We start from the raw sequence: 56,850 nt of genomic DNA, 5'->3' as shown, positions 1-56,850 counted from the left end.
GCGCAGCTGGATTTCTCCATCACCACCTTTGTGACCGGCCAGACCGTGCTGGTCAAGAAGAGCAGTGGCATCAATGATGTGCCGGATCTGGCGGGCAAGCGCGTGGTCACGGTCAAGGGTGGCACGCAGGAGCCCAACACCAAGAAGGCCGTGCCCACCGCAACCGTCATCACCTTCGACACCGCACCGCAGGCCTTCCAGGCCTTGCAGCAGGGCAAGGGCGCAGCCTTTGTCAACGATGACAAGAGCGTGGTGCGCGCCCTGGTGCAACTGGGCGATAAGGGCAAGGATTACAAGATTCTGCCTTCCAACCTGAGCATAGAGCCTCTGGCACTGGGCATCAGGAAGGGCGAGAGTGGATTGAAACAGGTGGTGGACAGCACGCTGCGCGAACTGGAAGCGAGCGGCAAAGCCGAAGCCCTGTACGAGCAATGGTATGGGCAGCAGAGCCCCCTGAAGATGCCCAAGCGCAACTTCAAATTTGACAGCGATCAAGTGACAGAGTGACCACGCTGCGATTGCCTGGAAAGTGACAAAGCGCTCGCAAGAGCGCTTTGCCTTTGACGATGTGGTTGCAAGGGTGAAACAGGTGCTGACTGACTTTACAGGACGCTATTTACAAGAAGCCGATAGCCGCCTCCCAGGTAGGGCGCGTTCTGGGAGCGCGCATTCCTGCAAGTGGATCCCATATGTGCGTTTGCAGCATCATCGGGTTTGCGAGAGCGCCCGTCCTTCCGGGCCACTGCTACAGTGTTCTTTGGCCTGAAACCGATACGCAAGGTCCATTCCCTGCGTCGGCCGAACATTCAGAGCCGTATATATGACAAGGAGCACTATGAAAAGGCGTGTGTGGATGGCAGCGGTGGCCGGTCTGGCATGGATGGCTGCTGGCGCGGCGAACGCAGACCAGTTGGCCGACATCCAGAAAAAGGGCGAGTTGATCATCGGCGTCTACGGCTCCAGCGAGCCTTTCAGCTTCATCGACCCCCAGACCCGCGAAATGGTGGGCTATGAGGTGGACATTGGCAAGGCCGTCGCACAGAAGCTGGGTGTCAAACCCGTCATCAAGCAGCTCAATCTGGCAGCTCGCATTCCCGAGCTGCAGCAAGGCCATGTCGACATCCTTGCCGCAGCCCTGACCCACAACAAGGAGCGCGAGGCGCTGGTGGATTTCTCGCTGACCACCTATGTCACCGGCCAGAAAGTCATGGTCAAGAAAACCAGTGGCATCAATGACGTGCCGGACCTGGCAGGCAAACGTGTGGTGACTGCCAAGGGCAGCACGATGGAGGTCAATATCCGCAAGGTGGTGCCCACTGCAGTGATCGTGACCTTTGATACCTCGCCCCAGGCCTTTGTAGCCCTGCAGCAGGGCAAGGCCGTAGGCTTTGTCAACGACGAAATCAGCCTGGTGCAGGCCAACTACGAGTTGGGCGAGCGCAGCAAGGACTACCGGGTGCTGCCGATGAATCTGAGCACCGAGCCCCTGGCGCTGGGTATCAAGAAGGGCGAAGCCGGTTTCAAGAAAATGGTGGATGACCTCCTGCGTGAGATGGAGGCCAGCGGCGCTGCCAATGCCCTGTACGAAAAATGGTTTGGCCAGCAAAGCAAGCTGAAGCTGCCAGCGCGCAGCTTCAAATGGGACAGCGACAAGATTGCAGAATGAGTGAAACAACGGAACACAACAAGGAGAAGTTTGGTATGAAAAGACGTGTATGGATTGCAGCCGTTGCCAGCCTGGTAGCGGCCAGTGGCATGGCGCATGCCGATCAGGTGGCCGATATCCAGAAGAAGGGCGAGCTCGTGGTGGGTGTGCTCGGTACGGACGAGCCTCTGAGCTTCATCGACCCCAAGACCCGCGAGCTGGCGGGCTATGACGTCGACCTGGGCAAGGCCGTGGCGGCCAAGCTAGGAGTCAAGCCGGTGTTCAAGCAGATCACGCTGGCAGCACGCATCCCCGAGCTGCAGCAAGGCCACATCGACCTGCTGGCCGCGTCCCTCACGCACAACAAGGAGCGTGAGGCACAGATCGACTTCTCGCTGACCACATTCGTGGCGGGCCAGAAGGTGCTGGTCAAGGCGGGCAGCGGCATCAAGGACGTGGCCGATCTGGCTGGCAAGCGCGTATCGACGGCCAAGGGCAGCTCGATGGAAGTGAACATCAGGAACGCCGTGCCGACCGTGACCGTGGTGTCCTTCGACACTTCGCCCCAGGCACTGGTGGCGATGCAGCAGGGCAAGGTAGCCGCCTTCGTCAATGAGGACCAAAGTCTCGCACGGGCGCTGGTGCAGATGGGTGACCAGCGCAAGGACTATGTGATGCTGCCGACCAGCATCAGCTCCGAGCCACTGGCACTGGGCATCAAGAAGGGCGAAGCCGGCCTCAAGAAGGTCGTGGACGACACCCTGCGCGAGCTGGAAGCCGGTGGCAAGGCCGAATCCATGTACGAACATTGGTTCGGTCAGCAAAGCGCACTGAAGCTGCCCAAACGCAGCTTCAAGTTCGAGACCGACAAGATCGACTGAACGCGGACCAGCGCTGTGAATGACAAGGCGCTGCTCCCAGCGCCTTGTCATGTTTTTGGATATCTGAGATGACGACTTTTGATGTGCAGATGCTCTTGTCGGGCCAGTACCACGATATGTTGGTGGCCGGCTTCAAGATGTCGCTGCAGTACTTGTTCTATGCCTTCTGGATTGCGCTGCCGCTTGGTCTGGTGATCGCTCTGTGCCGTCTGTCGCCGTTCAAGGCACTGCGCTGGATTGGCGCCACCTATGTCGAGGTAATCCGCAGCATTCCGCTGCTGGCGCATATGCTGTTCTGGTACTTTGGCGTGCCCGAGCTCTTGCCTGCAGCATGGAAGGAAGCGCTCTACGCCGGGCCGGTCGAATCGATCTGCGCCGTGGTGGCCTTGGGGGTGTACACCGCAGCCTATATGGCAGAGGACATCCGCAGCGGTATCCGCGCCGTGCCTGCCGTGCAGATGGAGGCATCGCGCGCGCTGGGTCTGACCTACATGCGCACGATGCGCCTGGTCATACTGCCGCAGGCATTGCGTTTTACCGTGCCGCCCCTGATCTCGCAGACCCTGAACATGTGGAAGGGCACATCGATCGCCACCGTGATCGGTGCGGCTGAGATGATGTACCAGGCCGGGCAGGTGGAGAGCCAGTCCTTCCGCAGCTTTGAAGCCTTTGCATTTGCGAGCGTGGCCTATCTGGCCGTCTCGCTGGTGATCACTTTTGCCGCCATCTGGTTCCAGCACCGTTATCCGGTGCGCACGATGTAAGGAACGCAGATGCTGGAACTCATCCAAACTTATTGGCTGTATTTTCTGGTGGGGCAGTACCCCAACGGACCGCTGGGTGGCCTGGCGCTGACATTGATTCTGGCTGTCATGGGCCTGCTGCTGTCGCTGCCACTGGGGCTGCTGCTGGGCATGGCACGCATTTCGCCCTGGCGCATCGTGCGCTGGCCGGTCACGGCACTGGTGTATGTGGTGCGCGGAACGCCGCTGCTGATGGTGGTGTTCTGGGCGTATTTCTTTCTGCCCAGCGTGACTGGTCACAAGACCGACCAGTTCTGGACCATGCTGATTGCGCTGGTGATTTTTGATGCGGCCTACCTGGCCGAGATCGTGCGCGCCGGTATCCAGGGCCTGCCCAAAGGGCAGATGGAATGCGCGCGTTCGCTCGGGCTGTCCTACTTCAAGGCCATGCGGACGGTGATCCTGCCGCAGGCGATGCGCAACTCCTTGCCTTCGCTGGTCAACCAGTTCATCTCGACGATCAAGGAAACCTCGCTGGGCTACATCATCGGGCTGGCAGAGGTGACTTTCATCGCCACACAGATCAACAGCCTGGTGTTTACCAAGCCGGCACAGGTATTCGGCATTCTGGGCCTGACCTATTTCGTGCTGTGCTTCGGGCTGTCGCGTTTTGCATTTTGGATTGAGAAGCGGCTGGAGCGCAAAGGCTTGGGCAGCCGCCGTGTAGAGAAGGTAGCCGCATGATTGAGCTGAAGAACGTGAACAAGTGGTATGGCGATTACCACGCACTGGTCGATATCAACGAGACGATTCCCACCGGAGAGGTGGTGGTGGTGTGCGGGCCTTCGGGCTCGGGCAAATCCACATTGATCCGCACCATCAACCGGCTGGAGGAAATCCAGTCCGGCACCATCTTGCTGGACGGACAGGATGTGCACGAACCCAGGCTGGATGTGAACCAGCTGCGCGCGGGCATCGGTTTCGTGTTCCAGCAGTTCAACCTGTTTCCGCACCTGACGGTGCTGGAGAATTGCACGCTGGCTGCGGTGCAGCTCAAGAAGATGACCACTGCGGAGGCCAAGGAGCGTGCGATGGAACTGCTGCACCGCGTGGGGTTGGCCCACAAGGCCGAAGCAATTCCCAATCAGCTCTCGGGCGGCCAGCAGCAGCGGGTGGCGATTGCGCGTGCGCTCACGCTCAAGCCGCCGATCATGCTGTTCGATGAGCCCACCAGCGCGCTCGATCCCGAAATGGTGGGCGAGGTGCTGCTGGTGATGCGCGATCTGGCCAAGGACGGCATGACCATGGTCTGCGTGACGCACGAGATGGGCTTTGCCCGAGAGGTGGCCGATCAGGTCATCTTCATGGACCAGGGCGCCGTGCTGGAGCGTGCCAGGCCCGAGGATTTCTTTTTGAGGCCACAGCACCCGCGCACGCAGAAGTTCCTGGCGGACATCCGCTCGCCGTTCGACAAAGCCTGAGCCCTGCATTGCCTGCAACCACATTTCCATGACGACCGAGACCGTTTCCTCCCCCGTGGCCGGCCTGCCGGTGATCGATATTGCGGCGCTGGTCAATCCTGTTGCCGATGATGCTGCGCGGGCTGCAGTGGCGCACGCGATTGGCAGTGCCTGCCGCGAGCATGGCTTTTTCTATATCCGCCACCATGGCGTTCCGCAGGAACTGATCGACCGCTTGCATGCGTTGAGCCAGGCGTTCTTCAGCTGGCCCGAAGAGCGCAAGATGCAATGGCGCATGGCCCTGGGAGGGCGCGCATGGCGCGGATACTTCAAGGTAGGAGGGGAGCTGACCTCGGGCCTGCCGGACTGGAAAGAGGGCTTGTACCTGGGCACCGAGCTGGCGGCCGAACACCCGCTGGTGCAGGCAGGAACGCCTGTCCACGGCCCCAACCTGTTCCCCGAGCTGGAGGGCTATCGCGAAACCATTCTGCAGTACATGGATGCGGTCACCCAGGTGGGGCATCGTGTGATGGAGGGCATCGCATTGAGCCTGGGCCTGCCGGCTGGTTATTTCTCGCAGCGCTATACGGCAGATCCCCTGGTGCTGTTTCGCATCTTCAACTATCCGAGCATCGATGTTCCTGCAGGTGTGGACGCGCCCTGGGGCGTGGGCGAGCATACCGACTACGGTTTGCTCACGATTCTGTACCAGGACCGGATCGGGGGCCTGTCCGTGCACACGCCAGGCGGCTGGGTGGATGCGCCGCCGCTGCCCGGCACCTTCGTCTGCAACATCGGCGATATGCTGGACCGCATGACGGGTGGCCTCTACAAATCCACGCCGCACCGCGTCAGGCGCAATACTTCTGGCACGGACCGTCTGTCGTTTCCGCTGTTTTTCGATCCAAACTTTGAAGCGCGCGTGCAGCGCATCGAGGGGCTGGCTGGCGCACGCGTGCGCGACGACAGCAGCGAGCGTTGGGACAAGGCCAATGTGCACGCCTTCAATGGCCGGTATGGTGACTACCTGCTTGCCAAGGTGTCCAAGGTGTTTCCCCAGCTCAAGGACGAGGTGCTGTAGCCATTCGGAGCATTGCGCGCTCAGCCCATCGCTTCCAACACACAATAAGCCTGCGCATCGGCAGGCTTTTTGCATGTGAGTGAAATGCCTGTCTGCTACGCCACGGCGCCGATGCCTAGCAAGGCCACGACCAGGAAGATCACGGTGATCACGATAAAGATATAGAACAGGATTTTCGCAATCCCTGCAGCGCCCGACGACACACCGGTGAAACCGAAAACGCCAGCGACCAGCGAGATCACCGCAAAGATAATGGCCCACTTGAGCATACAAACCTCCTGTGTAATGGAATGCATTGAGCTTAGGTGTTGGCCAGTGCTGTCTGCGTGAGGCGATGGGGAGTATGGCGGTAGGTGTGTGCTGACAGAGAGTGCAGGCAGTGCGCAGGTTCGGCGGGTACCCTGGGCTCAGGGGGCAGGCGATGAAGAGGGGGCGGTTGCCTCCGTTGCAGGTACTTCGGCAGGTTTGGTGGGCTCGGTCGGCAGCGGCTGTGGCGGCGCGTCCGTCCAGCGGCGCACCACTTTCTGAAAGACGTGCGTGTTCGGAATCTGCAGAACAATGCGGTGCGCCGGGCCCGCAGAAAAGTCTTCCAGCGTGGTGTAGAGCATGTTGATGTCGACCACGCGGCCTTTGGCTCCGGGCTTGTCCAGCGCGTCCAGCACTTCGATGTAATCGCCCAGGCGGTAGGGCCGGACGGTGAAGATGAGCAGCGCACAGAAGAAATTGGACAGCACGCTCCATGCTGCGAAGAACGCCACGGCACCCACGGCGGCAAAGCCTGAAAATGCTGTCCACAGCACGGTGGCACTCACCCCCAGCCGCTCCAGGATCAGCAGGATGGTGCCCCCGATGATGAGCCAGCGCACCAGGCCTTTGACTGGCACCACCAGTTCAAGCGGCCATTTATAGTGCGCCGCCGCGCGGTTGATGAGCTTGCGGGTGAGGTAATGCAGTGCGATCGACAGCAGCAGAATCAGTGCAATCTGAATGGCAGGAACAATGATGTCCATCCATTCGGTGGCCCAGGCGGGGATCAGTGCTTTGAATCGGTACATGGCAAAGAAATCAGGGAGAGGCTGTCGCTACAAAGGCATTACGGCAGCAGGGATGGCATGGCGGCAAGCCGCGCTGATGCGGGCGACGGACCGAGTGCATGGGTCGTCGATCAGCACACAGGCAAGAACGCACGCTTACGCCACGGGCAGAGCGGTATTGTGGGCCCGGCTGGCCTCGTCGTGCCAGTCCACCAATGGCTGGGCTTCGGGCGCGATCCGGCTCTCGCCCAACTGGCTGACGAACTGGCAGGCGCTGTACTGCGCGGCCTTGTTGTCGTAGTAACGGCTCCAGCGCTCGCGGTCTGCGAGGTGCTTTTCAGTGGTTGGCCAGCGCCTGACCTGTGAGCTGGGGCCTCCCATGCCCATGCGCCAGGGCTTGCCGCTGACACGGGCGCGAAAGCATTGCTGCTGCACGCACAGCCGCTGGTACAGGGGATCTACCTGCAGCGCGGAAAACATGGCCTGCACATCGGCGTCGGCCGATTGCATGGGCCTGTGCGTGACGATGACGCGCAATCCTTTGGGAGTGCTGTAGAGGCGCAATCCCCAATCAGGGTGCTGGGCGGAGAATGCCGTGATGCGCTGGATGGCAGCCTCACGCGGGTCGGCCCTGCTGGCCGCGCTCTGGCGAGCATTGAGGTAGCGCTTGAACCACAGCAGCAGCACCAGCGCGGCAATCGCGAGGGAAACCCAGGCCACCATGCTCCAGCCCTGGGACTGCATCAGAAACCACCAGCCCAGTGCTACGACGGCGAGGGTGCCCAAGGGGCGCAGGCTCGGGGGCGGGGCCTCCTTCGGATAGTCGACATCGGCGATGGCAACATGGGGCGTATTGAGACAGTGCGCGCCGTAGCTGTTGCGCGTCATCACTGTCTCCCCGCGCTGCTCCAGAATCTCTTCCCGGATCGGGGTCTCGCCATTGAGGCCATAGTCATTGAGGCCTTCCAGCCGCCGAAAGTGGCCGTCCAGATTGCGTAGCTTGGGAGCGGCAAGCGTCTGGTCCAGCGCGGCCTGCGCGCGCTCGCGGGCATGGGCTTCGGCAGCCTGTTGGCTCTCGTCGGACCAGCCCCAGCGTTGCACGGTCACGCCGTGGCGGATACCGGTCTCATGGCGCAAGCGCGTTTGCGCCCAGTAGTGTGGAATCTGCATGGCCGCCAGTATATCGGCCTCACAAGCGGGGCTTGTGGGGCACACCTGCGGGTGAGATTCCGTAAGGATGCAGCGGAGAGTGTATGAAAAAATAGCTCCCAGAGCTTATTGGTAAAGCGCTGGAAGCTATTGTTTTGGAAGCGTATCGAGGGGCACGCACTGGCTTACTGTTCGCGGCGCAGTGCCGGGAACAGAATGATGTCGCGAATGCTGGCGCTGTCGGTCAGCAGCATCATGAAGCGGTCGATGCCGATGCCGCAGCCGCCGGTGGGAGGCATGCCATATTCCAGCGCGCGCACGAAATCGTGGTCGTAGTACATGGCTTCGTCGTCACCACCGTCCTTGGCTGCGACCTGGGCGTTGAAGCGGGCAGCCTGGTCTTCGGCATCGTTGAGCTCGGAGAATCCATTGCCGAATTCGCGGCCGGTGATGTACAGCTCGAAGCGCTCGGTCACCTCGGGGCGCTCATCGTTGGCGCGCGCCAGCGGGCTGATCTCGGTGGGGTGCTCCATGATGAAGGTCGGGTTCCACAGCTTTTCCTCGACCACTTCCTCAAAGTACAGCACCTGCAGGCTGGCCAGCGAGCGGGTGGACAGCTTGTCCTTTTCTTCCTTCATGCCCAGCTTCTTCAAGGCATTGGTCAGCCACTCGCGGTTGCCCACGTTCTCACCTGCATCGGTGTATTTGACGATGGCTTCGGTGATGGTGAGACGCTCGAAGGGCTTGGCCAGGTCGACGGGTTTGCCGCCATAGGTGAGTTCCAGCGTGCCGACGGCCTTCATCGCGGCGTCACGGATGAGCTGCTCGGTGTAGTCCATCAGATCGCGGTAGTTCCAATAGGCCGCGTAGAACTCCATCATCGTGAATTCAGGGTTGTGGCGTACCGAGATGCCTTCGTTGCGGAAGTTGCGGTTGATCTCGAACACTCGCTCGAAGCCACCCACGATCAGGCGCTTGAGGTACAACTCGGGCGCGATCCGCAGGTACATCTCCTGGTCCAGCGCATTGTGGTGGGTGATGAACGGCTTGGCGTTGGCGCCGCCTGGGATGGGGTGGAGCATGGGTGTTTCCACTTCCAGGAAGCCATGCTCGACCATGAACTCACGGATACCTGCCACGGCCTTGCTGCGCGCCACAAAGCGCTTGCGCGCGTCTTCGTCGGTCATCAGGTCGACATAGCGCTGGCGCACCTTCTGCTCCAGATCGGCCATGCCGTGAAACTTGTCGGGCATGGGGCGCAGGCTCTTGGTGAGCATGCGGATCTTGGTGACCTTGATCGACAGTTCGCCGGTCTTGGTTTTCATGAGCGTGCCTTCGGCGCCAATGATGTCGCCCAGGTCCCACTTCTTGAAATCGGCGTATTCTTCTTCGCCCACGGCATCGCGCGTCACATACAGCTGGATGCGACCGGTAGCGTCCTGCACGGTGGCAAAGCTGGCCTTGCCCATCACGCGCTTGAGCATCATGCGGCCGCCTACGCTCACGGCCACGGCCTGCGCTTCCAGTGCTTCTGCCTCGGTGGCATCATGCGCGGCAATCAAGGCCGCTGCACGATCGGCAGGCTTGAAGTCGTTGGGGAAGGCCACACCTTTGCCTTCGCGCTGTGCCTCGCGCAGGGCTTTGAGTTTTTCGCGGCGCTCGGCAATCAGTTTGTTTTCGTCCAGCGCAACTGGCGCTGTCTCTGGAGTGGTGTGGTTTTCAGACATGAAGCAAGCCAGCATCGCGCTGGTAAACGGCCAAAACCCGTCATTTTAAGTTTTTTGACCGCGCCTGCGTCCACCAAAGCCGGAGTGCCCGACTGGGGCGCGGCTTTTCATGCCGTGGCCGGAGGGTTTTTGCATGCATTTCTTGCCATGATCCGCATAGAATAGAGTAATAGCGACCGTGTTCATTGGGTTTTTAGCTTCATTTTATATAGCAATCAGGGCTTCGCCCTTGTGGGATATCGATGCTTCTCCAGATTTTGTCGTTGTTGCTCAATGTTGTCGGGGGGCTGCTGACGGGTGCCTGCCTGCTGCGTTGGTACATGCAGCACCAGCGTGTCTCGTTCAACAACCCGCTCGGTCAGCTGGTATTGGCGCTTACCAGCTGGCTGGTGTTGCCACTGCGCAAGATCACCAAGGCCGTGCCGGGTGGTGACTGGGCCAGCGTGTTGGGGGCCTGGCTGGTGCAATGGGTGCAATTCCTGTTGCTGTGGCTGGTGGGCGGTGGCGTGGCTTCGGTGGCCGCCGTGTTCGTGGTGGCCACCATCGGCGTGGCCAATATCGCCATTTCCAGCATGGTGGTCATTCTGCTGGTGCACTGCGTGCTGTCATGGCTGTCTACAGGCAATGCCGTCATCCAGGCGGTGTTCTACCAGCTCACCGCTCCGCTGCTGCGGCCGCTGCGCAAGGTCATTCCACTGGTGGGAGGGGTTGACTTGTCGCCCATTGTGCTGATGGTGTTGCTGCAGATTGTGGCCATCGTGCTGGCGAATCTGCAGGCGCGATTGCTGGTGGCCGTGTAGGCTGGAAATCTGGAAATCGCGCGCTGGTTGTACTCGGGCGTGAAAAAAGCCAGCCGATCAGGCTGGCTTTTTGGTTGGTGCGTGAAGCAGGTGTCAAGCCACAGCGTCTGCCGGCAGGCGCTGGAGCATGGCCAGGCTGCTGGAGATGCGGTCACGCAGTTCACGGCGGTCGACGATCATGTCCACGCCGCCCTTTTGCTGCAGGAACTCGGCGCGCTGGAAACCTTCGGGCAGCTTGACGCGCACGGTGTTCTCGATCACGCGGGGGCCGGCAAAGCCGATCAGTGCATTGGGCTCGGCCATGACGATGTCACCCATGAACGCAAAGCCTGCGGACACGCCGCCCATGGTCGGGTCGGTCAGCACGCTGATGTAGGGCAGGCCTTTCTTGGCAAAGCGGGTGAGGGCGGCATTGGTCTTGGCCATCTGCATCAGGCTCAACAAACCTTCCTGCATGCGAGCGCCGCCGGTGGCGGTAAAGCAGACGAAGGGCACCTTCTGTTCCATGGCGGTTTCCACGCCACGCACAAAACGCTCTCCGACGACCGAGCCCATGGAGCCGCCCATGAATTCGAATTCAAAGCAGGCTGCCACCAGGTTGACGCTCTTGACCGAGCCGCCCATCACCACCAATGCATCGGTCTCGCCGGTGTTTTCCAGCGCTTCTTTCAGGCGTTCGGGGTATTTGCGGCTGTCCTTGAACTTGAGGGCATCGACTGGCAGCACTTCCTGGCCGATTTCGTACCGGCCTTCGGCATCCAGAAACTGGTTCAGGCGCGCGCGGGCCGACATGCGATGGTGGTGACCGCATTTGGGGCAGACGCTGAAATTCTGCTCCAGGTCGGTCTTGTACAGCACCGCTTCGCACGCGGGGCACTTGATCCACAGGCCTTCAGGGATTTGACGGCGCTCTGCCGGGTCGGTGTGCTGGATCTTGGCGGGTAACAGTTTTTCTAGCCAGGACATGGTTCTTTCCTTTGCTTTTGCGCTCGGTGGGCCGCAGCACCAGAGTGCGAGCGGCCCGAGGGGCGCATTATGCGTCAAGCGCCTTGCGAACGCCGCGCAAGAAGTCTGAAACGATGGGAACGACCTTCTCGTGCGGCTGGGTTTCAATCAGCTGGATGATGCGCGTACCGATCACCACGGCATCGGCCACCTTGCCGATGGCCTGTGCGGTCTGCGCATCTCGAATGCCAAAGCCAACGCCAACAGGGATGTGCACATGCTCGCGGATCTTGGGCAGCATGGCCTCGACTGCAGCGGTATCCAGCGTACCGGCACCGGTCACGCCTTTGAGCGAGACGTAGTACACATAGCCACTGGCCACGCGTGCTACCTGCTGCATGCGCTCTGGCGTCGATGTAGGGGCCAGCAGGAAGATCAGATCCATGCCATGCTGGCGCAGATCGGCGGCAAAGGCTTCGCATTCTTCGGGCGGGTAGTCTACCACCAGCACCCCATCCACTCCGGCGGCTGACGCATCGCGCACGAAGGCCCCTGCGCCGCGAAGCTGGTCATAGCGCTCCACCGGGTTCGCATAGCCCATCAGCACGACGGGCGTGACACTGTCCTTCTTGCGGAACTCGGCCACCATGGCCAGCACCTGCGCAAGGCCAATGCCCAGCGACAGCGCCTTTTCGCCAGCCTTCTGGATCACGATGCCATCGGCCATCGGGTCGGAGAAGGGAACACCGAGTTCGATGACATCGGCGCCTGCTTCCACCATGCCGTGCATCAATGCGGGCGTGATGTCGGCGAACGGGAAACCCGCCGTGACGTATGGAATCAAGGCCTTGCGGCCGGCCAGTGTTAACTGGTCAAACGTGGCTGCAATGCGGCTCATTTGGATGCTGCTCCTTTGACGGTGACGCCGCGGGCCGAAGGCTGGGTGTAGAAATCCACGCCTGACAGGTCGGCGACGGTGCCGATGTCCTTGTCGCCACGGCCGGACAGACTCACGAGGATGGATTGCTCGGGGCGCATGGTCTTGGCCAGCTTCATCGCGTAGGCGACGGCGTGGCTCGATTCCAGCGCAGGGATGATGCCTTCGGTGTGGCACAGGTAGTGGAAGGCGTCGAGCGCCTCCTGGTCGGTGATGCCGACGTACTGGGCGCGACCGATTTCCTGCAGCCAGGCGTGCTCAGGGCCGACGCCGGGGTAGTCGAGCCCAGCGCTGATCGAGTGGGTTTCGGTGATCTGGCCGTTTTCATCCTGCAGGATGTAGGTGCGATTGCCATGCAGCACGCCACTGGAGCCGCGCTGCAGCGACGCCGAGTGCTTGCCGCTGTCCAGGCCTTCGCCTGCAGCCTCCACGCCGATCAGCCGCGTGTTCTCGTAAGGGATATAGGGGTAGAAGATGCCCATGGCGTTGCTGCCACCGCCCACGCAGGCCACGACGGCGTCGGGCTGTTCGGCCGCCATGTTCTGCTCTTTGAACAGCTGGGGCATCTGCTCCAGGCATTCGTTGCCGATCACGCTCTGGAAATCGCGCACCATCGTCGGGTAGGGGTGCGGGCCCGCCACGGTGCCGATGATGTAGAAGGTGTTGTCCACATTGGCCACCCAGTCGCGCATGGCTTCGTTGAGTGCGTCCTTCAGCGTCTTGCTGCCCGATTCGACCGGCACCACGGTGGCGCCCAGCAGTTTCATGCGGTAGACATTGGGGCTCTGGCGCTTGATGTCTTCGCTGCCCATGTAAACCACGCATTCGAGGCCGTAGCGCGCGCAGATGGTCGCCGTGGCCACTCCGTGCTGGCCAGCGCCAGTCTCGGCGATGATGCGCGGCTTGCCCATGCGCTTGGCGAGCATGGCCTGGCCGATCACGTTGTTGATCTTGTGCGCGCCGGTGTGGTTCAAGTCCTCGCGCTTGAGGTAGATCTGCGCGCCCCCCATTTCGCGCGACATGCGCGCTGCGTGGTAGACGGGCGACGGGCGGCCCACGTAGTGCGCCAGCTCGTACTGGAATTCGCGCAGGAATTCCGGGTCGTTCTGGTAGCGGTCGTAGGCCTCACGCAGTTCGGTGAGCGCGTGGGTCAGGGTTTCGCTGGCGAAGGAGCCGCCATAGGGGCCGAAATGGCCTGCGGCATCGGGTTGCTGGTATTCAAACATGGAAAGGGTTCTGTGCAAGAAGCGCGTCTGCCGCACGCACGGCGGCGACGAACTGGTGGATCTTGTCGGCGTCCTTGGTGCCCTTGACGGGTTGGCCGTCGGGCCCGGTGGCTTCGACGCCGGAGCTCACATCAACCGCGAGCGAAATGCAGCGCGGCCTGACCTGCACAATGCCATCGGTCACGTTTGCAGGCGTGAGTCCACCAGACAAAACGAGATGAGAGGCTACGTTTGTTGGAAGCAGTGACCAATTGAATGCCTTGCCGCCACCACCGAATCCGTCGACATGGGCGTCGAGCAGAATGGCCTTGGCTTGTGAATATCGATGTGCGTATTCTACGAGGTCAAACTCTGCCGCAGCGTCGCCAAGGGGTATGCGCGCCGCCCGCAGGAATGCACGGGCGCCGCCCGCCGTAGCGGCAAGGCACTGCTGCGGCGACTCATCTCCATGAAATTGAGCAATGGCGCCCGGTACATGGTCGCAGGCAGCTATTACTTTTGAAGGCTCTTCGTTGACGAACAGCAGTACCGGCGTGACAAATGCAGGCAGGCGCCGGGCCAGCTTGGCAGCACGCTCCACGCTGACTGCACGCGGGCTTTTGGCATACAGCACAAAGCCGATGGCGTCGGCACCGGCGGCCACGGCTGCGTCCACGTCGGCCTCGCGCGTCAGGCCGCAGATCTTGATGCGTGTACGGGCAGGGAAGGGGGTTGTGTGCATCATGCTTCAGGCAAACCAGTCAAAGGAAACGGCCTGGGTGGGCAGGCCCCACTGTGCATCGTACTGGGGACCGAGAAAATACAGGCCGTCTGGCGAAAATGTGGGGGCGGCCATTTCACGGCTCCGTGCATTCAGCACTTCCTGCATCCATTCGGGCGGCTTTACGCCCTGGCCGATCATGATGAGGCAGCCCATGATGTTGCGGATCATGTGGTGGAGGAAGGCGCTGCCCTGAAAATCAAACCGCCAGTAGCACGAGGGCACGCCGTCGCGCGCGCTGCTGGGGCGCATCGGGCTATGGGCGATGTCGATGGCATACAACGTCTTGACGGGCGACTTGGCCTGGCAGCCTGCAGCGCGGAACGACGAAAAATCATGCTCGCCCAGCAAGAATTGCACGGCCTGCTGCATGGCGGCAAGATCGAGCGGCTGAAACACCCAGCCGACGCGGCCAAACTCGACACTCGGGCGCACCGGCGATTGCAGCAGCGCATAGCCATAGCGGCGCGAAGTGGCGCAGGCGCGGCTGTGAAAAGCCTCGGGAACGGCGCGCGCCCACTGCACGGCAATGTCCTTGGGCAAAAAAGTGTTGGTGCCGCGCACCCATGAGGCTTCGGCGCGCTCTACCGGCGCGTCGAAATGCACGACCTGCATCAGGCCGTGCACGCCGGCATCGGTGCGGCCGGCGCAGATGGTTGAGATGGGGGAAGCGGCGAAGCGGCCCAGGGCCGCTTCGAGATGGTCTTGGACGGTGCGGCCAGATGGCTGGCTCTGCCAGCCCTGGTACGCCTGCCCGTTATAGGTGATACCCAGTGCGATGCGCATGGCGCCGATCATAACTGGTGATGCCATGCTGGTAGCCGAGCAGGGGCCCTACCAGAGCGGGCAAGGGCCGGGCGGCGGGCGAGGCATTCGAGTTGCGCTATTCTTGCCGCATGGCACCGGCACCGATCCGGTGCATTTCTATTGCTGGAACCCTTCCCCCATGTCAGAGACCTTCCCCCCGATGGACGACGCGTTCATCACCCCCGACAAACAGGTGGCGCAGTTGCGCATTCCGCCGCATTCCATCGAATCGGAATCGAGCGTGCTGGGTGGCCTGCTGCTCGACAACAACGCCTGGGACCGGGTGGGCGACGTGCTGGCCGAAGACAACTTCTACCGCCACGAGCACAAGCTGATCTTCACCGCCATCGCCAGCATGATCAACGCTGGCAAGCCCGCCGACGTGATCACTGTCTACGAACATCTGCAGGGCATTGGCAAGGCTGAGGAAGTAGGGGGGCTGGCCTATCTGAACCAGTTGGCGCAGTACGTGCCCAGCGCCACCAATATCCGCCGTTACGGCGAAATCGTGCGGGAACGCTCCATTTTGCGCAAACTGGTGACGGCCAGCGACGAAATAGCCACCAACGCCTTCAATCCGCAGGGCAAGACGGTGGATCGCGTGCTGGACGAGGCCGAGCAGAAGATCTTTGCCATTGGCGAAGAAGGCTCGCGCATGAAGCAGGGCTTCCAGTCGCTGGACACCCTGGTGGTCGACTTGCTTGACCGCGTGCAGGAGATGGCAGACAACCCGGTCGATGTGACTGGCGTGCCCACGGGCTTTGTCGATCTGGACCGGATGACCAGTGGCCTGCAGGCGGGCGACCTGGTGGTGCTGGCGGCACGTCCGTCCATGGGCAAGACCTCGTTTGCGGTGAACATTGCCGAGCATGTGGCGCTCAACGAGGGGCTGCCGGTGGCGGTATTTTCGATGGAAATGGGCGCGGCCCAGCTGGCGGTGCGTATCGTCGGCTCGATCGGCCGCGTCAACCAGGGCAATCTGCGCACCGGCAAGCTGACCGATGAGGAATGGCCGCGTCTGTCGGAGGCGATCGAGCGCCTGCGCACTGTCAGCCTGCACATCGATGAAACACCGGGCCTTACGCCATCGGAGCTGCGCGCCAATGCGCGGCGCCTCGCGCGCCAGTGCGGCAAGCTGGGCCTGATTGTGGTCGACTACCTGCAGCTGATGAGCGGCTCGGGCAGCGCTGCCTCATCGGACAACCGCGCCACCGAGCTGGGCGAAATCTCGCGTGGCCTGAAGATGCTGGCCAAGGAGCTGCAATGCCCGGTGATCGCGCTGTCGCAGCTCAACCGTTCGGTGGAGCAGCGCACCGACAAGCGGCCCATGATGTCTGACCTGCGCGAATCGGGCGCCATTGAGCAGGACGCGGACATCATCATGTTCATCTACCGCGACGACTACTACAACAAGGAGAGCAACGAGCCCAATGTTGCCGAGGTCATCATCGGCAAGCAGCGTAACGGGCCGACGGGTACCGTCAAGCTCTTCTTCCAGAAGAACCAGACCCGTTTCGAGAACCTGGCTGTGGGCGCAGACGATTATTGAGGAATCGCCCTTGCAGTACCGCAGGGCTATTCAAAACAATAGCTGGCCGCGTAAGGTTTCCTTGGCTTTCAAGCGAAAAAGCATCTGAAAGTGAGCAAGGTAATGCGCTGCCAGCTTCTATTTTTATAGCGATCTCTTCAGTTACAGCCTTGTGCAGGGCGGCCGTTTTCTTGGCTATGGCCCGCTTTGCTGGCTTTGCGCCACCACCCAGCTCTCAAACGCCTGCAATGCCTGCGATGGCTCTCGGTAGGTGGGGTAGCTGAACCAGTAGCTTTGCGTGCCAGGCGAGGTATGGCTGTGGGCTGGCACCACCTGGCCGGCATCCAGCGCGGGTTGCACCAGCACCTCGGGCACCAGGCCGACGCCCAAGCCGGCGCTGGCGGCCATGATCACCATCGAAAACAGCTCGTAACGCGGCCCGCGTGAGGCCTGCACCGAGTAATCCCAGCCCAGTTGTGCATACCAGTCGCGCCAGGCATTGGGGCGGCTCTCCAGCCCGATGTGGACGAGATGGCGCCAATCTGCCTCCGCACCCAGTGCGTGCTGCTCTGCGAACGCCGGACTGCACACGGGGATGCAGGCTCCGTCTTGAGCAATGCGCTGGCCCTGGGTCTGGGCCCAGAGGCCGTCGCCCGAGTAGATGGCGCCGTCAAAACCGCTTTCCTCAAAGGCAAATGGCTCCGAGCGCACCGACAGGTGCACATGGATATCGGGGTGCAGCTTGGCGAAGGCTGGCAGGCGCGGCACCAGCCACTGCGTGGCAAAGCTGGAGACGACGGCCAGATGGATGGCATAGCCCTGGGCGCGGCTGTTGGCGATTTCCTGCGTATCGCGCTCCAGGCCATTGAGATGCAGGCGCACCCGCTGGGCATATCGTTTTCCCGCATCGGTGAGCATCACGCGGCGTTTGTGCCGTACGAAAAGCGGCACGCCCAGGCGGTCCTCCAGAGCCGCCACATGGCGGCTGACGGCGCTGGCAGTCAGCGCCAACTCGTTGGCAGCACGGGAAAAATTGCCGTGACGGGCTGATGCCTCGAAGGCCATCAACAGCCCGATATTGGGGATCGCGTTGCGCATAGGGGTAGGTACTTTGTTCGGAAAACGCAATATGTCTGGCTATTTTCGCATTTTGCTGTTCCTGATTGTTCACATAGCATTTTTAGCTATTGATGGTCTGTGGCCCGGCAGGCGGCAGACCGCGAACCCCAGCCTGCAACGCACCAGAGCAGTGCGGGCGGCACAACAGGAGACATCACCCATGCCACTGACCATGACCCATCGCCTCGGTTCCCTGACTGCCATTGCCGCTACCGCCTTGCTGGCAGGCCCGGCGAATGCCCAGACGGCGCAAACCGTCAAGATTGGCCACGCAGCGCCGCTGTCGGGGCCCATGTCGCACTGGGGCAAGGACAATGAAAACGGCATCCGCTTGGCGATCGAAGAGCTGAATGCCCAGAAGATGGTGATTGGCGGCAAGCCCGTGCAGTTCGAGCTGAAATCCGAAGACGACCAGGGCGATCCCAAGCAGGCCGTGGTGGTGGCCAACCAGATGGTGGATGGCGGCGTGCAGGCCATGTTGGGCCACTTCAACTCGGGTGCAGCCATTCCGGCGGCGCCCATCTACAACAAGAAGAGCATTCCCAACCTCTCGCCTGCCACCAACCCCGGCTTTACCGAGCTGGGCTACAACAACGTGTTCCGCGTGCTGGCAAGCGATGCCGATGTGGGCGCGGCGCTGGCTGAGCTGGCCGTGAACAAGCTGGGCGCCAAGCGCTTTGCCATCGTGGACGACCGCACGGCCTACGGCAAGGGCTCGGCCGACGACTTTGCCAAGCGCATCAAGGCCATGGGCGCCGAGGTGGTGGCGCAGGAGTTCACCACCGACAAGAGTGTGGACTTTTCCGCGATCCTGACCAATATCCGCGGCAAGAAACCCGATGTGATCTTCTATGGCGGCATGGATGCCCAAGGCGGCCTGATCGCCAACCAGATGAAGCGCCTGGGCGTCAAGGCCAAGCTGATGGGCTCGGACGGTCTGTGCACTGCCGAAATCCTCAAGATCAGCCAGGGCGCAGTCAACGACGTGCTGTACTGCAGCCGTGGCGGCGAAGAGCTGGCCAAGCGCCCCAAGGGTGCAGACTTTGCCAAGCGCTACCATGATCGCTTCAAGGCCGAGGTGCTGACCTATGGCCCCTTCATGTATGACGCGATGATGGTGGTGGCCGCCGCCATGAAAAAGGCTGACTCCACCGACCCCGCCAAATACCTGGCTGCCGTGCGCGATGTGAACTACGAAGGCGTGACCAATATCTTCAACTTTGACGACAAGGGCAATCTGAAGAACCCCGGCGTCACGGCCTATGTGTACAAGGACGGCAAGCAGACGCAGATTTCCTACAAGTGATGCAGGGCTGACGGCCCACGGTTTATAGTAAAAACCACTGCTTGCGCGCACCTACAGGGCGCAGGCAGCTTCTTTTTTGATAGTAGGCCTGTCAAGGCCAAAGCGTAAGGAACGACGAGCGATGAGCACATCCACCACCCGTTTGAACGAGATCTGCAAGCAACTGGCGCTGGATCTGAAACCCCTCTCCGGCAACGACATCACCAGCCGTTCACCCGCCGATGGTGCCACGCTGGCAACCCTGAAGGCGCACAGCGCCGAGCAGGCGAGCGCAGCCATCCAGGCCGCCCACAATGCCTACCTGCAATGGCGCACCGTGCCAGCGCCCGTACGCGGCGAGCTGGTACGCCGCTTTGGCCAGACCTTGCGCCAGCACAAGGCCGCGCTGGGTGCTCTGGTGTCGGTGGAAGCCGGCAAGATCACCTCCGAAGGCCTGGGCGAAGTGCAGGAAATGATCGACATCTGCGATTTCGCTGTCGGCCTGTCACGCCAGCTGCATGGCCTCACGATTGCCAGCGAGCGCCCCGGCCACCGCATGATGGAAACCTGGCACCCGATGGGTGTGGTCGGCATCATCTCGGCCTTCAACTTCCCCGTGGCCGTGTGGTGCTGGAACAGCGCCCTGGCCCTGGTGTGCGGCGATGCCGTGGTATGGAAGCCTTCCGAGAAGACCCCGCTCACCGCCGTGGCCTGCCAGCACCTGCTGGAAAAGACCATTGCCGAGTTCAACCAGGAGCAGCCTGGCGCCGTGCCAGCTGGCATCAGCCAACTGCTGATTGGCGCCCGCGACGTGGGCGAAGTACTGGTGGACAGCCCGCTGGTGCCCATTGTCAGCGCTACCGGCTCGACCCGCATGGGCCGCCAGGTGGGTGTGAAGGTGGCCGAGCGCTTTGGCCGCTCGATCCTGGAGCTGGGTGGCAACAATGCAATGATCGTGACGCCCTCGGCCGACCTGGAGCTGGCTGCACGCGCCATCACCTTCGCCGCCGTTGGCACTGCAGGCCAGCGTTGCACCACCTTGCGCCGTTTGATCGTGCACAAGAGCATTGCCGATCAACTGGTGGCGCGCCTGGAAAAAATCTACGGCAGCGTGACCGTGGGCGACCCGATGACCGACGGCACCCTGGTGGGCCCGTTGATCGACAAGGCATCGTTTGACGGCATGCAGGCTGCCCTGGCGCAGGCCAAGGCAGAAGGCGGTACCGTGATCGGTGGCCAGCGCGAACGCGAAGATCTGGGCGCAGACGCCTACTACGTGCGCCCGGCCCTCGTGAAGATGCCAGCGCAATCGAAGGTGATGGAACACGAAACCTTTGCCCCCATCCTGTACATCGTCACCTACGACGGCAACTCGGATGATGCGATTGCCCTGCAGAACGCGGTGCCACAGGGCCTATCGTCGGCCATCTTCACCAGTGACCTGCGCGACGCGGAGCGCTTCATGTCGCCCGCAGGCAGCGACTGCGGCATTGCCAACGTCAATATCGGCACTTCGGGCGCAGAAATCGGCGGCGCCTTCGGTGGCGAGAAGGAAACCGGCGGCGGCCGTGAATCGGGCTCTGACGCATGGAAGGGCTATATGCGCCGTGCGACCAACACCATCAACTACAGCGGCGCGCTGCCGCTGGCGCAAGGCGTTCGGTTTGATGTCTGACGGCACCTGCTGAGCCGCTGCGCGGCGTCCCTCGCTCTCCTTTGGGCGGGGGCGTTCTTGGCGGTGGCTCGGTGGCGGGCACGCCCTGGATTGACTTTGTGATCTTTGATCTATGCAAGAACTTCCTATCGTCATCGTTGGCGGTGGTGCCATTGGTAGCGCCATCGCCTATTTTTTGACCCTGCAGCAGCCCGGCGTGCCGGTAATGGTGATCGAGCGTGATCCAAGCTATGCGCAGGCCTCGTCGGCACTGTCGGCCAGCTCCATCCGCCAGCAGTTCTCCACCGCCATCAACATTGCGCTGTCGCAGTTCGGTATTGGTTTCTTGCGCAACCTGAAGACGGAGCTCGCCGTTGGCAACGACCAGCCGGACATCGGCCTCGTGGAAGACGGTTACCTGTACCTGGCGACCCAGGCGGGCGAGGCTGTGTTGCGCGACAACCATGCGCTGCAGCGCGCACACGATGTGGATGTGGCATTGCTGGACTCGGAAGCGCTCAAGGCCCGTTTTCCGTGGTTGAACGTTGACGACATCGTGCTCGGCTCGCTGGGGCTGTCGGCAGAAGGCTGGTTTGACGGCTACCTGCTGATGCAGTCGCTCAAGGCCAAGGCGGTGTCGCAGGGTGTGAAGTACCTGCGGGCCGAAGCCGTAGGCGTTGCGCATTCCAGGCACGACGGCGTGGCACATGTGGAAGCCGTGCTGCTGGCAGACGGCACGCGCATTGCCTGCCGCGCCATGGTGAACGCTGCCGGTGCCTGGGCCAAACCTGTGGCTGGCTGGCTGGATATTGATCTGCCCGTGCACGGCAAGCGCCGCACGGTCTTCAACCTGTCCAGCCCCGCCAAGCTGCCCCAGTGTCCGCTGCTGATCGACCCATCGGGCATCTGGCTGCGACCGGAGGGCCATGGTTTCATCGCCGGTTTCTGCCCAGAAGAGGGGAACGACGGCAACGATATTCCGCTCGATGTGGAACACGATGCTTTCGAGAACTTTGTCTGGCCGACGCTGGCCGAGCGCATTCCGGGCTTTGAAGCGTTGCGCGTGGAAAGCGCCTGGGCGGGTTACTACGAGATGAATTTGTTCGACCACAACGCCATCATTGGCCTGCACCCCAGCTGCGACAACGCTTATTTTGCCAATGGCTTTTCGGGCCATGGCCTGCAGCAGAGCCCGGCGGCTGGCCGTGCAATTGCCGAACTGGTGCTGACCGGGCGCTACCAGACGCTGGACGTGAGCCCGCTGGGCTGGGAACGCCTGTTGCGCAACGAACCGCTGCTTGAGAAATGCATCATCTGAACCAGACACCCCGGCGTTGCCGGGTGACATAAATCAAAGGGGCTGAGCACCATGCGGAGTATGGTGTCCGGCCCTTTTTCATTGGGGTCGCCCCAAGGTGAAAAGCGCCCCTCTCGGAGGGGCAGCGGCCACACGAAGTGGGTGAGCGTGGGGAGCAATTTTTCATCGCCGGGCCGCCCCAAGATGAAAAGCGCCCCTCTTGGAGGGGCAGCGGCCACACGAAGTGGGCAAGCGTGGGGAGCAATTTTCTTTCGATTTCAACAAGGAGACAAAAAAATGACACAGGCAAATATCCAGCGCACTGGCGGCCAGCTGGTGGTGGACCAGCTGGTGATCCATGGCACCCAGCAGATCTTCACCGTACCGGGCGAGAGCTTTCTGGCCGTGCTGGACGCTTTGTACGATGCGCCCATCGACACCACCATCTGCCGCCAGGAAGGCGGTGCAGCAATGATGGCCGAGGCGCAGGGCAAGCTCACCGGCCGTCCTGGCATCTGCATGGTGACACGCGGCCCGGGCGCCACCAATGCGTCGGCGGGCTTGCATGTGGCAATGCAGGATTCAACGCCGATGATTCTGTTTGTCGGCCAGATCGAGCGCAGCGCGCGCGACCGCGAAGCCTTTCAGGAGCTCAATTACCGCGCCGTCTTCGGCCCCATGGTGAAGTGGGCGACCGAGATCGATGATGCGGCGCGCGTGCCCGAGATCATTGCCCGCGCATTCGCTGTAGCCACCAGTGGCCGTCCGGGGCCGGTGGTGATCGCTCTGCCCGAAGACATGCTGCGCGATACCGTGTCGGTGCCTGATGCCAGGCCGTACCAGGCGGCACCCGCCAACGCGGCAGATGCCGATGTACAGACCGTGGTTGCCAAGCTTGCCGCAGCCAGCAACCCCATCATCATTGCAGGCGGCTCGCGCTGGAATGCGCAGGCCCACCAGGACATTGCAGCCTTTGCCGCAGCCCATGCCGTGCCGGTGGCGTGTTCCTTCCGCAGGCAGATGGTGTTTCCGGCCAACCACCCCAATTACGCGGGCGATGTGGGCCTGGGCGTCAACCCCAAGCTGATCGAGCGCGTCAAGCGCGCCGACCTGGTGGTGCTGCTGGGCGGGCGCATGTCCGAGGTGCCATCGCAGGGTTACAGCCTGCTGGGCATTCCGGCGTCGCAAGGCCAGCAGTTGATCCATATCCACCCCGATCCAGATGAGCTGGGCCGCGTGTACCAGGCCGATCTGGCCATTGTGGCTGCGCCAGACAGCTTCTGCGCAGCGCTTGCCAGCCAGCCTGCGGCGCAGGCCAGTGAAGCGCGCCGAGAGCTGGTAGTGCAGGCCCACGCGGATTACCTGGCCTGGAGCAATCCGGCGCCCATCCAGGTGCCAGGCAATTTGCAGATGGGCCAGTTGATGGCACATGTGCGCGAAGTGCTGCCCCCCGATACCGTGTGGTGCAACGGAGCTGGCAACTTTGCCACCTGGGTGCACCGGTTCTGGCCCTTTACCAGCTATGGCAGCCAGCTCGCGCCCACCAGTGGCAGCATGGGCTACGGTTTTCCGGCCGCGGTGGGCGCCAAGCGGCTGTGGGCCGATCGCAGTGTGGTGTGCATTGCGGGCGACGGCGATTTTCTGATGCACGGCCAGGAGTTTGCGACGGCCGTGCAGTACCACTTGCCCGTTGTGGTGCTGCTGATCGACAACGGCATGTACGGCACGATCCGTATGCACCAGGAGCGTGACTACCCCAACCGCGTGAGCGCCACCGAGTTGCGCAACCCTGACTTTGTGGCCTACGCCAAGGCTTTTGGCGGCAATGGCATGCGCGTGGACAGTACAGAAGAGTTTGCCCCCGCTTTGGCCGCCATGCGCGCCTGGGCGGCCGAGCACCAACTGCCAGTGATCGTGCATTGCAAGCTGGATCCGCAGGCCATCACGCCTTCGCGCAGCCTGGACCAGATTCGCGGTACCGGAGCCTGATGACGCTCTGGCATGCAGCCAAAGAAAAAGCACCTGTGGAAGGTGCTTTTTTGATGTTTTTTGCTTCTGGCGCCTTGCAGTCAAGCGCCTGTAGCTATCGATTGCATAGCAATGACTTACAGCACATCGCTGGCAAAATCGGCCAGGCGCGAGCGCTCTCCGCGTGCCAGGGTGATATGGCCGCTGTGTGGCCAGCCCTTGAAGCGGTCAACCACATAGGTCAGGCCCGATGAGCCTTCGGTCAGGTACGGCGTATCGATCTGGGCCAGATTGCCCATACAGATGATCTTGGTGCCAGGGCCAGCGCGTGTGATCAAGGTCTTCATCTGCTTGGGCGTCAGGTTCTGCGCCTCGTCGATGATGACGTACTTGTTGAGGAAGGTACGGCCGCGCATGAAGTTCATGCTCTTGATCTTGATGCGGCTGCGGATCAGGTCATTGGTGGCCGAGCGGCCCCATTCACCAGGGTTGCCGCCATCGCCCTTGGCCAGAAACTCCAGGTTGTCGTCCAGCGCGCCCATCCAGGGGCCCATCTTCTCTTCCTCGGTACCGGGCAGAAAGCCGATGTCCTCGCCCACGCTCACGGTGGCGCGGGTCATGATGATCTCACTGTAGCGGCGCTCGTCCAGCACCTGCGTCAGACCGGCGGCAAGCGCCATCAAGGTCTTGCCGGTACCGGCCGTACCAGCCAGGGTGACGAAGTCCACGTCCGGGTCCATCAACAGATTCATCGCGAAGTTTTGCTCGCGGTTGCGGGTGGTTACGCCCCAGACGTTGTTCTTCTGGTGGCCGTAGTCCTTCAGGGTCTCCAGCACGGCAGTCTTGTCGCGGATTTCGATCACGCGGGCAAACAGGCTGTTTTCGCCCGGTGCTTCGTAGTACACGAACTGGTTGATGTGCAACTGCTGCGTGATCGCGCCGCTGATGCGGTAGCAGGTGGATGCACCGGACTGCCAGCTTTCCACCTTCTTGCCCACCTTGGCCCAGAAATCCAGCGGGAGCTGCAACATGCCGGTGTAGAGCATGTCGCCGTCTTCCAGCGTCTTGTCATTCTGGTAGTCCTCGGCTTCCAGGCCCAGCGCACGCGCCTTGACGCGCATGTTGATGTCCTTGGACACCAGTACGACGGGGCGTTCCGGGTGGCGCTGGCGCAGGGCCTCGACCACGCCCAGGATCTGGTTGTCGGCCTTGCCTTGCGGCAGGCTTTCAGGGAGGTGGTAGTGGAGCGGCTCGGTCTGGAAGAACAGGCGCCCGGTCGCGCCTTTCTGGCCGGTGGCATCGAGGTGAATGCCCTGGGCCAGTTGCGATTCCTGCGTGGCGACCAGTGCATCGAGCGTGCGGCTTGCCTGGCGGCCATTGCGGGCCACTTCGGTCATGCCCTTCTTGTGCGCATCGAGCTCTTCCAGCACGATCATCGGCAGGTAGATGTCGTTTTCCTCGAAGCGGAACAGGCTGCTCGGGTCATGCAGCAGCACATTGGTATCCAGCACAAACAGCTTGGCGACACCGCTGCCGGTCTTGCGCACCTTGGCAGGCTTGCTGGCAGGCACGGCGCTGTCGGCCACTATGTATTTGGCAGGGGCCGTGGGGGTGTTGGCAGTGGTCGCCTTGGCGGCCTTGGCTGCTGCCTTGGGCGAGCGGGCTGGCTTGGTGCCCGTTGCCGGTGTGCGTTGCAGCGCTTGGGCGCTAGCAGCGATCTGGGTGGGCTCCAACTCCAATGCGAGGTCAGAGACATCGCCGATCACGGGGCCGGTGGATTTGCGCGTCTTGGCGGAAGCCTTGGTGGCCAGGTCGCTGGAGGAAAGCCGGCTGGCGCGTCCGGTAGGTGCGGGAGGCAGAGGCATGAAGCAAAAGGCCTTTATCAATTACTCGCCAAAGGGGCGATATTCACATCGGAATGCAGGCCTGCCAAAGCAAAAAAGGCCATCTCGCAAGCAAGACAGCCTTTTTGAAGATCGATAGGGCAGCAACGCATTCCGGGCTCAAACATATGAGTCCATTATGCACATTCTGCCGGACAGAAAAATGTCAAATTTCTGTCATCGTACAGACGGCAACGGCGCACCCCTGCATGACAGGCGATGCGCCGCAAAGGCACGATGAATCGCGCAGGACTGGCTTATGCAGCCTTTTTCTGCGCAGCCTTCATCGACTTGACCGCCTTGAGCACTTCTTCCACGTGCCCAGGAACCTTCAGGCCACGCCATTCCTGCACGAGGACGCCATCAGGGCCTACCAGGAAAGTCGAGCGCTCGATGCCCTTGACCTTCTTGCCGTACATGATCTTGTTCTTGACCACGCCGAACATGTGGCAGAGCTTCTCCTCGGTGTCGGCGATCAGCTCAAAAGGCAGCTCAAGCTTGCCCTTGAAGTCATCGTGCGATTTCATGTTGTCGCGCGATACACCGAACACCGCCGCACCTGCCTTCACGAAGTCCGCGTACTTGTCGCGGAACTGCATGGCCTCGGTGGTGCAGCCGGGAGTGTTATCCTTTGGGTAGAAGTACAGCACCAGAATTTGCCCCTGATGCGATGCATTGGAAACCTTCTGGCCTCCCGTAGCTTGTGCTTCAAATTCTGGCAGGGATTTGTTGACAACAACAGCCATAGCGCTCTATTTTCTCCGGAGTAATCGCAAAAAGGCCGCAGGAATCAAAGTGCTCATATAGTTATTATTCAGGCCCACGACCGCAAGCTGCTATTTTACCCTGAATCGAAATATTTATCGAGCCCCCCTGATAATCACAGGCTATCGATTGTGGCTATCCGGCAGGCACTTCCACCACGGCGGCCAGCAACACCTTCCGGCCTTCTCCAGCGAGCACGTTGTAGGTGCGGCATGCCGCAGGGGTATCCATGGTCTCGAAGCCGATGCGCTGGGCGATCAGCGGCGCCAGCCAGGCGGGCGAAGGAAAACGTAAGCAATTGCCACTGCCAAAAATAATGGTCTCCACATCGAAGTCCGCCAGCTGCGCAAAATGGGCGGGCCCCAGGTCGGCAAAGCTGTTGCAGTTCCAGGGTTGCAGGCTGCCATTGGAGCAGACCACCAGGCTGTGCTCATAGCGCTGCTTGTCCACGGCGACCCAGCCGCGGTCATAGCCCGTGACGGTCAACGTGTTGGATTTGTCGGGTTGGAATTTCATGGGAGCGGGCTTTCGGGCGAGGTGGCGTTCGTACTCCGGCAAGGCAGTACGATCCATTGGGTACCACTACACTGTGGTATCAGTGAAGAACTGTGGTCAAATTATAGGTTTCACCTCGTCGGTTCTGTGGTTATCGGGTGCGGGCAGTCTCTGCCGACCTGCTGCCAACGGGCTGCAATCCCTCGTTTTCAAAGGTAGTGCTTTCTGTCATGAAGACCATTCATAAATCCGCCAAGCTGGCCAATGTTTGTTACGACATCCGAGGGCCCATCATGGACGCGGCCAAGCGGATGGAAGACGAAGGCCAGAAGATCATCAAGCTCAACATCGGCAATCTGGCGGTTTTCGGCTTTGATGCACCTGAGGAAGTGCAGCAGGACATGATCCGCAACCTGCCCAATTCGGCGGGCTACTCGGACAGCAAGGGCATTTTTGCGGCGCGCAAGGCGGTGATGCATGAAACCCAGCGCCTGGGCATCAAGGGCGTGACGCTGGACGATATCTATCTGGGCAACGGTGCGTCCGAGCTGATCAGCCTGGCGACCAACGCCTTGCTGGACTCTGGCGACGAAATGCTGCTGCCCGCTCCAGATTACCCACTGTGGACGGCGGCCAGCAGCCTGTCGGGTGGCACGCCAGTGCACTACATGTGCGACGAAGACAATGGCTGGATGCCCAATCTGGCAGACATCCGCGCCAAGATCACGCCGCGTACCAAGGGTATTGTGGTCATCAACCCCAACAACCCTACCGGCGCGCTCTACAGCAAGGAGCTGCTGCTGCAGATCATTGACATCGCTCGCGAGCACGGCCTGGTGGTGTTTGCCGACGAGGTGTATGACAAGGTGCTGTACGACGATGCCGTGCACACGCCAATCGCAAGCCTGTCGCAGGATGTGCTGACGATCACCTTCAACTCGCTGTCCAAGGCTTACCGCAGCTGTGGCTACCGTGCTGGCTGGATGGTGATCTCGGGCGATAAATCGGGCGCTTCCGACTATATCGAAGGCCTGAACATGCTGTCGAACATGCGCCTGTGCGCCAATGTGCCAGGCCAGTGGGCGGTGCAGACGGCACTGGGTGGTCACCAGAGCATCGACGAGCTGGTGCAGGAGGGTGGCCGCCTGCGCAAGCAGCGCGACATGGCATGGGAGATGATCAATGCCATTCCCGGTGTCAGCTGTGTCAAGCCCCAGGGCGCGCTCTATATGTTTCCGCGCCTCGATCCGAAGGTGTACCCGATCCAGGACGATCAGGAATTCTTCCTGCAGGTACTGAAGGAAACCCGGGTGATGCTGGTGCAGGGGACGGGCTTCAACTGGCCTCAACCAGACCATTTCCGCATTGTCTTCCTGCCGCATGAGCCGGATCTGAAGGAAGCCATCAACCGGCTGGCCGGCTTTTTGGCCAAATACCGCCAACGCTATGGCACGGACAAGCTGGCTGTGGTGCCTGCCGCCGAAGCACCGGCCAAGCTGGCCAAGGCCAGCAAGGCAGCCTGAGGCATGCAGGCTGTACGGGGCGCCTCCCTTCGCGTTGTCGGCAGGGTGTGTACCAGCTGTATTTAATTTGATAGCTACCGACGCTTACCAGATAAGCGCCAGAGTGTTTTTTACTGCGAACTATTTGTAGAGACTTATGAAACCGATCCAAGTTGGCTTGTTGGGCATCGGCACCGTGGGCAGTGGTGTCTTTGGCGTATTGCAACGTAACCATGACGAGATTCGTCGCCGCGCTGGCCGCGAAATTGCAATCACCATGGTGGCCGATCTGGACGAAACCCGCGCACGCGCCGTGGTGGGCGAGCATGCGAAAGTCGTCAAGGACGCGCGTGATGTGATCGCCAACCCCGATATCGACGTGGTAGTGGAGCTGATCGGCGGCTATGGCATTGCCAAGGCCCTGGTGCTAGAGGCCATTGCCGCAGGCAAGCACGTGGTGACGGCCAACAAGGCACTGCTGGCGGTGCACGGCTCCGAAATCTTCAAGGCGGCTGCGGAAAAAGGTGTGATGGTGGCCTATGAAGCTGCTGTGGCAGGCGGCATTCCCATCATCAAGGCGCTGCGTGAAGGCCTCACCGCCAACCAGATTCAGTGGATTGCCGGCATCATCAACGGCACCACAAACTTCATCCTGTCCGAAATGCGCGACAAGGGTCTGGATTTCGATGTGGTGCTGAAGGAGGCGCAACGCCTGGGCTACGCCGAAGCCGATCCAACCTTCGATATCGAAGGGGTGGACGCTGCCCACAAGGCCACCTTGATGAGCGCCATCGCCTTTGGCGTTCCTGTGCAGTTCGACAAGGCCTATGTCGAAGGCATCACCAAGCTGTCGTCGGTGGATATCAAATACGCAGAGCAACTGGGTTACCGCATCAAGCTGCTGGGCATTACCAAGCGTGCCGAAAAGGGCATCGAATTGCGTGTGCACCCGTCGCTGGTGCCAGCCAAGCGCCTGATTGCCAATGTGGAAGGCGCCATGAACGCCGTGGTGGTGCATGGCGATGCCGTAGGCACTACGCTTTATTACGGCAAGGGCGCAGGCTCGGAGCCCACCGCCTCGGCCGTGATTGCCGATCTGGTCGATATCGCCCGCCTGGACGGTGCAGATGCAGCCCACCGCGTGCCGCCCCTGGCCTTCCAGAGCAGCACCTTGCGCGAGGCGGGGCAGGATCTGCCCGTGCTGCCCATGGCCGAAGTGGTCACCAGCTATTACCTGCGGATGCGCGTGGCCGACGAGGCTGGCGTATTGGCCAAGGTAACAGGCATTCTGGCCAATGCAGGCATCAGCATCGATGCCGTGCTGCAGCGTGAAGCCGATGAGGTGGGAGGCGAAGGATCGACGCAGACCGATCTGATCATCCTGACCCACGACACCCGCGAAGGCGATATGGACAAGGCGTTGGCCGAAATCCAGGGCCTGCCCACGGTGCTGGCGCCCATCACTCGCATCCGCAAGGAAGAGCTGAACTAAGCCTGCGCGCAGTTCACCTGTCAACCGCCACCGGTCTTGTGCCGCTGGCGGTTTTCTTTTTACCTATTGTTTATTTTTTCGCCATATTGTTTCAAAAATTACTCGTTATTATCAATCGCTTAGAACCATGGCAGGTTTAGCGACCTGCTACATAACAAGGAGTGAGAGCAGGCATGTCTGAGACTGACAAGAAATGGGCTGCACGGGCCAAGCGTTGGGCGGTGTTGTTTGGTATTCCACTGATCATGCTGCTCGTCGGCATGTGGCAATGGTCGCGGGCAGGCGCGTCGGTGGATGTGCAGGCAACGATTGCCGCGTACGAACAGGTCGTGCAGGAACTCAAGGCGATTGAAGAAACCAGCCCCCGAGGCCGGGCAACGGTGAAGGACAGCGAGGGTCGCAGCGTGGATGCAAGGCTGATGCGCAGCCGCTACGAACGCGCATTGGCCGAACTGAAGGCCGGTGGCTTGAACGTGACCACCCGCAATCTACAGCCAACGCTGGCGGGCTGCACCATGGCTTTCAGCGTGCTGGCGCTGCTGTGGTCGGCGTTTGGCGTGTTCTATCAGAGTGCCATGGGCAAGAAGGCGATGCAGTCGCGCGAGCAATTGCTGGCCACATTTGAAAAGGGCCGCAAGCTGCTGCCGACCTACATGGTGGTGATGGTTCTGCTGCTGTTTGCTGCCGCCATTCCGCTTCTGGTGTACGAGATGATGCCCATCCTGCGCCACAACCGCTACAGCAAGGGCGACATGAAATTCATGCTCGTGCTGGGAGGCTTGGCGCTGTTTCTGCTGTTTTCAGGCTGCAAGGTGCTGTGGGATGTGTGGAAGGCATCCCGCAAGGCAATGGAAAACGAGCCTATCGAGGTGATGGGCCAGGCACTCGCACGCGAGAAGGCGCCTGAGCTGTGGGCCTTTGTCGACCGCGTGGCTGCCAAGACCGGCGCGGGCATGCCTGACAGCATTGTCGTCGGCCTCAATGAAGGCTTCTTTGTGACGGAGCACCCCGTTCGGCTCAGCAATGGCAGCATGGTGCCCGCGGGGCGCGTGCTGTATCTGCCCTTGCCGTACATGGCGTTCCTCAATGCGGCAGAGGTGGCCTCGGTCATTGGCCACGAACTGGGCCACTTCATTGGAGAAGACACGCTCTATAGCCAGCGTTTCTCGCCGATCTATGCCGCCACCATCAACCACCTGGTGGCCATCAGTGGCGGAGAAAAGCACGAAGAGTCCTGGATGGACTTCCTGCGCCGCCCGGCCACCCTGTTTGGCGAGATGTTTCTCGACAGCTTTCACGAGGCGGTGCGCTTTTGGGGTCGCAAGCGCGAACTGGCGGCCGATGCCGTGGGCGCCAGTGTGGTCGGCCCGCAGGCCGTTGCTTCGTCACTTTTGCGCATCACCGCGCTTGAGCCCCACGTGAGCGAAGCGCTGGAGATGAACTGGGACCAGGGCCAGACGGTGGAGGGCGGCATCGTGGGCCATGTGCGCCAATTGGTGGCCAGCAAGGGCATGGCAGACCCGAGCCAGCACCTGGAAAATCGCCAGTCGCACCCGACCGATACCCATCCGGAACTGGCCGTGCGGCTGGATGCACTGGGCGTGCCCATCACCCCGGAGCTGCTGGGCCGGGCCATGGATTCGCAGGGCAGCCGTTTGCTGCAGGAATTTGGCCTGGAGCAGGGTGCGGCACCCGCTGCGGCAACTGGTGGCACCATGGCGGGTAGTGTGTCACCTGCGCCAGTGGCGGACGTGAATGCGGCCTTGCAAAGCGAGCTGACCAGTGTTGCAGCATCTGCACGAGCGGCCAAGATTGCCGAGTTGCAGGAGATCGCGGCCTTGGGGCGCGAGCAGACCGTGATCTATGAGCGTTCCTGGTTTCAAACCGGGCTCTTTGTCTTCTTCACCGTGGTCTGCGTGGCAGGGGCTGCGTTCCTGTTCAACAGCCGGAATGGTCAGCTCTATGGTGTGGGCGTTCTGTTGGCGGGGCTGGCCTGCGCCTATTTCGCATTCCTGTTTTCACGGGATGGCAAGGAGCCCGCATTGGTACTGGCTCCCGAAGGCGTGCAAATGTTCAAGGCGCAGGAGCTGCTGCCATGGTCGGCGATTGACGACTTCCAGTTCACCCAGGCCAACCACATGCTCACCATCACCCTGCCGCTGGAGCAAGGCGTGGTGCCACCTGCCCTGGGCGTGGGGCGCAGACGTGGGCAATACGTCAAGAAAAAGCACCGCATGGTGCTGATGCTCAAGGGCGTGAAGAAGATGAAAAACGACGCCTTTGCCGAGTTGATGGTGGACTACTGGCGAGCCTTCCACGCAAGGCGCGAGCTGCAGCGCATGGGTGTACAGCCCTGACTGTCTTGCAATGCTTTCTGCATACAAAGGGCCCGCCGGGGCCCTTTGTCTTTGCGTAGTAGCCACCAATTGAACCTAAAGCGTACCAGTACTGGCGGCTGACCGATAATAGGCGGCTGATTTCAGGCCCGTGAGGGCTGCATTCCAACCATCTGCTCCATCCATGCTGTATCTCTCCACGCGCGGCCATGCCGAACAAAAACGTTTCTGCGATATCCTGCTTGAAGGCTTGGCGCCCGATGGCGGCCTGTACCTGCCGGTGGAATATCCGCAGATCGATGAAGCCAAGTTGACCCAGCTGCGCACTACCCTGGCGAGCCAGGGCTATGCGGCCCTCGCGTTCGAGATACTGTCGCTCTATATCGACGACATTCCTGCAGCCGACCTGAAGGCCATCTGCGCCAAGACCTACACCCGGGAGGTGTTCGGCACCGACGCCATCGTGCCGGTGCGCCAGTTGGATGGCAACCTGCTGATCGAAGCCCTCTCCAACGGCCCGACGCTGGCCTTCAAGGACATGGCCATGCAACTGCTGGGCAACCTGTTCGAATACGAACTGGCTCGCCGCAGCGAAGAGCTGAACATTCTGGGCGCCACCAGCGGCGACACCGGCAGCGCAGCCGAATACGCCATGCGCGGCAAAAAGGGCGTGCGCGTTTTCATGACCAGTCCGCATGGCCGCATGAGCCCATTCCAGCAGGCGCAGATGTTCAGCCTGCAGGACGAAAACATCCACAACATCGCCATTGAAGGCGTGTTTGACGACTGCCAGGACATCGTCAAGGCCGTCAGCAACGACCATGCCTTCAAGGCCAGGTACAAGATCGGCACGGTCAACTCCATCAACTGGGCACGTCTTCTGGCGCAGGTGGTGTATTACTTTGCTGGCTACCTGCAGGCCACCAAGAGCAATGCGGAAAAGGTGAGCTTTACCGTGCCCAGCGGCAACTTCGGCAACATCTGCGCAGGCCATGTGGCGCGCCAGATGGGTCTGCCGATTGCCAAGCTGGTGGTGGCCACCAACGAAAACGATGTACTCGATGAGTTCTTCCGCACCGGTATCTACCAGGTGCGCGGCGCGGCCAACACCTACGAAACATCGAGCCCCTCGATGGACATCAGCAAGGCCAGCAACTTTGAGCGCTTCGTGTTCGATCTGGTGGGACGCGACGGTGCGCGCACCCGGCAGCTGTTTGCCGAAGGTGTGGCCAAACAAGGCAAGTTCGACCTGAGCGGCGACCCGGCTTTCAAGGATGCCGCTGTCAAATACGGCTTTGAAAGCGGCAAGAGCACCCATGCAGACCGCCTTGCCACCATCAAGGACACATTTGAGCGCTTTGGCCAGATGATCGACACTCATACTGCAGACGGTGTGAAGGTGGCGCGCGAGCACCTGGGCGCCGAGCCGATGATCGTGCTGGAGACCGCGCTGCCCATCAAGTTTGCCGCCACCATTGAAGAGGCGCTGCACCGCCAGCCCGACCGCCCTGCCAAGTTCAATGGCATCGAAGACCTGCCCAAGCGCGTGGTGGTGATGGCGGCTGATGTGGAAAAGGTGAAGGCACTGGTTGCCGAGACCTGCAAGGTGTAAGTGAAAAGGGCAGCTAGCGCTTGATGCATAAGCGCCAGTAGCTATCAAAAGAGGAGTTTGTATGCAGGTGGTCTGTTTTGCGGGCTATTCGGGCAGCGGCAAAACCACCCTGATCGAGCAGGTGATTCCGGTGCTGATTGCCCACGGGCAGCGTGTATCGGTCATCAAGCATACGCACCATCGCTTTGACATCGACACCCCCGGCAAGGACACCTGGCGCCATCGACAGGCAGGGGCTTACGAGGTGCTGGCGGCATCCGATCAACGCATGGTGCTGATGCGCGAATTGCCCAAGCCGCAAGAGCCCGATGTGCATGCATTGATTGTGCAACTGGACAGCAGCGTGGACTGGGTGCTGGTTGAAGGCTTCAAGAGCTGTGACCTGCCCAAGCTGGAAGTGCTGGCCGGCACGCCTGCGCCAGATGGCAAGCCGCTGCTGTACCCGCACGACAGCTGCGTGCAGGCCGTGGTGCACTCGGCGGGCCGCCACCTGAATCCGGCGACCGACTTGCCGGTGCTGCCCCGTGATGAGCCTGCAGCGGTGGCGCAATGGCTGCTTGCACATGCAGATCGCTTTGGCTATACGCCGCCTTGTGTGTTCTCCAATGAAATGGCTGGGTAACCGCAGTCCGATGCAGACCGGATGCATTGCTTCACTGCCCCATGTCAAACAGAGATAGGGCTCGCACAGGCCAGAATGCAGGAAACCATGGCGCTATGGCGCAAGCGTTCGCAGACACCGCCTGCGCAGCTTTGAAAGATTGAGGATTACCGAGATGAACCCATCCACCCGACCACCACTCAAGACCCTGGCCGATGCCCTGGGCGAGTTGCTGGCACAGGCCAAGCAGCTTGCTGCTGCAGAGTCGGTGAGCACCTTTGACGCGGACGGCCGCGTACTGGCGCAGGATCTGGTGTCGGCGCTGCAAGTGCCGTCGTTCGACAACAGTGCAATGGATGGCTATGCATTGCGTGTCGCCGATGTACCGGAGGCGGGCGCGGTTCTGCCCGTCAGCCAGCGTATTGCGGCAGGCAGTGTAGGCACGGCTTTGGCCGCAGGTACTGCAGCGCGCATCTTTACCGGTGCGCCCGTGCCTGCGGGCGCTGATGCAGTGGTGATGCAGGAAGAATGCGCGCCTCGCGATGATGGCAGCGTGCAGATCAACGCTGCCGTGGTTATGGGTCAGAACATCCGCAAAAGTGGCGAAGACATTGCGCGCGGCAGTACCATCATTGCCGCTGGCACGCGGCTTTCGCCCGCAGAACTGGGCTTGGCCGCCAGCATTGGCTGCGCCAGCCTGCAGGTGGCGCGGCGCCCGCGTGTAGCCCTGTTCTCCACCGGGGACGAGCTGGTCATGCCTGGCGAGGTGGCGCCGCAAGATCTGCCGGCGGGCAGCATCTACAACAGCAACCGGTTCTTTCTGCGCGCCATGCTGCAAAGGCTGGGCTGCGAGGTGGTCGACCAGGGTATCGTTCCCGACAGCTATGAAGCCACAGTGGCTGCATTGCAATCGGCCGCGCAGGATTGCGATCTGGTGCTGACAAGCGGCGGCGTATCGGTGGGTGAAGAAGACCACATCAAGCCCGCCGTGCAGGCGCTGGGTAGTCTCGATCTGTGGGCTATCGCCATCAAGCCCGGCAAGCCGTTTGCCTATGGCAAGGTAGATGGTGCCCATTTCATCGGCTTGCCGGGCAACCCGGTATCGAGCTTTGTGACGTTTGCGCTACTCGTGCGGCCTTTTGTGCTGTGTCTGCAAGGCGTGCAGAATGTCGCGCCGCAGGCTGTCACCATGCGTGCCGATTTTGACTGGCCGCGCGCCGACAGGCGCCAGGAGTTCCTGCGTGCACGCATTAACGCACATGGCGGCCTGGAACGCTTTGCCAACCAAAGCTCGGGCGTGCTCACCTCGGCAGTGTGGGCCGATGGGCTGGTCGACAATCCTGCCGGTACCACGATAGCCCGGGGTGATCTGGTGCGATTCATTCCGTTTGCGCAATTGCTGGGCTGACAGCTCGCTAGGGTTTTGGGAGTCAACACATGTCGATGAAGAACATTCAGCTGCGTTACTTCGCGTCGATCCGCGAAGCCATTGGACGGGGCAGCGAGAGTTTGCAAACGGATGCCGCCGATGTAGGCGCGTTGCGCGATGCCTTGCTGGCGCGCGGCGAACCTTATGCCACCTGCCTGGCGCGTGGAAGGGCCGTGCGTATTGCGGTCAACCAAACCATGGGCGATGAAGACGCCACGCTTGAAGATGGTGCCGAGATTGCCTTTTTTCCGCCCGTGACTGGCGGTTGACCGCCGTTTTTTGGGTACAAAAGAAAGCCGCGCAAGCCTGCCTTGCGCGGCTTTTTGCATGGGTTTCGAGGCAGCCTGTTTGAGGGAAAATCAGGATTCTGGCTGGGCGAGTTCTGGCGCCTTCCACTCCAGCAGCTCGGCCAGGCGCAGAATCACCCAGCGTGCCTCGGGCTGTGTCACCACGGCACCTTCGCCCTGTAGGCCCATCAGCATGGTCTTCAAGATGGCGGCTTCCGATGGTGCGCTTTGGTGGTAGAGGATTTGCGCCTGCTCCACCAGCATCTGGGCCAGGTCTTCGCATAGCTCATAGCGGGTGGCCACTTCGGCCAGCGGCGTCAGCAGTTTGTGGTTGCGGCCCTGGTGGAGCGCGATGAAAGAGTCGGGGATGAAAATCTGGCTGCCGTCTTGCATGCAAAAAGTGTAGCGCATGGCGATACAGGGGTTAGCACCAACATGCGTCATGAGTGAATATGGTTATCGTGATCAACAGTTTTTACGATGACCTCCGCCGGGTTGACGATGCGGTCTGCATCCACACCCATAGCGCTGCCCGCGCTAGCACGAGCGGTAAACCTATCTCATGGCGCCCACTGCTTCCCTGGTTTCCATTACCGAAGACGACCACGATGTGCATCTGTATCTGGCATACGCCACGGCAGACAATTTCATGGGGCGGCCCGTCTACCGCAACGCCTATTGCTACCTCCACCCTGACGCCGAAAAGGCGCTGACCCGCGCCTCGCTCTCGGCACGCCAGGCGGGAGTGCGTCTGCTGGTGTTCGATGCCTACCGGCCTGCGCAGGCGCAGCAGATTCTGTTTGACTATGCCCAGGATCCCACTTTTGTGGCCGACCCCAAGCGCGGCTCGCACCACACGCGCGGCTGTGCGGTCGATGTCAGCCTGCTGGATGAAAACGGACAGCAGATGGACATGGGCACCGGCTTTGATGCCATGCAGGCCGAATCCTTTCATTTTTGCGCTGGCCTGCCCGCGCAGGTGCAAAAGAACCGGCTGATGCTGCTGGGCATCATGCTGTCGGCAGGGTTTGAGCACATTCCCAGCGAGTGGTGGCATTACCAGTTGCCTGGCGCCATGCAGTACCCACTGATCGAAGATGGCGCCGGGGGCGTGCCCAAGCTCATGGATTGAACAATCCGTAGTGGGGTTGGCACGCTGTGTGCTTTTGCAGGTTTCCAGGTTTTTTGGCCTTTCCGGCACTTCCGCTTTTCAGATACCCAAGAGAGGAGTCTTCCATGCAGACAATGATTCGTAGACAGGTATTGGCCGCCGCTGCGGCCGTGGTGTGCGGAGCCGCCGCTGTGGGCTGGCTGCCCCTCGCGCAGGCGGCCACTCCCAAGGACATGCTGGTGATGGCCGGCACGCTTGACGAATTCTCCACCCTCGATCCGGCCGAAGTCTATGAGCTGGTGCCGATGGAGTACCTGGCCAACACCTACGACCGGCTGATTCGCGCCAATCTGTCCAAGCCTGGCGAATTCGATGGCGACATGGCCGAATCGTGGAGCGTGAGCGAAGACGGCAAGACCTTCACGTTCAAGATCCGCCAGGGCCAGAAGTTCCACTCAGGCAACCCCGTTACTGCCGAAGATGTGGCCTGGTCGCTGCAACGCACACCGCTTTTGGGCAAGGGCGCGGCCGTGGTGCTGGCCGGTATCGGGTTGACCAAGGACAATGCGCTGCAGAACGTCAAGCTGGTGGATGCGAATACCGTGTCCGTCACCACCGACCGCAAGTTCGCGCCGACCTTCGTACTGTCCATTCTGGGCAGCTGGCCTGCGTCCATCGTCGACAAAAAGCTGCTCACCGAAAAGGCGCAGGGCAATGACATGGGCAATGGCTGGCTCAAGACCAACGAAGCGGGCTCGGGTATCTTCAAGCTGAACAAATGGACTGCCAACCAGACCCTGACCCTGGACCGCTTTGACGGCCACCGGTCGCCTGCTGCAATGAAGCGCGTGGTGCTGCGCCATGTGCCAGAGGCATCGGGCCGCCGCCTGCTGCTGGAAAAGGGCGATGTGGACATTGCCCGCGAGCTGAGCCCCGACGACATGGTTGCGCTGGAGAAAACCGGCAAGGTCAAGCTGCAGCCGGTGCCGCAGGCCGTGGTGTACTACATGGGCATGAACCAGAAGAATCCCAATCTGGCCAAACCCGAAGTACGCGAAGCCATGCGCTACGCGGTGGACTACGACGGTATCCAGAAGAATATCGTCAAATCGCTCTACAACGTGCACCAGACCTTCCTGCCCCCGAACATGCTGGGCGCCTGGAAGAACAACCCCTACAAGCAGGACGTGGCCAAGGCCAAGGCGCTGCTTGCCAAGGCGGGCCTGCCCGATGGCTTTGCCGTGACCATGGAGGTGCGTAACACCTATCCTTACAACGAGGTCGCGCAGGCCGTGCAGGCTGATCTGGCCAAGGTCGGCATCAAGCTGACGCTGAACATTGCCGACAACAAGCAGACCCTGGCCAAGTACCGTGCCCGCACGCACGACATCTACATGGGCGAGTGGTCTGCCGATTACCTCGATCCGCACTCCAACGCACAGGGCTTTGCCTGGAACCCGGATAACTCCGATGCATCGCCCTACAAGATGCTGTCGTGGCGCAATGCCTGGGACATTCCGGATTTCACGAAGCGCACCGACGAGGCGCTGGCCGAGCAGGACACCGCCAAGCGGGCAGCGCTGTACCAGGCGATGCAAAAGGACTTTCAACCGGTTTCGCCATACGTCGTCATGTTCAACAAGGTCAGCCAGGTGGCCATGCAGAGCAATGTGAAGGATTTCACGGTCGGCCCGATCTATGACCTGGTGCAATACCGTTCCGTCAAGAAGAACTGAGTGTTGAAGCCGCAGGGCGCGTGCCGCTGTCGATGCGTGCCCGCGCTGCGCCATCCGTGCTGTGTGTCCCGGATCACCGGGGTTGCACAGTCAGCCTTGTGATTCTGGTTTTCTATGGCCTCCAGCTCTTCCTCCGTTCCCTCTGCTGCCACCGCCACCCCTGCTGCGCCAGCGGTGGCACAGCGCAGCGCGGGCCAGCGCCTGTGGCGCCGTGCCAAAGGCTTGCTGCAATGGCTGGTGATGCTCGCCATCACCTTGCTTGGCCTGCTGGCCATCACCTTCTACATTGGCCGCATGGTGCCGATCGATCCGGTGCTGGCCGTCGTTGGTGACCGCGCCACGCCCGATATCTACAACGCCGCCAAAGAGGCCATGGGGCTGGACAAGCCGCTGTGGCAGCAGTTTGCAATGTATGTGCGCGATGTGCTCCACGGCAACCTGGGCACCTCGATCCTGACGAGCAACCCGGTGTGGGAAGACATCAAGCGCGTCTTTCCCGCCACGCTGGAGTTGGCGACGCTTGCCACCATCCTGGGCGTTCTGGTGGGCGTGCCGCTGGGTGTGGCCGCTGCGGTGCGTCACAACAAGCTCACCGACCATATTGCGCGCTTTGTCAGCCTGATTGGCAGCTCCATGCCCGTGTTCTGGCTGGGCATGATGGGGTTGATGCTGTTCTATGCCAAACTCGGCTGGCTGCCCGGGCCGGGCCGCATCGACCCGGTGTACGACGGCATGGTGGCTGAGGTGACCGGCAGTCTGCTGATCGACAGCGCGCTGGCGGGCGAGTGGGACGTGCTGGGCGATGCGCTCTGGCACATTGCGCTGCCTACTTTGATCCTGAGCTATTTCTCTGTGGCGTATTTGAGCCGCATGACGCGCGCCTTCATGCTGGAGCAGCTGAGCCAGGAATACATCATCACCGCGCGCGCCAAGGGCGTGCCCGAATGGCGCGTGGTATGGAGCCACGCGTTCCGCAATATCGCCGTGCCGCTGCTCACCGTCATTGCGCTCACCTACGGCAACCTGCTCGAAGGCTCGGTGCTGACGGAGATCGTCTTTTCGTGGCCAGGCATTGGTTCGTATCTGACAGGCGCGCTGATGAACGCCGACATGAGCGCCATCCTGGGCTCCACCCTGGTGATCGGCACCGTCTTTGTGGTGATCAACCTGCTGACCGATGTGCTGTACGCGGTGTTTGATCCGCGTGCACGCCGCAAGGCTTGAATATGGAAGAAAAAGCTGTTGGCGCTTGTCAATAAAGCGCGAAATGCTATGAATTTAGATAACACTACGTCTGCCGAATCCAGGCTACCCCTGCGGGATTGGCTGCTGTCCGATGCGCCTGCATCGCCGCGCCAGGCCTTCTGGGGGTTGTGGTACCGGCGCGCGCGCCGCTTTGCCCGCAACCCGCTCAGCATGGCGGGCCTCTTGGTGCTCGTGGTCTTGCTGCTGGTGGCGCTGCTGGCACCGTGGATTGCTACGCACGATCCCCTCGCCCAGGTGCTGGCCGACCGCCTGCAGCCCATTGGCAGTGCAGGTCACTGGCTGGGCACCGATCAGTTGGGCCGCGACATCTTCTCGCGCGTTGTCTACGGCTCGCGCCTCACACTCGTCATTGCCATGCTGGTGCTGGTGATCGTGGTGCCGATCGGTTTGCTGATCGGCGTGGTGGCGGGCTACTTTGGCGGCTGGGTCGATACGGTGCTGATGCGTGTGACCGATATTGCGCTGGCCTTTCCCAAGATTGTGCTGGCGCTCGCCTTTGCCGCCGCCATGGGGCCGGGTGTGGTCAATGCAGTGATTGCAATTTCGATCACCGCCTGGCCTGCCTACGCGCGCCTGGCGCGGGCCGAGACCTTGAAGGTGGTGGAGAGCGACTACATCCATGCCGCGCGGCTGCAGGGCGCAAGCCATGCACGCATTCTGTGGCGCTATATCACGCCGCTGTGCATGTCTTCGGTCATTGTGCGTGCCACGCTCGATATGGCAGGCATCATCCTTACCGTGGCGGGCCTGGGCTTTCTGGGCCTGGGCGCGCAGCCGCCCAGCCCGGAATGGGGGTTCATGGTGGCATCGGGCCGCAATGTGCTGGTGGATGCCTGGTGGGTGGCCACGGTGCCGGGTATCGCGATCCTGATCGTGAGCCTCGCGTTCAACCTGCTGGGCGACGGCCTGCGCGATGTATTTGACCCGCGCCATGCTGACTGAGGGCTCCGTCATGAATACCGAAGTGCATACGCCCACCCCGCTTGCGCAGATCAGCAATCTGCGCATCAGCTTTCCAACCGCCACCGGCGCGCTGCGCGAAGTGGTGCGTGGCCTGTCGCTCACCCTGATGCCGGGTGAGCGCCTGGGTATTGTGGGTGAGTCGGGCTCGGGCAAATCGCTCACCGGCCGCGCGCTGCTGGGCATGCTGGCGCCGGGGGCGGTGTGGTCGGCGGACGACATGCGCTTTGAAGGCCGCGACCTGCTGGCGATGAAACCTGCCGCGCGCCGCCAACTGTGCGGGCGCGATATCGGCATGATCCTGCAGGATCCTAAATACTCCCTCAACCCGGTAATGACCGTTGCCAGCCAGCTCAAGGAGGCGTTTCACCTGCGTGAGCCGCACCTCAAGGGCGCGGCGCTGCAGGCGCGCATGGTGCAGGCGCTCGAATCCGTGCATATCCGCGATCCCGAGCAGGTGCTCAAGGCCTATCCGCATGAGCTGTCTGGCGGCATGGGCCAGCGCGTGATGATTGCGATGATGGTCTCTTCCGGCCCCAAGCTGCTGATTGCCGATGAGCCGACCAGCGCGCTGGATGTGCTGGTGGCCATGCAGACCCTGCGCGTGATGGACGAATTGATCGCCCGGCACAACACGGGCCTCATCCTGATCAGCCATGATCTGGAACTGGTCAGCCAGTTTTGTGACCGCGTGGTGGTGATGTACGCTGGCCAGGTGATGGAAACCTGTGCGGCCGGTGACTTGAACCAGGCCACCCACCCCTATACACGCGCCCTGCTGGCCGCCAGCCCCCGCTTGCAGCAGGACCAGGCATGGTTGCCCACCATGCAGCGCGACCCGCGTTGGCGTGAGCCACAGGCCGCCATGACAGGAGGTCTGCAATGATCGATGTGAATGGTGTGAGCATCGGTTTTGAAACGCCCCAGGGCTTCAAGACCGTGGTGCACGGGGTGAGCCTGCAGGTGCCGCAGGGTCAGGCCTATGGGCTGGTGGGCGAATCGGGCTCGGGCAAATCCACCGTGTTGCGGGCGCTGTGCGGCATGACGCCGCTGTGTGGCGGTCAGATGCAGGTAGCCGGTCAGCCGGTTGCCAAGCACATGCCCAAGGCGCAGCGCCGTGCCGTGCAGATGGTGTTTCAGGACCCGTATGCGTCGCTGCACCCGCGCCTCACCGTAGACCAGAGCTTGCGTGAGCCGCTTTTGATTCACGGCATGGATCGTGTGGCCGAGCGCGTGACCCAGGCGCTGGCCGATGTGGGGCTGGACGCCAGCTTTCGCTATCGCTATCCGCACCAGCTCTCGGGTGGGCAACGCCAGCGCGTGGCCATCGCCCGTGCCCTGGTGCTGGAGCCGCAGGTGCTGCTGCTCGACGAGCCAACCAGCGCGCTCGATGTATCGGTGCAGGCGGAGGTTCTGAACCTGCTCAAGAAGCTGCACCACGAGCGGGGCCTGACCATGCTGCTTGTCAGCCACAACCTGGCCGTCGTTGCATTCCTGTGCAGTCAGCTCTCGGTCATGCAGCATGGCCGGATCGTTGAAAGCCTTGGTACCGATGCAGTACGGGCCGGTGCCGTGCAGACCGACTACGCTCGCCAGCTGCTGACAGCCGCCGATGGCTACCGCCGCGTGCAAGAAGTGGCATAAGACGGTATGAGCATAAAAAATAGCTTCTGGCGCTACTCCATCAGGCGCAGGAAGCTATTGTTTTGATAGTTGTTGGGTTACGGTGTGAAACGCTTCTCGAAACGGGCCACATCCTCTTCGAGCTCAAACGTCACCACCTGGCCCATCTTCTGGTCGGTCTCGCGGCAGGCGGCATAGACGCTGGTCTTGCCCACCAGATCCATGGCCGGAATATCGATGATCGCGTAGGGGTAGGGGACGAACACGTGGTACTCGAACACGATGCGGTGCTCGTTGCGTGGGTTGGGGTAGAGCAGGTAGCCGTGGGCGCTCAAGGTTTTGCTGGGCATGGCATTTTGTCAAAAATACAGAATTGCTGTTAGTGTGCCGCAAGCGAGAAGGGCTGACGGGGCGGCGTGGTTTACACGGCATCCCACATGGCGGGCCCGTATGGATGGACTGATGCGCCATCAGCGCGGATATTTCTGCGGCCTTCCGGACGGAAATTTGGTTCAACGCGTTGATGAGCCATGCTACGCTTGGCCTATCCCAACCCCGCCAGTTGACCGATTTATCTCCATGTTCCACACCCATATCGCCGTCCAGACCGCTGACTTTGATGTGAGCGAGGAGCTGCGCCTGCTGCGCGCGGCAGATGCGCGCATTGGCGCGGTGTGCAGCTTTGTGGGCACGGTGCGTGATCGCAATGACGGTAGTAGCGTGGCCAGCATGGAGCTGGAGCACTACCCGGGCATGACTGAAAAGTCGATTGCCGAGATGGTGGAGGCAGCGCGCCAGCGTTTTGATATCTATGGTGCGCGCGTCATCCATCGCGTGGGTTTGTTGGCGCCGCAGGACCAGATCGTACTGGTGGCCGTGTCGAGCGCGCACCGGGGCGAGAGCTTTACGGCCTGCGAATTCCTGATGGATTACCTCAAGACGCAGGCACCCTTTTGGAAGAAGGAAGACACCCCCGACGGCGCGCGCTGGGTGGACGCGCGAGTGGCCGACGACGCAGCGATGGCTCGCTGGAACTGAATCGTGGTCTGCAAGGGCCTTGGCGCCGTAACGCCTTCTTGCTGACAGTTGTTGCGGAATTTCATGAAAATGGCTGTTGGCGCTTAGCTGGTGAGCGCAGACAGCTATTTTTTATATAGCAATAGAGGTTGCGGCTTTTATCAATCCGCATGCGGCTGCTGAATATGGTGGACAAGCCACGAATGCTGCGCATCTGCTGCATGGGCACGTTGCTTTCAAAACCATAGCTACAGGCGCTTTTCCGTTGTGCATTATTGGCTGATTTGAATGAAAAAACACTGTGGGATTCGTCCTGCAGACCGGATGGCGCGCGCCTGATATACCCGTATCAGGCTGCCTGCAGCTTCTTGAAAAACCGGCAGGCGACGCAAAATATTCTGCAGTTCAATTTTCCAGACGGAATATTCATTTCATGCGAATCGATAAATTAACCACCAAGTTCCAAGAGGCACTGTCGGACGCCCAATCGCTGGCGCTTGGCAACGACAACGCCTATATCGAACCCATCCACGTACTCACTGCCATGCTGCGCCAGCCAGATGGCCCCAAGTCGCTCCTGGCACGCTCCGGCGCCAATGTGGCGGCGATGACGACCGCAGCCGAGAATGCCATCAAGCGCCTGCCGCAGGTGCAGGGGCAGGACCAGGTCACGGTGGGTCCCGAGTTGCAGCGCGTGCTGCAGGCGACCGAGAAGGAGGCCATCAAGCGTGGCGACCAGTTCTATGCCAGCGAACTGTTCCTGCTGGCCTTGACCGATGACAAGGGTGAGGCGGGCCGCATCGTTCGTGAAGCGGGGTTGACCCGCAAGGCGTTGGAAGCGGCGATTGACGCCGTGCGCGGAGGACAGAGTATGGACAGCGCAGATGGCGAGAGCCAGCGGGAAGCCCTGAAAAAATACACCCTTGACCTGACCGAGCGCGCCAGAAGCGGCAAGCTCGATCCGGTGATCGGTCGTGATGACGAAATCCGCCGCACCATCCAGGTGCTGCAGCGGCGCAGCAAGAACAACCCGGTGCTCATCGGCGAGCCCGGCGTGGGCAAGACGGCCATTGTCGAAGGCCTGGCCCAGCGCATCGTAGCGGGCGAAGTGCCCGATACCTTGCGCGACAAGAAAGTGCTGGTGCTGGACATGGCAGGCCTGCTGGCCGGTGCCAAGTACCGGGGCGATTTTGAAGAGCGTCTGAAATCGGTGCTCAAGGAAGTTGCGCAGGAAGAAGGGCGCATCATCCTGTTCATCGACGAAATCCATACCATGGTGGGCGCGGGCAAGGCCGATGGCGCCATGGACGCGGGCAATATGCTCAAACCGGCGCTCTCGCGCGGCGAGCTGCACTGCATCGGCGCTACTACGCTCGATGAATACCGCAAGTACATCGAGAAGGATGCGGCGCTGGAGCGGCGCTTCCAGAAAGTGCTGGTCAACGAGCCTTCGGTGGAAGACACCATTGCCATTTTGCGCGGCCTGCAGGAAAAGTACGAAGCCCATCACGGCGTGGATATCACCGACCCGGCCATCGTCGCTGCAGCCGAGCTGTCGGCGCGCTACATCACCGACCGTTTCCTGCCCGACAAGGCGATTGACCTGATCGACGAGGCCGCTGCCAAGATCAAGATCGAGATCGACTCCAAGCCTGAGGTGATGGACAAGCTCGAACGCCGCATGATCCAGCTCAAGATCGAGCGCGAGGCGATGAAGAAGGAGACCGACGAGGCTTCGCAGAAACGCCTGGCGCTGATCGAGGAAGACCTGTCCAAGATCGAGCGCGAGTACGCCGACATGGAGGAAATCTGGAAGGCCGAGAAGGCCGATGCCATGGGCAGCGAGCAGATCCGCAAGGAGATTGACCAGATCAAGTTCCAGATCCAGGAAGCCACGCGCAAGGGCGATTTCAACCAGGTGGCTGAGCTGCAGTACGGCAAGCTGCCCAGCCTGGAAAAGCAGCTGGCCGACGTGCAGAAGGACGAAAAGGGCGAACAGGCCAAGGACAAGGGCCACAAGCTGCTGCGCACCCAGGTGGGTGCCGAGGAAATCGCTGAAGTGGTGAGCCGCGCGACTGGCATCCCGGTTGCCAAGATGATGCAGGGCGAAAAGGACAAGCTTCTGCACATGGAAGCCAAGCTGCACGAGCGTGTGGTGGGCCAGGACGAGGCGATCAATGCCGTCTCCAACGCCATCCGCCGTTCTCGCTCCGGCTTGTCCGACCCGAACCGGCCTACCGGATCGTTCCTGTTCCTGGGCCCGACCGGCGTGGGCAAGACCGAGCTGTGCAAGGCCTTGGCGGGCTTCCTGTTCGACAGCGAAGACCACCTGATCCGTGTGGACATGAGCGAGTTCATGGAAAAGCACTCGGTATCGCGCCTGATCGGAGCGCCCCCAGGCTATGTGGGCTATGACGAAGGCGGCTACCTGACCGAGGCCGTGCGTCGCAAGCCCTATAGCGTCATTCTGCTGGACGAGGTGGAGAAGGCCCACCCCGATGTCTTCAACATCCTGCTGCAGGTGCTGGACGACGGACGCCTGACCGATGGCCAGGGCCGGACCGTGGACTTCAAGAACACGGTGATCGTGATGACCAGCAACATCGGCTCCCAGCTCATCCAGGCGATGGTCGGGCAACCGTATGAAGATGTAAAAGACGCGGTGTGGGGGGAACTCAAGAACCATTTCCGCCCCGAATTCCTCAACCGTATCGACGAGACGGTGGTGTTCCATGGCCTGGATGCCAAGAACATTGAATCGATTGCCCGTATCCAGCTCAAGCAACTGGAGGCGCGCCTGGCCAAGATGGATCTGCACCTGCAGGTGTCGGATGCAGCCATGGCCGAGCTGGCCAAGGTGGGCTTCGATCCGGTGTTTGGCGCCCGTCCTCTCAAGCGCGCCATTCAGCAGCGCATTGAGAACCCGCTGTCGAGGTTGTTGCTGGAAGGCAAGTATCCGCCCAAGAGCACCATTCCCGTGTCGGTCGATCCAGTACAGGCGCCTGGCGAGTTCCATTTCGGCAAGTCGGTGGAGCAGGCCTGATGCCGGGGGCTGGGCACCTGCCCAGTACCCATGCTGAGCCCACAAGCATTGCAGTGCGCTATGCTTGTTGGACGGTCATTGGGCCGTGCGGGGCTTGAAAAATCGCAGCATGCCCATCACATGGTGTCATGCAGCAGTGCTGTGATGGGCCATGAGCTTTGAAAGGAAATGCGTTGAACGAATTGTTGGCAACCGTGGTGAGCTGGACTTTGCGAGTGGTCGTCGTGCTGGCCGGGTTGGTGTTTTTCGCCAGCCTGCTGGTGGTAGCCGCCATCGCCGCGCTCCTGTGGGGCGCTCGCATGTTGTGGGCCAAGCTGACCGGCAAACCGGTGGTTCCGTTTGCATTCAAGATGAACCCGGCTTCGGGGTGGACCACGGTGTACCGCTCCACGGCGCGCTGGACTGCCAATGGCGGCAGCAGCGGTGACCGCCCCGCGGCATCTGCGCCAGGGCGTGCTGCGGTCATCGACGTTACCGATGTGGAGCCGCGCGAGATTCGTTCGCAGCATTGAAGAAGGCAGGGCGCGCCCTGTTCTGGATAAAACCCGGTTACGCGGATGCCGCTGGCCGGGTTTTTTATTGCCGTTGGATGCACCGCAGGACCTGCGGTACCAACAACCCGGAGCTTTATACGTTGCGGATTATTCAATGCAACGCCTACAAGGAATGTTATGGACGTGAGCGAACTGCACTCCCGCTTTGCCGCCATGCGTGCGGCCAGCCGCGCGGAGCCCGACACGCCATTGCTGCTGCGGCGCGAGCGGTTGCTGCGTCTGCAGAAATTGATAGCAGACAGCGCAGACCAGATATGCGCTGCCGTGCAATCTGATTTTGGGCAGCGTTCTGCCAGGGTGACCGAGCTGACCGAGCTGCTGCCACTGCGCAGCCAATTGGCCCAGGCGCTCGGCCAGCTCAAGCGCTGGGCTGCACCCCAGCGCGTTGCAACGCCTTTGCACTTGCTGCCGACGCGCGCCTGGGTGCAGCCCGTACCGCTCGGGGTGATCGGTGTGATTGCGCCATGGAACTACCCGGTACTGCTCGCCTTGGGGCCAGCCATCAGCGCGCTGGCGGCGGGCAACCGCGTCATCGTCAAGCCCAGCGAGCACACCCCAGCCACCAGCGCCTTGCTGGCAGAGCGGGTAGCGCGTTACTTTGCAGATGACGAAGTGGCCGTGCTGGTAGGCGATGCCGGGGCGGCCGCCGATCTGGCCGCATTGCCACTCGACCATCTGCTGTTCACCGGCTCCACCGCCGTAGGGCGCAAGGTGGCGCTGGCGGCTGCCAACCACCTGGTGCCCACCACTTTGGAGTTGGGTGGAAAGACGCCGTGCCTGCTGGAGGCAGGCTGCGACATTCACGATGCTGCGCGCAAAATCGCCCATGCCAAGCTCTTGAATGCCGGGCAGACCTGCATTGCCCCTGATTACGTATTGCTGCCAGCGGGCAGCGAAGCCGCCTTTGTCGATGCCTATGCCGATGCGGTGCGGCAGATGTACCCGCAGCAGCAGGGCAACCCCGACTACACCTCGATCATCAATGCCGCTCACACCAGCCGTCTTCTGGCCATGCTGGCGCAGGCCGAGCAGGGCGGGGCGCAGCTCGTCCGCATGGGCGATGACCAGCCTGCCGTGCCGCAAAGCCGGATGGGGGAGGGCATCAGCCGGCAGCTTGCGCCTGTGGTGGTGCTCGGAGCAACGCCGCAGATGCCATTGATGCAGGAAGAGATTTTCGGCCCCCTTCTGCCGGTGCTGTGCTACGACGAGCGCGAAGATGCGATTGCCGCCATCAACCAGGGGGAGGTGCCGCTGGCGTTTTACTGGTTTGGCAGCGATGCCAGGCAAGGCCTGGATGCGGCCTTGCGTGTACGGGCTGCAGGTGTGTGCATGAACGACTGCCTGCTGCAGTTCGTACACGATGGCTTGCCGTTTGGAGGCTGGGGTGCGAGTGGCTGGGGCGCCATCCATGGCAGGCATGGATTCATGCGTTTTTCGCACGCAAAACCGGTGCTGCGCGCATCGCTCTGGTCGTCTGCGAAATGGTTGTACCCCCCATACGGTGGGCGGTTTGACGGCATCATGCGCATGCTCAAGGGCAAGATGCTGCGCTAAGCGCTTGATTTACTTGGGGTGTAATGCCTAGGGTAAACGCCTAGCGCAAATATCAACGCTTGCAAACCCTTGCGTAAATTGACCTACAAGCCAACCAAGGGACTATCCAAATGATGTCTGGAGTGCGACAATGGAAGGCTTTCGAGCACCACATCCCTTGCGGCGCGCTGTTCCCGCGCTGACTCTTCCATACGCCCTTAAAACAGCCATCGGCAGCCACAGTCTGCCTTTGCTGCGTGAGCCATGGCGTGCTGCAGACTGCACATGTTGAGCCCCAGAGGTGCTCCATGGGCGGGACTGGCATCCGGCCGGGCGGGATGGTCGCAGTGTATTACGAGTTGTGCGTGCTTTTTGGTTAATTCATTGATTTTTGTTTTCGGTTATCCATGTCTGAAACTATCACCATTCTGGTTCGTCCCGCTACGCTTCGTGATGCCAAAGCCATTGCTCAGATCCACGCTTCTGCCTCTGTAGAAGCTTATCGCGGCGTCTTGCCCGACGATCAGCTCAAAGCCATGTCGTCGGTTGAAAAACGCCAGGCCTACTGGCGCGAAGCGATCGAGTTTTGCGAACCCCAGGTGCAAGTGGCCGTGGAAAACGACAAGATCGTCGGTTTTGTAGGTTTTGACCGCTCGCGCGATGCCAAGACGCGCCCCACCACCGGTGAAATCTGGGCCATTTATGCAGCCCCTAGCCATTGGGACCAAGGCGTTGGCGTGGCGCTGTGGGATGCTGCCCGTGATGGCCTGTCTGAAGAAGGTTGCACTTCGGTGACTTCCTGGGTGCCTCTGCGCAACGAGCGTGCACTCCGCTTCCATGAATCGGCAGGTTTCAAGCGCGAAATGTCCACCGCCAAGACGGCCACCGTGGGCGCCATCAAGATTGAAGAAGTGCGCATGCAGCGCTCTTTGATGAACCGCTGATAATCTCTCCACCAGCTGCGACAGCGGATCGCTGCGCAGCGCAGAACATGCTTGAAGAGGCCGTCCTGCACGGCCTCTTTTGTTTTTTGCGGCTCACGCCGCATGCTTTGCGAGAAAGCAACCACCATGACCAGCGTTCGCCCTGACGGCACAACCGATGCCTCCACCGTTCCCTTTGCCACCATCCACTGGACCGAAGGGGACGCCGAGCGCAGTGCGCGATGGCGTTGCGAGCGCGGCAGCGCCGCACCGGCCCGCGTGGTACTTGCAGACGACACCCTGCCCGCCGATACCGCCTATCGCCTCGCTTGTGAAGGCACGGCATTGCTGTGGCGCGGCGATTTTCAGAACGCGCGCCAACTGCTGCAGGCCCTGGGCCGGCGGCTGGACAAGACGGGTGAGCGCAGCACCAAAAAGAAGGCGCTGCCTGTACCCTCCGCAGGCGCTGCCAAGAAGGGCATGCCCGCGCCGCAGCAGGCGCTGCCCTTTCACCAGCAACGCCAGCTGCAAGCCCAGCGCGCGCGCGTGCTGTCAATGGTATTGATCGAGCTGGACGCGCAGTACGGCGTGGCCCTGCGTCGCGCGCCGCAGGTGGATGCCGCCTGTGCAGAAGCCTGGGGTGCTGCCGAAGGTGAAGGCAGTGGCGCACCTGGCAACGTGGTGTCGCTGCGCGAACTCCAGGCGCTGGTGGGCGCACACGAATGGCGCAAGAAGGGCGTGGAGATTCCCGCACTCACCAAACTGGCACCGCGCGGCTATGGCCGCATCCACCCGCACTATGGCGTGTTCTCGCCCGTGCGCGGCGAATACATCGACCTGATCGCCCAGGCACCGCTGCCCACGGCGCTGGCCAAGAAATCCCTGGCTTTCGATATCGGCACCGGCACGGGCGTGATTGCCGCGGTGTTGTCGCGCCGTGGCGTGCAGCAGGTGGTGGCCACCGACACCGACCCGCGTGCGCTGGCGTGTGCGGCCGACAACCTGGAGCGTCTGGGTGTGGCCAGCAAGGTGACCCTGGCACAGACCGATCTCTTCCCCGAAGGCAAGGCGGCCCTGGTGGTGTGCAATCCGCCATGGGTGCCGGCCAAGCCCAGCGCGCCAGTGGAGCGTGCCGTGTACGACGAAGGCAGCCGCATGCTGCGCGGCTTTCTGGTCGGTGTATCGGAGCATCTGGCACCAGGAGGCGAAGCCTGGCTGGTGCTGTCCGATTTTGCCGAGCACCTGGGGCTGCGCCGCCGTGAAGAACTGCTGGCCTGGATTGCAGAGGCCGGCTTGCAGGTCGTGGGCAAGCACCATATCCGCCCGCGACACCCCAAGGCGCAGGACGAAGCCAACCCGCTGCACCGCGCGCGCGCTGCCGAAGTAACGACGTTGTGGCGCATGCAGGCGGCCTGGTAACTTGTTTGCTATTTAATTGGTAGCTATTGGCGTTTGACAGCTGCGCGCCAATGGCAAAAAACACTCAAAAAAACCGTCATGCGATTGCTCCTGGCGCCGATGGAAGGCCTGCTCGACTTTGTGCTGCGCGATGTGCTCACCAGCATTGGCGGTGCAGACCGTTGTGTGTCCGAGTTCATCCGCATCACAGGCAGCCTGCTGCCTGACAAGGTCTACCTGCGCACCATGCCCGAGCTGCTGAACGCCAGCCATACGGCGGCGGGAACACCCGTGCGTGCGCAACTTTTGGGAAGCGATCCAGCCAGCATGGCGGCCAATGCGGTGCAGTTGGCGGCCCTGTCGCCCGAAGGCATTGACCTGAACTTTGGCTGTCCGGCCAAGGTGGTCAACCGCCACGGTGGCGGCGCATCGTTGCTGCAGTATCCCGATGCAATCCATGCCGTGGTGGCGTCTGTGCGCGCCGCCGTGCCGGCGCACCTGCCCGTATCGGCCAAGATGCGCCTGGGCTTCAACGACCGCAGCCTGATGCTCGAATGTGCCCAGGCCATGCAGGCCGCAGGTGCCTGCGAGCTGGTGGTGCACGGCCGCACCAAGCAGGATGGCTATCGCCCGCCTGCCTACTGGGACCAGATCGCCCGCGTCCGTGAGGCGGTAACGATACCGGTAGTGGCCAACGGCGAGATTTGGACGGTGGAAGACGCCTTGCGCTGCCAGGCCGAATCAGGTTGCACCGACCTGATGCTGGGCCGCGGTATGGTGGCAGACCCGGGCCTGGCCTGGCGCATCCGCAAGGCGGTGGCCGAGCGCGCTGGCACACCGCTGCCGCAAGGATACCGCGATATCGGCTGGCCCGACTTGGTACCCGCCCTGCTGCGCTTTTGGGAGCTGGTCTGCGCTGATCTGGAGCCGCGCCAGCGGGCGGGGCGCCTGAAACAATGGCTCAATCTGATGCGCCGCGCCTACCCCGAGGCCGAAGCGGCTTACCAGCATGTGCGGGTGATGACCGATCAGCGCGCCATCACCGTCTGGCTGGACGAATTGCAGGCACGCACCCTTTGAACAGGTTCTTACAGCATCGAATCTGGTGTAAACGGGCTGATGATCTTGAGCATCAGCCGCAGCGGCAGGCTGGTATCGGGCTCCGTGGTTTCGTCTTGCAACTGGCTACCCTGGGGTGCCTTCCACACCAGCTTTCCATCCTGCAACACCACATGCCAGGCGCCCGATTGCAGGCCGCGTTCAATCATGTCGGTGGCTTGGCGGGAGAGCTCGCGGCTGCGCACCAAAACGGCAATCTCGGTGTTCTGCAGTTTGGAGCGCTCGTCCAGGTTCATTGAGCCGGTCACGAACAACTGGCCGTCGAGCACCAGAATCTTGCCGTGGAGCATGATGCGCTTGCCTTCGAGAAAGCTGTTTTGCCCGCTGCCCACACCAAATGCGGCCCGCAAGGTGCTGTCGTCGCTGATGAGCTCGTACAGGTCCACGCCACTGCGAAGCAACTCTTCGCGGTACCTGGCATAGCCCACGTGCGCAATGGGTGCATCGTTTGAAGACAGCGAGTTGGTGAGAATGCGAACGCGCACGCCGCGCTCCACCGCAGCCTTGAATGCCGAGCGCATGTCTTCGTTGGGAACAAAGTAGGGCGAGACGATGAGCAAGTCCTTTTTGGCATAGGCCAGCAGATGGATCAGGCCATCCACGACCGAGTCGGCAGCAGGCGGTGGCTGCGCTACCCCGCTGGCGGAGGCGCGGGAGGCGGCCTGTGCAGACCGCAGGCGGAGTTGGCGCAGGGCTTGGCTCTCCATCACGCCGGGGGCCGTGGTCATGGCTTCGTTCTTGCCATCCGAATCTACGACCGGAATCTTGCTGGGTTCATCGGCAATCATCACGGCCCGCGCCCAAACCAGCGGGGTCGTCTGCAGATCCAAAGCCTGCATGTCCCATGCACGGGCGCGCTGCTCGGTGGAGATACTGCCGCCTCGGGGCTCTCCATCCGGCGGCATGGGGCGTGTGCTGCTGGCACTTCCGCTCAGGGCCGCACCATTGCCAGCACCTGCAACCTCGCTGGCCTGGGACGCCTGCTGCATGGCCAGCAGCTGATCCTTGCTGATCAGCGATTGCACCGGATAGGCGCGTTCGTTGTTCCAGTAACGGTCAAAGCTGCGAGACAGATCCTTGACCACCGGCCCCAGGATCAACACGTCCGTATCCAGGAAGTTGGAGCTGTCGTCATTGTCGAAATAGGAGTCGCCAAGGTTGCGCCCGCCCATCACCCCCATCACGTTGTCGGCCAGAAACAGCTTGTTGTGCATGCGCTGCTGGGCGCGCTGAAAATCGGTTGCGGCATACCACATGCGGCTGAAAGGGGAGTCGCGGCTGCCCATGAGTGGATTGAACATGCGCATCTCGATGTTCGGCTCGAACGCCAGACGCATCACCTGGGCATTGCGCCCGGTGCCATGAAAATCGTCGAGCAGCACCCGTACCCGAACGCCCCGGCGAGCCGCCTTGACCACGGCATCGAGGAGGCGGGCCGTGCTGGCATCGGCATGGATGGCGTAGTACTGCAGATCCAGCGTCGTCTGTGCGCCTTGCACCAGTGCCAGGCGTGCGCCATAGGCGGCCTGGGCGCCGGCCAGAATCTGAAAACCCGAGGCTTCGGTACCGGCCTTGTTCTCTGCCTGCTTGCGCTGGTAGGTGAGTGCCCCCAGGGCAGTGTTGGCAGAGGGCGACACGGCATGGGACATCGGCCTCTCCACCTGGGTGGGCAGCTTGGTGGCGCAGCCCGTCAGCATGGCAGCTGCAATGGCAAGCCCCGCAACCCATCGCAGCGGCCGAGGTGCAGGCAGCGCGTGGGCTGGATTGGCAGAAGAGAGCGCAGTATCAATGAACATGGTGAAGGCGAAAACAGGCGGCAGTCCTATTGTGCGGGGCAAAACAGCGCCCTGTGCATCTGGCAAGGGTTGTAACGGCGGTGTCCGACGTTATTGGCCAGAGGTGTCTGCAGCGTGCGTCGCGCGCGTGCAACGGCGCTCCGTTTCTTGCGTTGTGGGCTGGCTGGGGCAGGCCCGGCGGCCTAAGCTGACAACCGCATGATTCATGCGAACCCGGAGGAGATTTATGCGCAAACCATACATTGCTTGCACACTGATGGCCGCTTTCATCGGCGTGACTTTGCTGGCTCCTCACGATGCCTGGGCCGTCCGCAAACGAGGCACCACCGCCGAGGCGCATGCCGCCAAAACCCACAAGGCCAAACGCAGCAAGAACCTGGGGGGGGAAAGCGCTGCTGAACGCGACCGCCGCCTGCTGCGCGAGTGCAAAGGCTTGCCCAATGCGGGTGCGTGCCTTGGGTATGCAAGCTAGAACGCAGATCCTCGAAAAGCGCAGCCCCAGGTTGATGCGCGGTCGGTGCCGATGAGTGCCTGCAGGGTAAAGCCGCTGCTAGCGCTTATGTGGCAAGCGGTTGCATGTCAAAAATCATAGTGGCCGGAGACGCGGGCGACAATGCGGCGGTCGGCTCCGATGGCAGTGCTCTCCACCATCTCCAACTGCGTCGCATCTTGCAACTGTGCCAAAGCCATGCCGCCAAAGGCATCCTGGCCTTGGCCCAGCAACACGGAGGCCTGGTACAGCACCAGCTCGTCCACCAGCCCGGCCTGCAGCAAGGCGCCGTTCAGAAGGCCGCCAGCTTCTACATGCAACTCGTTCACCTCTCGCTGGCCCAGATCACGCATCAGAGCGGGCAGGTCAATGCCTGCGGCATCGGCTGCGGGCAGGCAGACCACCACTGCACCGGCGGCTTCCAGTGCTGCCCGGTGCCCAGCATCATCTTGCGCACAATAGATCAGCACCTGGCGTAAGGCTGCAAAGATGCGAGCCGTTGGTGGCGTGCGCAACTGGCTGTCCAGCACCACCAGGCGTGGCTGGCGCGGGGTATCGACATAACGGACATCCAAAGCGGGGTCATCTGCAAGCACGGTGCCAATGCCGGTGAGGATGGCGCAGGCGCGGGCACGCCAGTGGTGACCATCCGCACGCGCCGCCTCGCCCGTAATCCACTGGCTACTGCCATCGGCCAAGGCCGTCTTCCCATCCAGCGACATGGCAGCCTTGAGCCGTACCCATGGAGTCTTGCGCACCATGCGGCTGAAAAATCCAATGTTCAAGTCGCGTGACGCCGCCCCGCTGTTCTGCGCGTCACACACTTCCACCGCCACGCCCGCTGCGCGCAATCGTGCAAAGCCGTTGCCGGCCACCAGGGGGTTCGGGTCTGCCACAGCCGCCACTACCTTGGTGATGCCGGCAGCGACCAATGCATCACAGCAGGGCCCGGTGCGCCCGTGGTGTGAACAGGGCTCCAGCGTCACGTAGGCCGTTGCGCCATGGGTGTCATGCCCACGTGCAGCCGCATCCCGCAGCGCCATCACCTCGGCATGCGGGCCACCAGCCCGCTGGGTGTGGCCCGCTCCAATGACGCAGCCTTGCCCATCCACCAGTACGCAACCGACACGGGGGTTGGGGGAGGTCAGGAAAAGTGCGCTGCCAGCCAGATCCAGCGCCCTGAGCATATGTGAGTTCACAAAAAATCTATCTATTGATTGGTTAAGTCTCTATTGTGGCGCGTTTACTAATACAGCTTCCATCTGTCATGTTTTGTCTGCCACCCGTCATCCGTTTAACAGTTTATTTTTGCCCTCTACTACGCTTGCGGGCATGCGCCATTCATATCCGCAACGCCATTATCAAGGCTTTACAGCCATCGAGTTGCTGGTAGTTATTGCCATCATGGCAATACTGGCTGCCTTGGCCGCACCCAGTTTTACCGGACTGATGGAACGCTGGCGCGCCATACAGACCTTCGAAGGGCTGCAATCAACCTTGTATTTCGCACGCTCCGAGGCCATTCGTCGCGGAGGAAAAATCACCCTGCGGAAAGAAGCGACCGGCACCAATGATTGCAATTTAGCAAATGGCTCAGATGAGTGGGACTGCGGTTGGTATGTTTTCAGCGATGCCAATGCGAATGGAAATTTTAATAGCGAGGATACTCGTTTGCAAGGATTTCTAACGCCTCGAAATATGCAAGTCACCCGATCTGAAAGTGGCGCGTCCATTGCTTTGGCTTTGTTGCACAAATCCGGGCCGCAGCGGTAGTAGGCTCGGATGATGAGTGAGACGAACTGGGGTCGGCGCAAGTACCGCACCACAAACTGG

General features: G+C 61.5%; 52 protein-coding genes (1 of these 52 only partly in view). 35 read left to right on the top strand and 17 right to left on the bottom strand.

All coding sequences use genetic code 11. The features are described 5' to 3' along the window. The 7 genes from ABIE32_RS11505 to ABIE32_RS11475 form a co-directional block, all read left to right on the top strand. Nucleotides 1–507, top strand: the 3' portion of a protein-coding gene (locus ABIE32_RS11505) for an ABC transporter substrate-binding protein (protein WP_429016213.1). Its footprint begins 321 nt before the window's first position; only the last 507 of its 828 coding nucleotides appear in the window; the start codon falls outside the window, past its left edge; it ends in the stop codon at nt 505–507. Nucleotides 508–835: 328 nt separating this feature from the next. Continuing rightward, nucleotides 836–1,666, top strand: coding sequence for an ABC transporter substrate-binding protein (locus ABIE32_RS11500; RefSeq protein WP_377779457.1), 831 nt, complete (start codon nt 836–838; stop codon nt 1,664–1,666). 35 nt (nt 1,667–1,701) lie between these two features. Continuing rightward, nucleotides 1,702–2,526, top strand: a complete 825-nt coding sequence (locus tag ABIE32_RS11495; protein WP_224151522.1) for an ABC transporter substrate-binding protein — start codon at nt 1,702–1,704, stop codon at nt 2,524–2,526. Nucleotides 2,527–2,594: 68 nt separating this feature from the next. After that, complete coding sequence (locus ABIE32_RS11490) at nt 2,595–3,290, top strand: amino acid ABC transporter permease (RefSeq protein WP_224151523.1); 696 nt, start codon at nt 2,595–2,597, stop codon at nt 3,288–3,290. A 9-nt stretch (nt 3,291–3,299) separates the two neighbouring features. Continuing rightward, a complete protein-coding gene (locus ABIE32_RS11485) occupies nt 3,300–4,013 on the top strand; it encodes an amino acid ABC transporter permease (protein ID WP_377779458.1) in 714 nt (237 codons plus the stop codon). Next, entirely contained in the window at nt 4,010–4,750 is a 741-nt protein-coding gene (locus tag ABIE32_RS11480) for an amino acid ABC transporter ATP-binding protein (RefSeq protein ID WP_224151525.1), read from the top strand. Before ABIE32_RS11485 ends, ABIE32_RS11480 begins: the two co-directional genes overlap by 4 nt. 28 nt (nt 4,751–4,778) lie before the next feature. Further along, nucleotides 4,779–5,810, top strand: a complete 1,032-nt coding sequence (locus tag ABIE32_RS11475) for an isopenicillin N synthase family dioxygenase (protein WP_429016207.1) — start codon at nt 4,779–4,781, stop codon at nt 5,808–5,810. Between the two features lie 95 nt (nt 5,811–5,905). On the opposite strand, the gene ABIE32_RS11470 is transcribed toward ABIE32_RS11475, so the two are convergent. The 4 genes from ABIE32_RS11470 to lysS all read right to left on the bottom strand — a co-directional run bounded on the left by ABIE32_RS11470 (nt 5,906) and on the right by lysS (nt 9,720). Continuing rightward, nucleotides 5,906–6,079 (bottom strand): DUF1328 domain-containing protein, encoded by a 174-nt coding sequence (locus ABIE32_RS11470; RefSeq protein ID WP_224151527.1) that lies wholly within the window; start codon nt 6,077–6,079, stop codon nt 5,906–5,908. Nucleotides 6,080–6,217: 138 nt separating this feature from the next. Then, nucleotides 6,218–6,865, bottom strand: a complete 648-nt coding sequence (locus tag ABIE32_RS11465; RefSeq protein ID WP_429016206.1) for a mechanosensitive ion channel domain-containing protein — start codon at nt 6,863–6,865, stop codon at nt 6,218–6,220. A 135-nt stretch (nt 6,866–7,000) separates the two neighbouring features. After that, nucleotides 7,001–8,014 carry a hypothetical protein gene (locus tag ABIE32_RS11460; protein ID WP_429016203.1) on the bottom strand — a complete coding sequence of 338 codons (1,014 nt, stop codon included), beginning with the start codon at nt 8,012–8,014 and terminating at the stop codon, nt 7,001–7,003. A 164-nt stretch (nt 8,015–8,178) separates the two neighbouring features. Continuing rightward, nucleotides 8,179–9,720 (bottom strand): lysine--tRNA ligase, encoded by a 1,542-nt coding sequence (gene lysS, locus ABIE32_RS11455; protein WP_224151530.1) that lies wholly within the window; start codon nt 9,718–9,720, stop codon nt 8,179–8,181. Between the two features lie 242 nt (nt 9,721–9,962). Here lysS and ABIE32_RS11450 point away from each other — a divergent pair, with 242 nt between their 5' ends. Then, a complete protein-coding gene (locus tag ABIE32_RS11450) occupies nt 9,963–10,520 on the top strand; it encodes a YggT family protein (RefSeq protein WP_429016201.1) in 558 nt (185 codons plus the stop codon). 93 nt (nt 10,521–10,613) lie between these two features. On the opposite strand, the gene accD is transcribed toward ABIE32_RS11450, so the two are convergent. The 5 genes from accD to truA all read right to left on the bottom strand — a co-directional run bounded on the left by accD (nt 10,614) and on the right by truA (nt 15,174). After that, nucleotides 10,614–11,486, bottom strand: coding sequence for an acetyl-CoA carboxylase, carboxyltransferase subunit beta (accD, locus tag ABIE32_RS11445; RefSeq protein WP_224151532.1), 873 nt, complete (start codon nt 11,484–11,486; stop codon nt 10,614–10,616). A 67-nt stretch (nt 11,487–11,553) separates the two neighbouring features. Beyond that, nucleotides 11,554–12,363 (bottom strand): tryptophan synthase subunit alpha, encoded by an 810-nt coding sequence (gene trpA / locus ABIE32_RS11440; protein ID WP_429016199.1) that lies wholly within the window; start codon nt 12,361–12,363, stop codon nt 11,554–11,556. Further along, nucleotides 12,360–13,628 (bottom strand): tryptophan synthase subunit beta, encoded by a 1,269-nt coding sequence (gene trpB / locus ABIE32_RS11435; RefSeq protein ID WP_224151534.1) that lies wholly within the window; start codon nt 13,626–13,628, stop codon nt 12,360–12,362. The genes trpA and trpB overlap by 4 nt, the downstream gene beginning before the upstream one ends. Further along, nucleotides 13,621–14,352 carry a phosphoribosylanthranilate isomerase gene (locus ABIE32_RS11430; protein WP_224151535.1) on the bottom strand — a complete coding sequence of 244 codons (732 nt, stop codon included), beginning with the start codon at nt 14,350–14,352 and terminating at the stop codon, nt 13,621–13,623. Before ABIE32_RS11430 ends, trpB begins: the two co-directional genes overlap by 8 nt. A gap of 3 nt (nt 14,353–14,355) precedes the next feature. Further along, nucleotides 14,356–15,174 (bottom strand): tRNA pseudouridine(38-40) synthase TruA, encoded by an 819-nt coding sequence (truA, locus tag ABIE32_RS11425; RefSeq protein WP_429016455.1) that lies wholly within the window; start codon nt 15,172–15,174, stop codon nt 14,356–14,358. A gap of 160 nt (nt 15,175–15,334) precedes the next feature. Between truA and dnaB the strand changes: the two genes are divergently transcribed. Then, on the top strand, nt 15,335–16,744 hold the full coding sequence (gene dnaB, locus ABIE32_RS11420; RefSeq protein WP_224152582.1) for a replicative DNA helicase: 1,410 nt from the start codon (nt 15,335–15,337) through the stop codon (nt 16,742–16,744). Between the two features lie 174 nt (nt 16,745–16,918). Here dnaB and ABIE32_RS11415 read toward each other — a convergent pair whose 3' ends face one another. Then, on the bottom strand, nt 16,919–17,821 hold the full coding sequence (locus tag ABIE32_RS11415; RefSeq protein ID WP_224151537.1) for a LysR substrate-binding domain-containing protein: 903 nt from the start codon (nt 17,819–17,821) through the stop codon (nt 16,919–16,921). Between the two features lie 193 nt (nt 17,822–18,014). Here ABIE32_RS11415 and ABIE32_RS11410 point away from each other — a divergent pair, with 193 nt between their 5' ends. The 4 genes from ABIE32_RS11410 (at nt 18,015) to ABIE32_RS11395 (ending at nt 24,067) form a co-directional block, all read left to right on the top strand. After that, the gene (locus ABIE32_RS11410) at nt 18,015–19,148 is read left to right on the top strand and encodes a branched-chain amino acid ABC transporter substrate-binding protein (protein WP_429016194.1); all 1,134 of its coding nucleotides are present in this window, start codon (nt 18,015–18,017) and stop codon (nt 19,146–19,148) included. Between the two features lie 121 nt (nt 19,149–19,269). Next, a complete protein-coding gene (gene amaB / locus ABIE32_RS11405; RefSeq protein WP_429016191.1) occupies nt 19,270–20,802 on the top strand; it encodes an L-piperidine-6-carboxylate dehydrogenase in 1,533 nt (510 codons plus the stop codon). A gap of 112 nt (nt 20,803–20,914) precedes the next feature. Continuing rightward, entirely contained in the window at nt 20,915–22,099 is a 1,185-nt protein-coding gene (locus ABIE32_RS11400) for an NAD(P)/FAD-dependent oxidoreductase (protein WP_429016189.1), read from the top strand. A 276-nt stretch (nt 22,100–22,375) separates the two neighbouring features. Beyond that, on the top strand, nt 22,376–24,067 hold the full coding sequence (locus tag ABIE32_RS11395) for a thiamine pyrophosphate-binding protein (protein WP_429016186.1): 1,692 nt from the start codon (nt 22,376–22,378) through the stop codon (nt 24,065–24,067). Between the two features lie 116 nt (nt 24,068–24,183). On the opposite strand, the gene ABIE32_RS11390 is transcribed toward ABIE32_RS11395, so the two are convergent. The 3 genes from ABIE32_RS11390 to ABIE32_RS11380 all read right to left on the bottom strand — a co-directional run bounded on the left by ABIE32_RS11390 (nt 24,184) and on the right by ABIE32_RS11380 (nt 27,210). After that, a complete protein-coding gene (locus tag ABIE32_RS11390; protein ID WP_429016185.1) occupies nt 24,184–25,911 on the bottom strand; it encodes a PhoH family protein in 1,728 nt (575 codons plus the stop codon). Nucleotides 25,912–26,186: 275 nt separating this feature from the next. Next, a complete protein-coding gene (locus tag ABIE32_RS11385) occupies nt 26,187–26,675 on the bottom strand; it encodes a peroxiredoxin (protein WP_224151543.1) in 489 nt (162 codons plus the stop codon). Between the two features lie 154 nt (nt 26,676–26,829). Next, nucleotides 26,830–27,210, bottom strand: coding sequence for an Mth938-like domain-containing protein (locus ABIE32_RS11380; protein WP_429016183.1), 381 nt, complete (start codon nt 27,208–27,210; stop codon nt 26,830–26,832). Between the two features lie 209 nt (nt 27,211–27,419). Here ABIE32_RS11380 and ABIE32_RS11375 point away from each other — a divergent pair, with 209 nt between their 5' ends. The 7 genes from ABIE32_RS11375 to moaD all read left to right on the top strand — a co-directional run bounded on the left by ABIE32_RS11375 (nt 27,420) and on the right by moaD (nt 36,430). After that, on the top strand, nt 27,420–28,712 hold the full coding sequence (locus ABIE32_RS11375; protein WP_395024946.1) for a pyridoxal phosphate-dependent aminotransferase: 1,293 nt from the start codon (nt 27,420–27,422) through the stop codon (nt 28,710–28,712). A 136-nt stretch (nt 28,713–28,848) separates the two neighbouring features. Next, nucleotides 28,849–30,183, top strand: coding sequence for a homoserine dehydrogenase (locus ABIE32_RS11370; RefSeq protein WP_224151546.1), 1,335 nt, complete (start codon nt 28,849–28,851; stop codon nt 30,181–30,183). Nucleotides 30,184–30,356: 173 nt separating this feature from the next. Further along, the gene (locus tag ABIE32_RS11365) at nt 30,357–32,540 is read left to right on the top strand and encodes a M48 family metalloprotease (RefSeq protein WP_429016180.1); all 2,184 of its coding nucleotides are present in this window, start codon (nt 30,357–30,359) and stop codon (nt 32,538–32,540) included. 163 nt (nt 32,541–32,703) lie between these two features. Beyond that, entirely contained in the window at nt 32,704–34,131 is a 1,428-nt protein-coding gene (gene thrC, locus ABIE32_RS11360; protein ID WP_429016177.1) for a threonine synthase, read from the top strand. A 61-nt stretch (nt 34,132–34,192) separates the two neighbouring features. Continuing rightward, nucleotides 34,193–34,753: a molybdopterin-guanine dinucleotide biosynthesis protein B gene (gene mobB / locus ABIE32_RS11355; RefSeq protein ID WP_429016174.1), complete on the top strand. Its 561-nt coding sequence runs from the start codon at nt 34,193–34,195 to the stop codon at nt 34,751–34,753. Between the two features lie 154 nt (nt 34,754–34,907). Beyond that, nucleotides 34,908–36,140, top strand: a complete 1,233-nt coding sequence (locus ABIE32_RS11350; protein WP_429016171.1) for a molybdopterin molybdotransferase MoeA — start codon at nt 34,908–34,910, stop codon at nt 36,138–36,140. Nucleotides 36,141–36,175: 35 nt separating this feature from the next. Next, the gene (gene moaD / locus ABIE32_RS11345) at nt 36,176–36,430 is read left to right on the top strand and encodes a molybdopterin converting factor subunit 1 (protein WP_429016452.1); all 255 of its coding nucleotides are present in this window, start codon (nt 36,176–36,178) and stop codon (nt 36,428–36,430) included. Nucleotides 36,431–36,520: 90 nt separating this feature from the next. On the opposite strand, the gene ABIE32_RS11340 is transcribed toward moaD, so the two are convergent. After that, nucleotides 36,521–36,841, bottom strand: a complete 321-nt coding sequence (locus tag ABIE32_RS11340; RefSeq protein WP_429016450.1) for a hypothetical protein — start codon at nt 36,839–36,841, stop codon at nt 36,521–36,523. Between the two features lie 169 nt (nt 36,842–37,010). On the opposite strand from ABIE32_RS11340, the gene ddpX reads away from it, so the two are divergent. The 6 genes from ddpX to ABIE32_RS11310 all read left to right on the top strand — a co-directional run bounded on the left by ddpX (nt 37,011) and on the right by ABIE32_RS11310 (nt 43,165). After that, on the top strand, nt 37,011–37,580 hold the full coding sequence (gene ddpX, locus ABIE32_RS11335; protein WP_224151552.1) for a D-alanyl-D-alanine dipeptidase: 570 nt from the start codon (nt 37,011–37,013) through the stop codon (nt 37,578–37,580). Nucleotides 37,581–37,684: 104 nt separating this feature from the next. Beyond that, nucleotides 37,685–39,295 carry an ABC transporter substrate-binding protein gene (locus tag ABIE32_RS11330; RefSeq protein ID WP_224151553.1) on the top strand — a complete coding sequence of 537 codons (1,611 nt, stop codon included), beginning with the start codon at nt 37,685–37,687 and terminating at the stop codon, nt 39,293–39,295. A gap of 114 nt (nt 39,296–39,409) precedes the next feature. Continuing rightward, a complete protein-coding gene (locus ABIE32_RS11325; protein ID WP_429016169.1) occupies nt 39,410–40,519 on the top strand; it encodes an ABC transporter permease in 1,110 nt (369 codons plus the stop codon). A 48-nt stretch (nt 40,520–40,567) separates the two neighbouring features. Further along, the gene (gene nikC, locus ABIE32_RS11320) at nt 40,568–41,503 is read left to right on the top strand and encodes a nickel transporter permease (protein WP_224151554.1); all 936 of its coding nucleotides are present in this window, start codon (nt 40,568–40,570) and stop codon (nt 41,501–41,503) included. A 10-nt stretch (nt 41,504–41,513) separates the two neighbouring features. Next, nucleotides 41,514–42,407, top strand: a complete 894-nt coding sequence (locus tag ABIE32_RS11315) for an ABC transporter ATP-binding protein (RefSeq protein ID WP_429016166.1) — start codon at nt 41,514–41,516, stop codon at nt 42,405–42,407. Next, entirely contained in the window at nt 42,404–43,165 is a 762-nt protein-coding gene (locus ABIE32_RS11310) for an ABC transporter ATP-binding protein (protein WP_429016163.1), read from the top strand. The genes ABIE32_RS11315 and ABIE32_RS11310 overlap by 4 nt, the downstream gene beginning before the upstream one ends. 77 nt (nt 43,166–43,242) lie before the next feature. Here the strand turns inward: ABIE32_RS11310 and ABIE32_RS11305 are convergent, their stop codons facing one another. Further along, on the bottom strand, nt 43,243–43,494 hold the full coding sequence (locus ABIE32_RS11305; protein ID WP_224151556.1) for a hypothetical protein: 252 nt from the start codon (nt 43,492–43,494) through the stop codon (nt 43,243–43,245). A gap of 229 nt (nt 43,495–43,723) precedes the next feature. Here ABIE32_RS11305 and moaE point away from each other — a divergent pair, with 229 nt between their 5' ends. The 7 genes from moaE (at nt 43,724) to ABIE32_RS11270 (ending at nt 52,692) form a co-directional block, all read left to right on the top strand. After that, on the top strand, nt 43,724–44,182 hold the full coding sequence (gene moaE / locus ABIE32_RS11300; protein ID WP_429016161.1) for a molybdopterin synthase catalytic subunit MoaE: 459 nt from the start codon (nt 43,724–43,726) through the stop codon (nt 44,180–44,182). Nucleotides 44,183–44,594: 412 nt separating this feature from the next. Continuing rightward, nucleotides 44,595–47,204 (top strand): ATP-dependent chaperone ClpB, encoded by a 2,610-nt coding sequence (gene clpB / locus ABIE32_RS11295; RefSeq protein WP_224151558.1) that lies wholly within the window; start codon nt 44,595–44,597, stop codon nt 47,202–47,204. A 173-nt stretch (nt 47,205–47,377) separates the two neighbouring features. Next, nucleotides 47,378–47,716, top strand: a complete 339-nt coding sequence (locus ABIE32_RS11290; protein ID WP_429016159.1) for a hypothetical protein — start codon at nt 47,378–47,380, stop codon at nt 47,714–47,716. A 159-nt stretch (nt 47,717–47,875) separates the two neighbouring features. Beyond that, nucleotides 47,876–49,312, top strand: a complete 1,437-nt coding sequence (locus tag ABIE32_RS11285; protein WP_429016157.1) for an aldehyde dehydrogenase family protein — start codon at nt 47,876–47,878, stop codon at nt 49,310–49,312. A 386-nt stretch (nt 49,313–49,698) separates the two neighbouring features. Beyond that, nucleotides 49,699–50,235, top strand: coding sequence for a GNAT family N-acetyltransferase (locus tag ABIE32_RS11280; protein WP_224151561.1), 537 nt, complete (start codon nt 49,699–49,701; stop codon nt 50,233–50,235). Between the two features lie 126 nt (nt 50,236–50,361). Further along, nucleotides 50,362–51,633, top strand: coding sequence for a methyltransferase (locus tag ABIE32_RS11275; protein WP_429016154.1), 1,272 nt, complete (start codon nt 50,362–50,364; stop codon nt 51,631–51,633). Nucleotides 51,634–51,711: 78 nt separating this feature from the next. After that, nucleotides 51,712–52,692, top strand: a complete 981-nt coding sequence (locus ABIE32_RS11270; protein WP_429016152.1) for a tRNA dihydrouridine synthase — start codon at nt 51,712–51,714, stop codon at nt 52,690–52,692. Between the two features lie 8 nt (nt 52,693–52,700). Here the strand turns inward: ABIE32_RS11270 and ABIE32_RS11265 are convergent, their stop codons facing one another. Then, nucleotides 52,701–54,527, bottom strand: coding sequence for a phospholipase D-like domain-containing protein (locus ABIE32_RS11265; RefSeq protein ID WP_429016150.1), 1,827 nt, complete (start codon nt 54,525–54,527; stop codon nt 52,701–52,703). Between the two features lie 226 nt (nt 54,528–54,753). Here ABIE32_RS11265 and ABIE32_RS11260 point away from each other — a divergent pair, with 226 nt between their 5' ends. Beyond that, nucleotides 54,754–54,999, top strand: coding sequence for a hypothetical protein (locus ABIE32_RS11260; protein WP_429016148.1), 246 nt, complete (start codon nt 54,754–54,756; stop codon nt 54,997–54,999). Nucleotides 55,000–55,106: 107 nt separating this feature from the next. Here the strand turns inward: ABIE32_RS11260 and ribD are convergent, their stop codons facing one another. After that, on the bottom strand, nt 55,107–56,204 hold the full coding sequence (gene ribD / locus ABIE32_RS11255) for a bifunctional diaminohydroxyphosphoribosylaminopyrimidine deaminase/5-amino-6-(5-phosphoribosylamino)uracil reductase RibD (RefSeq protein WP_429016449.1): 1,098 nt from the start codon (nt 56,202–56,204) through the stop codon (nt 55,107–55,109). Nucleotides 56,205–56,289: 85 nt separating this feature from the next. Here ribD and ABIE32_RS11250 point away from each other — a divergent pair, with 85 nt between their 5' ends. Beyond that, nucleotides 56,290–56,790, top strand: coding sequence for a GspH/FimT family pseudopilin (locus ABIE32_RS11250; RefSeq protein ID WP_429016147.1), 501 nt, complete (start codon nt 56,290–56,292; stop codon nt 56,788–56,790). The last annotated feature ends 60 nt before the right edge of the window (nt 56,791–56,850 follow it).

Origin of the sequence: Comamonas sp. 4034 (assembly GCF_050434545.1) — a bacterium.
Lineage (GTDB): Bacteria > Pseudomonadota > Gammaproteobacteria > Burkholderiales > Burkholderiaceae_C > Comamonas > Comamonas odontotermitis.
The sequence above is the reverse complement of the archived record's forward strand: the minus strand, read 5'-3'. Positions and strand labels throughout refer to the sequence as shown.

Bases quoted from the DNA above. Each gene is read 5' to 3' on its own strand.
- ABIE32_RS11500 (WP_377779457.1), top strand. From the start codon at position 836: ATGAAAAGGCGTGTGTGGATGGCAGCGGTGGCCGGTCTGGCATGGATG.
- ABIE32_RS11495 (WP_224151522.1), top strand. From the start codon at position 1,702: ATGAAAAGACGTGTATGGATTGCAGCCGTTGCCAGCCTGGTAGCGGCC.
- ABIE32_RS11490 (WP_224151523.1), top strand. From the start codon at position 2,595: ATGACGACTTTTGATGTGCAGATGCTCTTGTCGGGCCAGTACCACGAT.
- ABIE32_RS11485 (WP_377779458.1), top strand. From the start codon at position 3,300: ATGCTGGAACTCATCCAAACTTATTGGCTGTATTTTCTGGTGGGGCAG.
- ABIE32_RS11480 (WP_224151525.1), top strand. From the start codon at position 4,010: ATGATTGAGCTGAAGAACGTGAACAAGTGGTATGGCGATTACCACGCA.
- ABIE32_RS11475 (WP_429016207.1), top strand. From the start codon at position 4,779: ATGACGACCGAGACCGTTTCCTCCCCCGTGGCCGGCCTGCCGGTGATC.
- ABIE32_RS11470 (WP_224151527.1), bottom strand. From the start codon at position 6,079: ATGCTCAAGTGGGCCATTATCTTTGCGGTGATCTCGCTGGTCGCTGGC.
- ABIE32_RS11465 (WP_429016206.1), bottom strand. From the start codon at position 6,865: ATGTACCGATTCAAAGCACTGATCCCCGCCTGGGCCACCGAATGGATG.
- ABIE32_RS11460 (WP_429016203.1), bottom strand. From the start codon at position 8,014: ATGCAGATTCCACACTACTGGGCGCAAACGCGCTTGCGCCATGAGACC.
- lysS (WP_224151530.1), bottom strand. From the start codon at position 9,720: ATGTCTGAAAACCACACCACTCCAGAGACAGCGCCAGTTGCGCTGGAC.
- ABIE32_RS11450 (WP_429016201.1), top strand. From the start codon at position 9,963: ATGCTTCTCCAGATTTTGTCGTTGTTGCTCAATGTTGTCGGGGGGCTG.
- accD (WP_224151532.1), bottom strand. From the start codon at position 11,486: ATGTCCTGGCTAGAAAAACTGTTACCCGCCAAGATCCAGCACACCGAC.
- trpA (WP_429016199.1), bottom strand. From the start codon at position 12,363: ATGAGCCGCATTGCAGCCACGTTTGACCAGTTAACACTGGCCGGCCGC.
- trpB (WP_224151534.1), bottom strand. From the start codon at position 13,628: ATGTTTGAATACCAGCAACCCGATGCCGCAGGCCATTTCGGCCCCTAT.
- ABIE32_RS11430 (WP_224151535.1), bottom strand. From the start codon at position 14,352: ATGATGCACACAACCCCCTTCCCTGCCCGTACACGCATCAAGATCTGC.
- truA (WP_429016455.1), bottom strand. From the start codon at position 15,174: ATGCGCATCGCACTGGGTATCACCTATAACGGGCAGGCGTACCAGGGC.
- dnaB (WP_224152582.1), top strand. From the start codon at position 15,335: ATGTCAGAGACCTTCCCCCCGATGGACGACGCGTTCATCACCCCCGAC.
- ABIE32_RS11415 (WP_224151537.1), bottom strand. From the start codon at position 17,821: ATGCGCAACGCGATCCCCAATATCGGGCTGTTGATGGCCTTCGAGGCA.
- ABIE32_RS11410 (WP_429016194.1), top strand. From the start codon at position 18,015: ATGACCCATCGCCTCGGTTCCCTGACTGCCATTGCCGCTACCGCCTTG.
- amaB (WP_429016191.1), top strand. From the start codon at position 19,270: ATGAGCACATCCACCACCCGTTTGAACGAGATCTGCAAGCAACTGGCG.
- ABIE32_RS11400 (WP_429016189.1), top strand. From the start codon at position 20,915: ATGCAAGAACTTCCTATCGTCATCGTTGGCGGTGGTGCCATTGGTAGC.
- ABIE32_RS11395 (WP_429016186.1), top strand. From the start codon at position 22,376: ATGACACAGGCAAATATCCAGCGCACTGGCGGCCAGCTGGTGGTGGAC.
- ABIE32_RS11390 (WP_429016185.1), bottom strand. From the start codon at position 25,911: ATGCCTCTGCCTCCCGCACCTACCGGACGCGCCAGCCGGCTTTCCTCC.
- ABIE32_RS11385 (WP_224151543.1), bottom strand. From the start codon at position 26,675: ATGGCTGTTGTTGTCAACAAATCCCTGCCAGAATTTGAAGCACAAGCT.
- ABIE32_RS11380 (WP_429016183.1), bottom strand. From the start codon at position 27,210: ATGAAATTCCAACCCGACAAATCCAACACGTTGACCGTCACGGGCTAT.
- ABIE32_RS11375 (WP_395024946.1), top strand. From the start codon at position 27,420: ATGAAGACCATTCATAAATCCGCCAAGCTGGCCAATGTTTGTTACGAC.
- ABIE32_RS11370 (WP_224151546.1), top strand. From the start codon at position 28,849: ATGAAACCGATCCAAGTTGGCTTGTTGGGCATCGGCACCGTGGGCAGT.
- ABIE32_RS11365 (WP_429016180.1), top strand. From the start codon at position 30,357: ATGTCTGAGACTGACAAGAAATGGGCTGCACGGGCCAAGCGTTGGGCG.
- thrC (WP_429016177.1), top strand. From the start codon at position 32,704: ATGCTGTATCTCTCCACGCGCGGCCATGCCGAACAAAAACGTTTCTGC.
- mobB (WP_429016174.1), top strand. From the start codon at position 34,193: ATGCAGGTGGTCTGTTTTGCGGGCTATTCGGGCAGCGGCAAAACCACC.
- ABIE32_RS11350 (WP_429016171.1), top strand. From the start codon at position 34,908: ATGAACCCATCCACCCGACCACCACTCAAGACCCTGGCCGATGCCCTG.
- moaD (WP_429016452.1), top strand. From the start codon at position 36,176: ATGAAGAACATTCAGCTGCGTTACTTCGCGTCGATCCGCGAAGCCATT.
- ABIE32_RS11340 (WP_429016450.1), bottom strand. From the start codon at position 36,841: ATGCAAGACGGCAGCCAGATTTTCATCCCCGACTCTTTCATCGCGCTC.
- ddpX (WP_224151552.1), top strand. From the start codon at position 37,011: ATGGCGCCCACTGCTTCCCTGGTTTCCATTACCGAAGACGACCACGAT.
- ABIE32_RS11330 (WP_224151553.1), top strand. From the start codon at position 37,685: ATGCAGACAATGATTCGTAGACAGGTATTGGCCGCCGCTGCGGCCGTG.
- ABIE32_RS11325 (WP_429016169.1), top strand. From the start codon at position 39,410: ATGGCCTCCAGCTCTTCCTCCGTTCCCTCTGCTGCCACCGCCACCCCT.
- nikC (WP_224151554.1), top strand. From the start codon at position 40,568: ATGAATTTAGATAACACTACGTCTGCCGAATCCAGGCTACCCCTGCGG.
- ABIE32_RS11315 (WP_429016166.1), top strand. From the start codon at position 41,514: ATGAATACCGAAGTGCATACGCCCACCCCGCTTGCGCAGATCAGCAAT.
- ABIE32_RS11310 (WP_429016163.1), top strand. From the start codon at position 42,404: ATGATCGATGTGAATGGTGTGAGCATCGGTTTTGAAACGCCCCAGGGC.
- ABIE32_RS11305 (WP_224151556.1), bottom strand. From the start codon at position 43,494: ATGCCCAGCAAAACCTTGAGCGCCCACGGCTACCTGCTCTACCCCAAC.
- moaE (WP_429016161.1), top strand. From the start codon at position 43,724: ATGTTCCACACCCATATCGCCGTCCAGACCGCTGACTTTGATGTGAGC.
- clpB (WP_224151558.1), top strand. From the start codon at position 44,595: ATGCGAATCGATAAATTAACCACCAAGTTCCAAGAGGCACTGTCGGAC.
- ABIE32_RS11285 (WP_429016157.1), top strand. From the start codon at position 47,876: ATGGACGTGAGCGAACTGCACTCCCGCTTTGCCGCCATGCGTGCGGCC.
- ABIE32_RS11280 (WP_224151561.1), top strand. From the start codon at position 49,699: ATGTCTGAAACTATCACCATTCTGGTTCGTCCCGCTACGCTTCGTGAT.
- ABIE32_RS11275 (WP_429016154.1), top strand. From the start codon at position 50,362: ATGACCAGCGTTCGCCCTGACGGCACAACCGATGCCTCCACCGTTCCC.
- ABIE32_RS11270 (WP_429016152.1), top strand. From the start codon at position 51,712: ATGCGATTGCTCCTGGCGCCGATGGAAGGCCTGCTCGACTTTGTGCTG.
- ABIE32_RS11265 (WP_429016150.1), bottom strand. From the start codon at position 54,527: ATGTTCATTGATACTGCGCTCTCTTCTGCCAATCCAGCCCACGCGCTG.
- ABIE32_RS11260 (WP_429016148.1), top strand. From the start codon at position 54,754: ATGCGCAAACCATACATTGCTTGCACACTGATGGCCGCTTTCATCGGC.
- ribD (WP_429016449.1), bottom strand. From the start codon at position 56,204: ATGCTCAGGGCGCTGGATCTGGCTGGCAGCGCACTTTTCCTGACCTCC.